Genomic DNA, 57,671 nt, shown 5'->3' with positions numbered 1-57,671 from the left:
GACGGTGGAGCGGTTCTCGGGTTTGAAGTAGCCGATGAAACGGTGCTTCGGTACGGCCGTGGTGAAGGTCGAGTGCCGGGCCGAGCGGCGGCCCTCACCGTCGACGGCGACGACGTCGACGCTGTACTTGGCGGCAAGCACGACGTTCGCGTCCGCCTCGGGCTTCCACACCAGCCCGTCGTCGGAGATCTTTCCCGGCAGCTCGGTGCGCTGCGCGTTCTCGACCTGCGCGACCTCGACGCGCTCCAGCCGGCCGTCCGGGACTTTCACCTCGATCCGGTCGCCGCGTTTGATGTCCTTGGCCCCGTCCTCGGGACTGATCCGGATCGTGTCCCCCGGCGCGCGGGACTTGCTCTCGGTGAAGGTCTCGCCGGTGCAGCCTGTCAGCCCGGCCAGCGTCGCCATCAGTCCTGCCCATGTCAGGACGGCGGCCATGCCGGTCCCTGTCCGCTTCAGTACATGTGTCACGACCCGCCCAACGACGACCCCCCTCGGGGGGAAACGTGAGTGCGGGCCGTCCGGCGGGCAGAACACCTGGGAGGACCGCGCGGGGGGAGTCATGGCCGGGACGCCGTGACCGCCGGACGCACGGGGCCGGAGAGCCGGGAGGCCTGACAGGTGGCGAGCGCAGCCGAGCAGGAGACAGTGCGGGAACCGGTCCCGGATCCGATGATGGATCATGTGAGAGATCCGGCCGTGGAGGGCGAGAAGCGCACGGGAAGCAGGGCGGAGGCCGCCGGGGACGCGGCGTCCGCCGCTCCCCCGCCCGAGGTGTGGCCGGGCGCGCCGACACCGCTGGGGGCGCGCTTCCGGGTCGGTCCCGACGGGGTCGCGGGGACGAACTTCGCCCTGTGGGCGGCGGGCGCCGAGGCCGTGGAGCTGTGCCTCTTCGACGACGGCGCCGACGCGGCCTCTGTAGGAGGCGGCCTGGTGGAGACCCGTCTGCCCCTGACCGAGCTGACACACGAGATCTGGCACGGCTTCGTGCCCGGCGTACGCCCCGGACAGCGGTACGGCTTCCGGGTGCACGGCCGCTGGGACCCCTGGACGGGCGCCCGCTGGAACCCGGCGAAGCTGCTGCTCGACCCGTACGCGCGCGCCGTCGACGGCGACTTCGCGCTGCCGCCCGAGGTGTACGGCCATGTGCGTGACTGGCCGCAGCAGCAGGTCGCGGACACGGTGCGCGACGAGCACGACTCGGCGCCGTACGTCCCCAAGGGCGTCGTCGTCCACGACGACTCCCCCGACGACGAGTGGGCCGACGACCGGCGCCCCAAGACGCCCTGGGCGGACACGGTCATCTACGAGCTGCACGTACGCGGCTTCACCATGCGCCATCCGGGCATCCCCGACGAGCTGCGCGGGACGTACGCGGGCCTCGCCCACCCGGCGGCGATCGAGCATCTCGTACGGCTCGGGGTGACCGCGGTCGAGCTGCTGCCGGTGCACCAGTTCGCGCACGAGGACCATCTGCTGCGGCGCGGACTGCGCAACTACTGGGGCTACAACTCCATCGGCTACTTCGCCCCGCACGCCGCCTACGCCGCGGGCGGCACCCGCGGCCGGCAGGTCGACGAGTTCAAGCGGATGGTGCGCGCCCTGCACGCCGCCGGGATCGAGGTCATCCTCGACGTCGTCTACAACCACACGGCGGAGGCGGGCGAGCTCGGCCCGACGCTGTCGCTGCGCGGCATAGACAACCGCGGCTACTACCGCCTCCAGCCCGACGCCCGCCGTTACGCCGACTACACGGGCTGCGGCAACACCCTCGACGTCGTCCAGCCGCAGGTCCTGCGGCTGGTCACGGACTCGCTGCGGTACTGGGTCACCGAGATGGGTGTCGACGGTTTCCGCTTCGACCTGGCGGCGGCGCTCGCCCGCTCCATGCACGACGTCGACATGCTGTCGCCCTTCCTGGCGGTGATCGCGCAGGACCCGGTGCTGCGCCGCGTGAAGCTCATCGCCGAGCCGTGGGACGTCGGCGCCGGCGGCTACCAGGTCGGGGCGTTCCCGCCGCTGTGGACGGAGTGGAACGACCGCTACCGGGACGCCGTACGCGACTTCTGGCGCGGCGCCACGCCCGACGTACGGGACCTGGGGTACCGGCTGTCCGGGTCGAGCGACCTGTACGCGTGGGGCGGGCGGCGGCCGTACGCCTCCGTCAACTTCGTCACCGCGCACGACGGCTTCACGCTGCGCGACCTCGTCAGTTACGAGCGCAAGCACAACGAGGCCAACGGCGAGGGCAACAGGGACGGCACGGACGACAACCGCGCGTGGAACTGCGGCGTGGAGGGCGAGAGCGACGACCCCGCGGTCAACGCGCTGCGCCGGCGCCAGCTGCGCAACCTGCTCACCACCCTGCTGCTGTCGGCGGGTGTGCCGATGATCGTCGCGGGCGACGAGATGGGCCGTACACAGGGCGGCAGCAACAACGCGTACTGCCAGGACAACGAGACCAGCTGGCTCGACTGGTCGCTGCTCGACCAGCCGGGCTCCTACGGCCTCTACCGGCTCACCAGACGGCTGCTGGCCCTGCGGCACGCCCATCCGGTGCTGCGCCGCCGCGCGTTCTTCTCCGGCCGCGCGCAGGCGCCGGAGGGGCTGCGCGATCTGGCGTGGTTCCGGTCCGACGGGAAGGAGATGACCGAGCGGGACTGGTACGCGCCCGCGTCGACGCTCGCGCTGTTCCTGTCCGGGCGCGACATCCCGGGGCGCGACGCGCGCGGGCAGAAGATCACCGACGACAGCTTCCTGGCGGTCCTGCACTCGGGCGGTGAGCCGGTGGACTTCGCGCTGCCGGGCGAGCCCTGGGCCCGGTCGTACGAGCTGGTGGTCGACACCTCGCTGGAGGACCAGGACGAGGAGCCGGGGACGGTGCTCGGCGGGGGGACGGTCACGAGCGTCCCCGCGCGGTCGGTGCTGCTGCTGCGGGTACGGGGGTGAGCGGGGCCCTCCTTAGGAGGAGTCCCCGGGCCGGGGCCGCCGGGCGGATCGGCCGAGGATCTTGCGGTCGTATCCGACGGCGACCGCCGCCGCCCGGTCCTTGACGCCCAACTTGGCGAAGATATGGGTGAGATGCGTCTTCACCGTCGCCTCGCTGATGAACAGCTCGGCGGCTGTCTCCCGGTTCGACGTGCCGCGCGCGACGAGTTCGAGGACCTCGCGCTCGCGCGCCGAGAGCGGTTCGTCGCCGGTGGCGGGCTTACGGACCCGGGAGACCAGCCGGGACGCGACGGCCGGTGACAGGACGGTACGTCCCTCGGCAGCCGCCCGTACCGCCGTGAACAGCTCGTCGCGCGGAGCGTCCTTGAGGAGATAGCCGGTGGCGCCCGCCTCGATCGCGGGGATGGTGTCGGAGTCCGTGTCGTACGTGGTGAGGACGAGGACCCTGGCGCGGGCGCCGCGCGCGGTGAGCGCCGCGATGGCGTCCACGCCGCCGCCGTCCGGCATCCGCAGATCCATCAGGACGACGTCCGGGTCCAGCCGGAAAACCAACTCGACACCCTCGACGCCGCCGGACGCCTCGCCAAGCACCTCGAAGCCCGCAGCAGATTCGAACATGCCACGCAGACCGTCCCGTACGACGGGATGGTCATCGACGACGATCAGGGTGATGGTCCGCTGCTGCATGACGGACCAAAGGTACGCGAGCGGACACGGCCGTGCCCCCGCCCTTCTCCGACTCGACGGTGACGGTGCCGGCGATGCGCTCCGCGCGGGCGCGCATGCCGCCGAGACCGAAGCCGTTCGAACCGGAGCGCGGGCGCGGCACGAGCGGGTCGAAGCCGCAGCCGTCGTCCCGTACGTCGAGGGAGACCTCGTCGCCCATGTACGAGAGGGTGACGCCGGCCCGGTGGGCGCGGGCGTGCTTGGCCGTGTTCGCGAGGGCCTCCTGGGCGATGCGCAGCAGGGTGGCGGCGACCTCGTCGTGCAGGGCCTCCTCGGTGCCGGTGACGGTGAACCTGGCCTCCACACCGGTACGCGCGCCCCAGTCGGCGACCGCCTTCCCGAGAGCCTCGGCGAGGGAGTCGTGGTCCAGTTCGGCCGGGCCGAGGTTGTGCACGGAGCGGCGCGCCTCACCGAGGCTGTGGCGGGCGAGGGCGGCGGCCCGGGTCAGATGCTCGCGGGCGACCTCCGGATCGGGGGTGGCGGAGACCACCTGGAGCTGGGCGATGATGCCGGCCAGCCCCTGGGCGATCGTGTCGTGGATCTCGGCGGCGAGCCTGCGCCGCTCGTCGGCGACACCCGCCTCCCGGGCCTGGACGAGAAGCTGGGCGTGCAGGCCGGCGTTCTCGGCCAGGGCCTGTTCGAGGCGGGCATTGGCCTGTTCGAGCTGGGTGATGGTCCTGGCCCGTTCTTCGGCGATCTCGGCCTCCCTGCGGCCGAGATGCCCGAAGACGAGCGTGAGGGTGCCGTTGAGCAGCAGCAGTCCGCCGAACAGGACCCACTGGAGGGCCCCGTCGGGTGGCAGCCCGCCCGACTGCGCGCCCGCCATGGTGACGGAGGTGACGAGAAACCCCGCGCGGACGGCGCGTTTCGGCAGGAGGAACGGGGTGTCGAAGTAGCCGAGGACGGCGTAGATCGAGAACAGCGGGTTGAGCCAGGTCAGGACGGCGGCGGTGCCGGTCCGTACGACGTAGTACAGCAGGCCCGCGGCCGACGGCTCGCGCATGCGCAGCGGCTGACCGTGCCCGGTCCTGCCCCACCACAGGTGGAGTACGACGGCGACGACGACCAGCGCGCCGGCCAGATACGTCTCGGTGCGGGTCATGCCGAAAGCGTCCACGCTGAACGCCGAGATCACGGTGGAGAGCGCCAGAAGGCCGTACGGGCCGAGCCGGTAGAACTGCTCCCACCGCTCCTCCACGGAGGCGGCCGGGCTCGCCGCTTCGGCTGCTTTCATCCCCATCGTGACAGTGTGCCCCGGCCGCCATCCGGTGGTCGTGGTCATTCCCACCGGAACCAGCGGGCGGCGCCCGCAGTCAGCAGGGCCGCCCACAGCGCCATCACGGCCAGGTCGGCCCAGTGCGGCCAGCCGCCTCGCATCGCGGCGTCCAGGGCCTCGGACGCGGCTCCCATGGGCGAGTAGCCGACGATGTCCCGCAGCAGGTCGGGCATCGTCTGGACGGGCAGCCAGACACCCGCCGTGAACATCGACGGGAAGAACAGGGCCGAGCCGATGGCCTGGCCGGCCCGCTGGGTCGGGGCGATGGCGCAGACCAGACCGCCCATGGCCAGGGCGCCCGCCGTCGCGAGGAGCAGCGCCAGCAGATAGCCGGCGATGTTCCCCGGCAGCTCCACGCCGAAGGCGATCCTGCCGACGGCGATCACCAGTGCGGCCGAGGCGAAGGCGCCGCCGCCGAGCAGGACGATCTGCGACATGAGCAGGGTGGCGGGCCGTACGGGAGTGGTGGACATACGGCGCAGGATGCCGCGCTCGCGGTAACCGATCAGGATCGGCGGCATGGCCTGGAGTCCGGCCATGATCACAGCGAGTAGGGCGGCGACGGGGACGTACAGGTCGATGATCCGCCGGCCGCCGAGCTCGGGGTCGGCGTCGTCGAAGCCCGGGATCAGCCCGAGGATGACCATCAGGAGGGTCGGGAAGGCGATGATCCAGAAGAGCACGCCCGGCTCGCGGGTCATCAGGCGCGCCTCGGTCTTGAGGACGGCGGTGGAGGCGGAGGCCATGTCAGACCCTCTCTTCGGGATGCGCGGCGGCGGCCGTGGCCGTACCGGGGGCGGGCGCTGTCTCGGTCTGGGTCTCGGGGGCGGTCTCCGGGGCGGTCTCGGTCAGGTCGAGGAACGCGTCGTCCAGCGTCGCCTCGGTGACCCGGAGCTGATGGGCGGTGATGCGGTGGCGGGCGAGCAGGGTGATCACCGCGTTGACGGTCTCGTCGGTGCCGTTGATGACGATCCGGCCACCCTGCGTCTCCACCGACGCCGCCTTGGGCAGCGCGGCCAGTTCCTCGCTCCGCAGCGGCTCCGACGGCGTGAACGAGATGACGGTGGACGCCGTCGAGCGCGCGATCAGCCCGGACGGTGTGTCGAGCGCGGCGACCTTCCCCCGGTCGATCACGGCGATCCGGTCGCAGAGCCGCTGGGCCTCCTCCATGAAGTGGGTGACCAGCAGCACCGTCACCCCCGAGTCCCTGATCTCCTCGATCAGACGCCAGGTGTCGCGGCGGGCGCGCGGGTCGAGACCGGTGGTCAGTTCGTCCAGTACGACCACGCGCGGGCCGCCGATCAGGGACAGCGCGATGAACAGGCGCTGTTTCTGGCCGCCGGAGAGCTTCGCGAAGCGGGTCGAGAGCTTCTCCTCCAGACCGAGGCGGCCGGCCAGCGGGCGCCAGTCGACGGGCTTCGGATAGAACGCGGAGTACAGCTCAAGGGCCTCGCGCACCGTCAGCTTCGCCTGGAGTTCGCTCTCCTGGAGCTGGGCGCCGAGAATCTCGGTGACCTGCCGGTGGTCGCGGACCGGATCGAGTCCGGCCACGCGGACCGTGCCGGCGTCGGGGACCCTGAGGCCCTCGACGCACTCGACGGTCGTCGTCTTGCCCGCACCGTTGGGACCGAGAATCCCGAAGATCTCGCCCTCTTCGACTCCGAAGTCGACACCGTCGACGGCGGGCTTTCCCCCGTAGGCCTTGCGCAGACCTCTGACTTCAATGATCGCCATGCCGGAAGGATGCCTCCGTACGGAGGGGAGCGGCATCGGCCATCGCGCTCGACCTCGTATCAACCGATCGGATGATGCCGAGGGCTGCCGAGGGGCAGCCGACGGGCTGTCGGCCCGCTGCCGACCCGCTGTCGACGTCAGCCGGAAATCGGTGGGCAGTGTCAGTGGTGAAACGTAGGCTCGCCCCTGATGCCGACCTCCGAAGATGTACCGACCAAGGACCACTCCGACGTCCGGAACCGCTCCGCCGTGCGCTCGCTGCTGAGGCTGTGGCCGTACGTGCGGCCCGTACGCGTACGCCTGTTCAGCGCGGCGTTCGTCGCGGTGCTGGCCTCGTGCATGGGGCTGGTGATCCCCCTCGTACTGAAGTGGATGGTGGACGGCCCGATCGCGGACGGCGACAAGGGTGGCATCTGGCTCGGCGCGCTGTATCTGCTGCTGCTCGGCATCTTCGAGGCCTGTCTCTTCGGCTTCCGGCGGTGGCTGGTGGCGAGGCCGCTGGCGGGGGTCGAGGCGGCCATGCGGGCGGATCTCTACCGGCATCTCCAGAGGCTGCCGATCGCTTTCCACGACCGGTGGCCCTCGGGCCAGCTGCTGTCGCGCGGCACGACGGATCTGATGCTGCTGCGGATGTTTCTGGCCTTTCCGCTGACCTTCCTGCTGGTGAACGCGACGACGATCCTGGTCGGATTTCTGATTCTGCTGATGCAGGAGTGGACTCTGGGGCTGGTGCTGCTGGCGCCCGTGGTGCCGCTGGTCATCCTCTGTTCGCTCTTCGAGGCGAAGTACTCACTGGTCGCGCGCAAGGCGCAGGACCAGGTGGGCGATCTGACGACGGTGGTCGAGGAGAGCGTTCTCGGCATCCGGATCGTGAAGGGCTTCGGCAGGCACCGCAGCCAGGCCCTCGCCTTCCGGGCGCTCGCGGAGCGGCTGCGCGGTACGGAGCTGGGCAAGGCCCGGCTGCTGGCGGGCATCTGGGCGCTGATCATGGTCATCCCCGAGGTGGCGATCGGCGCGGCGCTGGTGCTGGGCACGGTCCAGGTCGCCGACGGGCATCTCTCCACCGGCACGCTGGTCGCCTTCCTGTCGACGGCGCTGGCGCTGCGCTGGCCGGTGGAGTCGATCGGATTCCTGCTGGCGATGAGCCAGGAGTCGGCGACCGCGACGGAGCGGTACTTCGAGGTGATGGACACCAAGGAGGAGACGGCGGACGCGGAAGGGCCGGCGGGGTCGGCGGGCGGGGAGTCGGACGGACTGCGCTTCGAGGGCGTGTCGTTCCGGTATCCCGACGCGAAGGCCGGGTCCGTGCCCGTACTGGCCGAGGTGGATCTGCACATCAGGTCCGGCGAGACGATGGCCCTTGTCGGCGCGACGGGCTCGGGGAAGACGACGCTCACCGCGCTGGTGCCGCGGCTGCACGAGGTGACGGGCGGGCGGATCACGCTCGACGGCGAGGACATCACGTCGATGCCGCGCCAGCGGCTGCGGGAGCTGGTGTCGGTGGCCTTCGAGGAGCCGACGCTCTTCTCGGCGACGGTCGGCGACAACGTCCGGATGGGCGCGGAGAGCGCCGATGACGCGGCGCTGCTGAGGGCGCTGGACGTGGCGCAGGCCGACTTCGTCCGGGACTTGCCGCAAGGGGTGCACACGGAGGTCGGCGAGCAGGGTCTCAGCCTCTCCGGCGGCCAGCGCCAACGGCTGGCGCTGGCACGGGCGGTGGTGGGCAGACCACGCTTCCTGGTGCTGGACGACCCGCTGTCGGCGCTCGACGTCCACACGGAGGCGCTGGTGGAGGCGGCCCTGCGCCGGGTGCTGGAGGAGACGACGGCGCTGGTCGTGGCGCACCGCCCGTCGACGGTGATGCTGGCGGACCGGGTGGCACTGATCTCTGACGGCCGGATCACGGCGGTGGGGACGCACCAGGAACTGCTGCGGAGCAACGCGGAGTACGCGTGGCTGATGTCGGGAGCGGACGCGGAGGGCGCTGCCGCGCGCGAGGCCGGGAGCGACACGGTGGCGGAAGCCGTCGAGGGGAGCATGCGATGACGTCGTCACCACCAACCACGAACACCGGCCGACCGGGCGGGGGCGACGAGGGGCCGCCCGCCGCCGAGGCGGCTGCCTCCACCGACGCGGGTGTCGGTAGCGACGTGAGCGAGAGAAACGGCACGCGTACGGAATCGGTTCCGGACACCGACAGCCCGGCGGGCACGCCAGCCAACACGGGGCCCACCGGAACCGATGCCGGCGCCCGCGCGAAGCACGGCGTCCCAACCGGGGCCAACCCCGGCCCCGGCACACGCCCCACCGCGACCAACAGCCCGGCAGGCACGCCCACCGACAACGTCGGCGGTGCGAAGCACGGCGTCCCCACGGGGACCGCGACCGACACCAGCACACGCCCCACCGCCGCCACCGAGGCTGGGCCACGCGCCACCCCGGTCAACGGCCCGACGGAAGCTCCCACCGAGGCCGGGCAGACGAACGGCAGCACGGGCGGCAGCGGCGCGCGTACGGAAACCGACCCCGACGGCGGCACCCGCCCAACCGCGGCCACGGACAACGGCGCCCTCGCGAAGCGCGACGCCCGCACCGGGGTCGCACGCGCGACCACGACCGGCGCCCCCGCGGGAGCCGTTCCCGCCCCGGCCGACGGCCAGGCCGACGCCCCCACGGGGACCCGTACCGTCACCGTCGCCTTCCAGGAGCCCGTGGTCGATGCGGCCGTTGGGCGTCAAGTCGGGGGCCCGGAAGGGGATCCCTTCGCGCAGGACGCGTTGCCCGCTCCTCGTGGAGCCACCGGTGCGTTGCTGCGGTCGTTGTTGCGGGAGCGGCGGGGGCGGGTCGTCGTCGCCGCGCTGTTGTTGCTCCTTCAGCAGGCCGCCGTGCAGGCGGGCCCGCTGCTCGTCGCGTACGCCATCGACCGCGGCGTGCCCGCCTTCCGGGCAGACGACAACGGCCCGCTGATCGCCGTCGCCGTCGGCTATCTGCTCTGTGCCGCCGGAGCCGGGATCTTCCAGTACGCCTTCATCCGGGCATCCGCCCGCGTCAACCAGGACGTGCTGCTCGATCTGCGCGGCCGGATCTTCCGTCATGCCCAGGCACTCAGCGTGGACTTCCACGAGCGCTTCACCTCCGGCCGGCTCATCTCCCGTTCCACCACGGACGTCGAGTCGCTGCGCGAACTGCTCGCCGAAGGGCTCCAGGAGCTCATCGGCGTCATCCTCGCCTTCGTCTACATCTCGGCGATGCTGCTCTATCTGGACCTCGGCATCGGCGGACTGGCCGTTCTCTCCTTCGTACCGCTGTACGCCCTGGTCCGGCTCTATCAGCACCGGGCCGGCAGCATCTTCGCCAAGCGCTCCACCGCCATCGCCGCTGTCATCGTGAAGTTCGCGGAGACGATGAACGGCATCCGTCCCGTTCAGGCGTTCCGCCGCGAGCCCGCCAACGACGCCGACTTCCACGCCCTCAACCACCACCACGAGCGCACCAACGGCGACGCCATCCTCGAAATGGCGCGGTACGTGGTGGGTTCACGCCTCGTCGCGAACATCTCCGTCGCCGGGATCGTGCTGTGGGGCGCCTACCGGGTGGCCGAAGGCACGCTCGCCCTCGGGGTGCTCGCCGCGTCGGTGCTGTTCCTGCGGAGGCTGTACGACCCGATCGACCGGCTCGGGATGTTCCTCAACTCCTACCAGTCGGCCGCCGCCTCGCTGGAGAAGATCGCCGGTCTGCTGGCCCAGACCCCGTCAGTGCCGGAGGCGGCGGACCCCCGCCCGCTGCCGGAGCTGACGGGCGGACACCCGGGCCGGGAGGTCGTGTTCGACTCGGTCAGCTTCTCGTACCGTACGGGCGGTGAGGTCCTGCCCCGCTTCGACCTGACGATCCCGGCCGGCCAGACCGTCGCCGTCGTCGGCTCGACCGGCGCGGGCAAGTCGACACTGGCCAAGCTGCTGGCCCGGTTCTACGACCCCACCGCGGGCCGTGTCCTGCTCGACGGCACCGACCTGCGCGACCTGGACACCCCCGAACTGCGGCGCGGCGTCGTGATGGTGACCCAGGAGGCGTTCCTCTTCTCCGGCACGGTCGCCGAGAACATCGCGATCGGCCGTCCCGACGCCTCGCGCGACGAGATCGAGCGCGCCGCGAAGGCCATCGGCGCGCACGACTTCATCAGTGGTCTGCCCGAGGGGTACGACACGGACGTACGGAAGCGGGGCGGCCGGATCTCGGCCGGTCAGCGCCAACTGGTGGCCTTCGCCCGCGCGTTGCTCGCCGACCCTTCCGTACTGATCCTGGACGAGGCGACGAGCTCGCTCGACATTCCCGGTGAGCGCGCCGTGCAGCGTGCGATGGACACGGTGCTCAACGGCCGTACGGCGGTGGTCATCGCGCACCGCCTGTCGACGGTGGAGATCGCCGACCGGGTGCTCGTGATGGAACACGGCCGCATCGTGGAGGACGGCTCGCCATCCGAACTGATCGGCGGCGTGGGCCGGTTCGCGGGCCTGCACCGCGCCTGGCGGGACAGCCTGGCCTGACGCCGGGCGCCGGGGCCGACCCCGGCGCCCTCCGCCCCCGCCGGGATGCCGCGCCCGGCCCGCCGGCGGGCCGGAATTCTGACCGCCCGGCGTACGCCCGCGTAACACCGCCGCAACAGCGCGGCAGATTTCGCTTAACGAACACGGCACTTCGCGCAGCGGACGATTTCCGGCCAACTTCTTGACGCGCTCCTGACAGATGGGCCGGATTCCTGGGACTCTTCCCCCGTTCTGAGCACCACCGTTCCGCAGCTCATGCTCCGCAGCTCGTGCTCCACCTTGCTCTCCTGCACTGTCCGGGCCGCCCACCCGAGCATGGTCCGGTACCCCCCTCGCAGAAGGAGTTCGCGTGAGACCCACGCCCAGCCGTCGTATCACCGCGACCGGCGCTCTGATCGCTGTCACAGCCCTTCTCGCCGTCGGCGTCCAGGCCGGCACCGCCGCCGCCGCCCCCGACACGGCCCCCTCGGCGCCGGTCGCCGGCAAGGCCGACCCCGGCGCGCTCCCCAAGGCCCTCTCCCCCGCCCAGCGCGCCGAGCTGATACGCGAGGCGAACGCCACCAAGGCGGCGACGGCGGACGAACTCGGCCTCGGCGCCGAGGAGAAGCTCGTCGTACGCGACGTCGTCCAGGACCGTGACGGCACCACGCACACCCGCTACGAGCGCACCTACGCCGGCCTCCCCGTCCTCGGCGGTGACCTCGTCGTCGCCACCACGAAGGCGGGCGCCACCCAGGCGGTCACCAAGGCCTCCAGGACGGCCCTCAAGTCGGTCGACGTCAACGCCGACGTGCCGGCCGCGGCGGCGGAGAAGCAGGCGCTCTCCGCGGCGAAGGCGGAGGGCTCGACCAAGGCCGCGGCCGACCGCGCGCCGCGCAAGGTCGTCTGGCTCGCGGAGAACACGCCGACCCTGGCGTACGAAACGGTCGTCGGCGGTGTCCAGAAGGGCGGCACCCCGAACGAGCTGCATGTCGTGACCGACGCCGCCACCGGCGAGAAGCTCTTCGAGTGGCAGGGCGTCCACGAGGGCACGGGCAACACCCAGTACAGCGGTCAGGTCACGCTCGGCACGGCCCCGTCGTTCACGCTGACCGACACGGGCAGGGGCAACCACAAGACGTACAACCTGAACCGCGGTTCATCCGGCACCGGCACCCTCTTCTCCGGCCCGGACGACATCTGGGGCAACGGCTCCCCCTCCAACGCGGAGACCGCCGGCGCGGACGCGCACTTCGGCGCGGCCCTCACGTGGGACTACTTCAAGGACGTGCACGGCCGCACCGGCATCAGGGGCGACGGCGTCGGCGCGTACTCGCGCGTGCACTACGGCAACAACTACGTCAACGCCTTCTGGCAGGACAGCTGCTTCTGCATGACGTACGGCGACGGCTCGGGCAACTCGAAGCCGCTGACCTCCATCGACGTGGCCGCCCACGAGATGTCGCACGGCGTCACCTCGAACACCGCGGGCCTCATCTACAGCGGTGAGTCCGGTGGCCTCAACGAGGCGACCTCCGACATCTTCGCCGCCGCCGTCGAGTTCAAGGCCGCCAACGCCCAGGACGTCGGCGACTACCTGGTCGGCGAGAAGATCGACATCAACGGCAACGGCACCCCGCTGCGCTACATGGACAAGCCCAGCAAGGACGGGGCGTCCAAGGACTACTGGTACTCGGGCATCGGCAACGTCGACGTCCACTACTCGTCGGGCCCGGCGAACCACTTCTTCTACCTCCTCTCGGAGGGCAGCGGCGCCAAGACCGTCAACGGCGTCAGCTACGACTCGGCGACGTCCGACGGACTGCCGGTGACCGGCATCGGCCGGGACAAGGCCGAGCAGATCTGGTTCAAGGCGCTCACCACGAAGTTCACCTCCACGACGAACTACGCGGCGGCCCGCACCGGCACGCTCGCGGTCGCCGGTGAGCTGTACGGTACGTCGAGCGCCGAGTACAAGTCGGTCGCCGACGCGTGGGCCGGTATCAGCGTCGGCACCCGCCCCGGCGGCAGCGGCGGCACGGTCTACGAGAGCACCGGCGCCGTCGCGATCCCGGACAACGGTGCGGCGGTCACCTCGACCGTCAACGTCACGGGCCGTACGGGCAACGCGCCCGCCGCCCTCCCGGTCGGCGTGGACATCACGCACACCTGGCGCGGTGACCTGGTCGTGGATCTGGTCGCCCCGGACGGGACGGTCTACCCGCTGAAGAGCGCGAGCAGCGGTGACTCGGCGGACGACGTCGTGGAGACGTACAACGTCAACGCCTCGTCGGAGGCGGCCAACGGCGCCTGGAAGCTGCGGGTGCAGGATGTCGCCTCGCAGGACACGGGACGCATCAACAGCGTGAAGCTCACGTTCCCTTGAGTGTCTCGCTGACGGGCCTCGCCCCGTCGGCACGCTGAGATGACAGAGGCCGCCCGGGTCCTGAGGACCCGGGCGGCTCCGTCGTTCCGTACGGCCGTGCACACGTGCGATGTCCCGGCCCACCCGCTCGAAGGCGCGCCCGAAGGAGCGGGCCGGGAACCGGCCGGTGTGGAACTCCCGCGCGCACCCTGGGTCAAGGAGTGCGCCACGCTGTCCGTCCACCGGCTGTGAGTCGCGGACGGCCGGCTCCCGGACCGAGGATCGTGGTCCATGTGGCAGTGAGGTGACCGCCGTCGCCGACCACGTCGCGACGACTCCCCCGCCCCTCCACCTGCCACCAATCCTCCGGCCCGAGCGCCGCTTCCCCCGTCGCCCGCGCTCGCCACCTCGGGGTGAGCTCCTACCGGAGCTTGTTCACCGCCGTGGTGGTGGTCTTCTTGAACGCCGCGACCGGCGCCTGGTCCAGATTCCCCAACTGGCTCCAGGCGACGAGCGTGACGGTGTCGCCGTCCCGGCCGATGCCCAGCAGATGGACACCGGGCCCCGCTTCCGGGATCGAGACGCCGACTCCGATGACCCTGGCCCCCTCCTCGACGGCGATCCGGCCGTAGTCGTCCCACGAGGCCGTGCCGCCGGGCGTGGTGCGCAGCCAGTCGGCGGCGCAGGCGGCAACGGCCGCCTCGGCCTTCGCGGCCAGCTTCTTGGCCGCGGCGTTGCCCGACGCCTGGACGCTCACCTGCGCGCCCGTCGTGTCGAGGTCGGTGATGAACTGCCGGTGCCAGGTGGTGCCCTGGGCCGGCAGCACCTTTTCGAGGCAGAACGGGTCCGTCTCGGGGGCGCCGGCGGTCACCGCGCCCGCGGTCCAGAAGTTGCCATCGGCCTGCGGCATGTCCTGCGCCGCGAGGAAGCCGGGTGTGCTCACCTTCGGCGCGGCCTGGACACTGCCGGACACCGACAGCGCGAGAGCGCCGGCGAGTGCCGCGGTGGCCGCCGTGGTCAGTGCCCGGCGGGTTGTGCGTCTTGTCATGTTCCAACCTGTGGTCACTGGGTGGATCCCCCTGGTCCAGCTCTGGTCTTGCCGTTCGCTCTTGCCGTTCGCACCGGCTTGATCGGCCGGTGATCCCAGATTGAGGGGGTGATCGACGGGTCGGCAACAACCCTCGTGAAGTACGGAACGCATGGAACGCGTGCGCGTACGCTGGCCTGGGGAAATGACAAGGGCCTGGAATGACCGCGGAACAGCGTGGCGGGCGGTAGGGGGACGTGAGATGGGCCGTTCGGAGAAGATCCCGGCGGAGACGGCGGAGTTCGCGAAGCGTCTGCGTGCCCTGAAGGAGAGAACCGACCGGAGTTACGGTTCGCTCGCCACCCAGCTCCACCTCGGCGCGTCGACGTTGCACCGCTACTGCCACGGGCACGCGCTGCCCGTCGACTACGCCCCCGTTGAGCGGCTGGCGAAGGTGGTCGGCGCGACGCCGGCCGAGCGTGTGGAGCTGCACCGCCTGTGGCTGCGGGCGCACTCGGCGCGTACGGATGAAGGGGGCGGCGCCGAAGCCACGAGAGACGCCGCCGAGACGGTCGCCGAGCCGGAGCCCGTACGTGAGGCCGAACCGGAGCAGGAGCCGGGCCGTGACCCGACCGCCGACACCGACAAAGACACAAACACAGACGCCGACGCCGGTACAGCCCAGCCGGTCGGCACAGCCGACGACCCCGACCCGCCGCCCGCCGCCGCCACGGCCCCGCCCCTCTCCCGTCCCCGTGCGTCCCGGCTGCGCCGCCGCCAGATAGTCGGTGCCGCGCTCGCCGTCGTCACCGTCCTCGGCGGCACCGTCATCGTCGCGGCCGACCTCGGGAGCCCCGACTCGCGGAGCGACAGGAGCGGTCCGCGTCTCGCCGATCCCGGCCCGAACGGCCCCCTCGATCCGCCCTCGCCGTCCGCCCGGTCCAGCGCCCCGTCGGCGAAGGCGAGCGCCTCGCAGTCCGGCTCCGGCCCGAAGGCGTCACCGTCCGGTTCCATCCGTGCCGGAAAGACGGAGGCGGGCGGCACCGGCGGGGACGGCGGCCGGTCCGGCGGGAAGAACCCCGGAGCCGGGACGGGCACGGCGAAGCCGCTGGTGTGGGCCGCGGACAGCCACAAGTGGCAGTCGGACTGCGCCCATACGTATCTGATCAACCGCGCCCCCTCCGCCGTACCGCCGCCGCCCAACTCCCAGGACGCGCGGCAGTGGGCGACGGCGCTCGGCGCGGTGCACGGCAACTCGTCGATCACGCAGGCCACGCTGAACGCGGCGGCGGGCGCGGGTCCTGTCGTCGTCCAGGAGGTGTTCGTCCGGGTTGTGGGCCGGCGGGCGCCGCTCGGCTGGAACGCGTACGAGATGAGCAACGGCTGCGGCGGCTCGATCACCCCCGCCGTGTTCAGCGTCGACCTGGACGCGTCGCGGCCGATCGTGCGCCCGGTCGACGGGGGGAGCGAGGAGGGGCCGCTGCCCGCGCCCAGGCTTCCCTATCAGGTGACGACGGGCGAACCGCTCGTGCTGAGGGTCGAGGCGAGCACCAACGGCTGCGACTGCGACTGGTATCTGGAGGTGCGCTGGACGGCCGGGGACCGTACGGGCGTCGCGCGCATCGACGACGGCGGCCGGCCGTTCCGTACGAGCGCGGCGGCCGGCAAGGTGTACGGGCACGACTACGAGTCCGGGAAATGGATGGGACCCTGACGGGCCGTCAGGGTCCCACGTGGCGCTAGGGGGTTCTCACGCCGGGTTGTTGGCGTGCGTCAGCGTCTCCCACGCGACGAACAGGTTGTTCGTGCCCTGCGGGCGCATCCGCTCCGTGTACTGCTGGGTGTTGGTCATGGCGTTGCCCAGCCGGTTGCCCAGCGCGTTGAAGGCGACCTCGCTGATCGGTCCGAGGTTGTCCTTCAGGCTGCCGCCGCAGAGGTTGCCGGGGACGGGCTCGCCGTTCTGGTACTTGGTGTGCAGCCCGAACGCGTGCCGCAGCCTCTCGCCGACCTCCGGGTACAGGTCCTGGCCCTGGATGCGACTGGTCTCCGCGACGTGCGAGATGGCGGAGAGGCCGTAGCCGGTGTGGGTCAGGTCGCGGCAGGTCTCCTGCGCGAGCCCCTGCATGAAGGTCGACTGGTTGTGCCAGTAGCGGACGATCTCGTCGCGGGTGTCGAGGCCGCTGCCGGGCACCGTCTTCGGCAGCGCGCCGTCGGAGGGCAGATAGATGAACGCGGGAACACGGTTGCGGAAGATGCCGACCGTCTTGTCGTAGGCTCCCCGGTCCTCCAGATGGACCGCGATGCCGATCGCGGCCTCGTTCATGCTGAGCTCCCAGTTGCCGTTGGAGCCCGAGCCGTTGATGATCTCCGGCAGATACACGTTGCGCAGCATCGTCGAGAAGCGGCCCGAGTTGGGCCAGCCGGTGTACGTGTACTTGATGATCTCGGCGGCCTTGGGCCACGAGGAACCGGCCCACGCGGTCTGGAGCGGCGCGTTGCTGTTGGTGTGGTCGCGGATCGTGTTCGACCAGGCGTCCATCAGCTCGATGGACTTCTTGGCGTAGCGGTCGTCCCGGTTGATGTACCAGGCCAGCGCGGTGGTGTACGCGGCTATCGCGTCCTCACGCTCGTCCGTGCAGCCGTTGTTGGGGTTGGAGTACGAGCCGCACTCCACGACCGCGCGGGGCTTGGGGACCCGGGACAGGGAGGCGTACTTGCTCCCCATCATCTGGTCGTACGCGGCCTTCCACGGCTGCGCGCCCGCCTGCACCTTGCCGCGGACGAAGTCGAGTTGGGGGCGGCTGACGCCGACACCGGGGTGGGTGAAGTTCGCCGGGGCGGCGACGGCCTTCGCCGAGAGGGTCTTGGCGGCGGCGGGCGGTGTGTCGACCGCCCGTTGGCCTGCCGGGGCGGGGGTCCCTGCCGAGGCGGGGGCCATGAAGGCCGCCGCGATCAGGCCGCCGAGCGCGGCGGACAGGCCGAGGACTCTGGGGATGACTCCGGGACGCATGGGGGTGCCTTCCGGTCGGGGGGGTTCCGCAACTCCGGCCACAACAGAGGATGTTCATCAACATGAACAACGAGCGGAGTTGTGAATCCGTATTGAGTGAGGAACTTAAGGCCATCCCATGGACACGTCAAGGTACGGACCAATGATTCGAAGGGCCCGGCGGACAGGTGTCCGCCGGGCCCGAAAAGCGTGCGATTCTCAGCGCATCAGTACGCCCGCGCCCTCCCCCGTCGCCTCGGTCGGCAGCGCGACCAGGCCGAGATCGGCGGCTCCCAGCATGGGATGCGTGGGCAGGATCCGTACGGTGTAGCCGAACGGCCCCGTACGGTCGAGGGCCAGCGGCCCCTCGTACACCCAACGGCCCGCCTGGTCGGGCCCGCCCGCCGGTTTCAGCGGGAAGATCTGCGCGTCGGCGATCGTGTCGTCGGCGCCCACGCGGCCCGCGACGGCCTGTACCTCCACGTCGTCGGGGAGGAGTTGGCCGAGAGTGACGCGCACCTTCAGCGCGAGGGTCGAGCCAAGCTCCGCGCTGCCGCCCGCCGTTGTCGCCGAGACCGCCTCCACATGGTCGACGGCCACGCCCGGCCAGGCGGCCCTGACCTGGCTCTTCCAGTCGGCCAACTCCCCTGCCGTGGCCGCGTCCAGCTCCCGGTGGGCATGGGCGGCCGGGGCGTAAAGCCGCTCCACGTACTCGCGCACCATACGGTCCGCGAGCAGCTTCGGGCCCAGGGTGGTCATGGTGCGGCGGACCATCTCGATCCAGCGGCCGGGCAGGCCGGGGGCGCCTGCGGGAGCCTGGGCGGCGCCCGCGTCCGTACGATCGTAGAAGCGGGGTGCGACTCGGTCCTCGATCAGCGCGTAGAGGGCGTTCGCCTCCAGCGTGTCGCGCCGGTCCTCGTCGGCCGCCGAGCCGTCGGCGGTCGGGATGGCCCAGCCGAAGTCCGGCTCGAACCATTCGTCCCACCAGCCGTCCAGCACCGACAGGTTGAGACACCCGTTGAGCGCGGCCTTCATCCCGCTCGTGCCGCACGCCTCCAGCGGGCGCAGCGGGTTGTTCAGCCAGACGTCGCAGCCCGGGTAGAGCCGCTGCGCCATCGCCATCCCGTAGTCGGGCAGGAAGACGATGCGGTGGCGTACGCGCGGGTCGTCGGCGAACTTCACCAGCTCCTGCACGAGCCGCTTGCCGCCGTCGTCCGCCGGGTGCGCCTTGCCGGCGACGACGATCTGGATCGGCCGCTCGGGGTGCAGCAGCAGCTCCGTCAGCCGTTCGCGGTCGCGCAGCATCAGCGTGAGCCGCTTGTACGAGGGGACGCGCCTGGCGAAGCCGATGGTCAGGATGTCGGGGTCAAGTACCCCGTCGATCCAGCCCAGTTCGGCCTCTGCCGCGCCGCGCTGGTGCCAGGAGGCGCGCAGCCGGTCGCGTACCTCGTGCACCAACTGCTCGCGCAGGGTGCGGCGTACGGCCCAGAGGTCGGCGCCCGGAACGTCGGCGATCTCATCGCCGAGCGCGGTGATCTCCGGCGCGACCCAGGTCGGCGCGTGGACGCCGTTGGTCACCGAGGTGATCGGTACGTCCTGCGGGTCGAAGCCCGGCCAGAGCCCGGCGAACATCTGCCGGCTGACGGCGCCGTGCAGGGTGGAGACGCCGTTGGCGCGCTGGGCGAGCCGCAGGCCCATGGCGGCCATGTTGAAGAGGTTCGGGTCGCCGCCGGGGAAGGTCTCCCTGCCGAGGCGCAGCACCTGTTCGGTGGAGACGCCGGCCAGTTCGCCGTCGTCGCCGAAGTGGCGTGCGACGAGTGCGCGGTCGAACCGGTCGATGCCGGCGGGCACGGGGGTGTGGGTGGTGAACACCGTGCCGCCCCGGACGGCCTCCAGCGCCGTGTCGAACCCGAGCCCCGTGTCACTGAGTTCACGGATGCGTTCGAGGCCCTGGAAGCCCGCGTGGCCCTCGTTCGTATGGAAGACCTCGGGCTCGGGGTGGCCGGAGATCCGGCAGTACGCGCGGACGGCGCGGACGCCGCCGATGCCGAGCAGCATCTCCTGGAGGAGCCGGTGCTCGCTGCCGCCGCCGTAGAGACGGTCGGTGACCTCGCGCTCGTTCGGACCGTTGTCCTCTATGTCCGAGTCGAGCAGCAGGAGCGGTACGCGGCCGACGCGCGCCTGCCAGACGCACGCGCGCAGCGACCGGCCGCCGGGCAGCGTGAGCGCGACCCGGCTGGGCCTGCCGTCCTCCTCCCGCAGGAGGCTGAGCGGCAGCTCGTTCGGGTCGAGGACGGGGTAGTGCTCCTGCTGCCAGCCGTCGCGCGAGAGGGACTGGCGGAAATAGCCGTGCCGGTAGAGCAGGCCGACCCCGATGAGCGGTACGCCGAGGTCGCTGGCGGCCTTGAGATGGTCTCCGGCGAGGATGCCGAGGCCGCCGGAGTACTGGGGCAGGGCGGCGGTGACGCCGAACTCGGGCGAGAAGTAGGCGACGGCGCCGGGCAGCTCGGCGCCCTGGCCGCGCTGTTGCTGGTACCAGCGGCTGCCGCGCAGATACTCGTCGAGCCCGCCGGCGACGGCGGCCAGCCGCCCGAGGAACGGCCGGTCACCGGCCAGCTCCACGAGCCGCGTGGCGGACACGGCCCCGAGCAGCCGCACGGGATCCCGCCCGGCGGCGGCCCAGCCGTCGGGATCGACGGCCTGGAAGAGTTCACGGGTCTCGGAGTGCCAGGACCAGCGCAGATTGCGCGCGAGGTCGCTGAGTGGTCGCAGAGGTTCGGGCAGGACGGGGCGCACGGTGAATCGACGGATTGCCTTCACGTGTTCCACCTTCGCAGGGGACATCCGGACCGACGGACCACACCACGCTGTGCACCCCGCCATCACTCCGACGGTATCCCCCCACCCCCCACCCCCTCACCGGCGCACAAGCGCACATGCCCCGACGCGACTGCGCGGGGTGACGTCCGGGCGGGTGAGCGGGGAGCGGTGCGGGCGCGCGCACGGGGTGAGGCGGAGACCCCCTGCCGGGCGACGGCCGGGGGCCGAGCGCCCCCGGACCGCCGACGGCACCTCAGCCCCGGGCCGGGGCCGGGAGGGTGTACGGGGAGCCCGCGTTCACCGTGGGTGGGTCGAACGCTCCCGTCGTGGCGTAGCGGGCGGCGATCTCCGCCAGTTCCGACGGGGGGATCACGTCCGCGATGTTCGTGAAGCCGTTCGGGGCGCGGGTGTGGGCCAGGGTGATGACCACCTCGGGGCCCTGCTGGCGGTTGGCGAGTTGCAGCTCCGTCATCGCGGGGCGGCGGTCCCTCTCGTACACAGTCAGGGCCTCCGCGCGGTCGGGGTGCGTCGCCATGGCGTGCGCCAGCGCACGCGCGTCGACGATCGACTGCGTCGCGCCGTTCGAACCGATCGGGTACATCGCGTGGGCCGCGTCGCCGATCAGGGTCGTACGGCCGTGGGTCCAGCGCGCCAGCGGTTCGCGGTCCACCATCGGGTACTCGAAGGCGCGGTCCGCCGCGGCCAGCAGCCCGGGGACGCTGACGCCGTCGAACTCCCAGCCCGCGTAGTGGTGCGCGAACTTCGCGACCGGCACCGGCCGGTTCCAGTCGCCCCGCCCGGCTCCGGCGATGTCCGTCGCGGGCATCGCCAGCGCCCAGTTGACCAGTACCCGCCGGTCCGGACCGCTCGCGTGCGTCATGGGGTAGACCACCGCCTTCTGCCGGTCGTCACCCGCGATGAACATGAACCGGCCCGCACGGTGCGCCGGGACCCGCGAGACCCCGCGCCAGACGAGCATGCCGTTCCACGGCGGCTCCCCCTCCCCGGGATTCAGCGCGGCCCGCACCGCCGAGCGGATGCCGTCCGCGCCGATCAGCACGTCCGGCTCCAGGGACGCGCCCCCCACGCCGCGCCCCTCCCGGTGCGCGAGCAGCACACGCGCGCGGCCGTCCGGCGAGGTCTCCAGGCCGGCGACCCGGACCCCGGCGACCACCGCGTCGCCGCCGAGCCGGTCGCGTACCGCGTCACCGAGCACCCGTTGAAGGTCGCCGCGGTGGATGGACAACTGCGGCCACAGATAACCGGCCGCCACACCGCGCGGCTCGCGGGAGATCAGCCCGCCGCGACGGTGGTAGTAGCGCAGTTCACCGGTGCGTACGGCGCACTCGTCCAGCCTGCCGAGCAGCCCGAGCGCGTCGAGTTCGCGTACGGCGTTGGGCATGATGTTCAGCCCGGCGCCGAGCGGCTGGATCTCCCGGGCGGCCTCGACGACGGTGATCTGTTCGAAGCCGGCGGCGTGCAGGGAGAGTGCCGCGGTGAGGCCGGCGATTCCGCCGCCCGCGATCATGATGTGGGTCATGCCGTGAATCTCTTCTCACGAAGGGCCGGCCCGGCGGCGGACACCGCGGGCATGGGCACGGTGGGCATGGGCTTGGGCGTCGTTCTCGGCGCGTGCGCGCCCACATCCGCCTGCCGCACCAACGTCTCGTTCTCCCGCGTCAGATCCAGCACCGTCCGCAGCAGCGCGACCGGCGCGCCGCCGCTGCCCTCGTCGTACAGCCGCAGATCCTCGCTGTACGCCTTGCGCGCCACGCCGATATGTCTGGCCCGGAACGTCTTGAGGATGCGCAGCACCCCCGCCAGCGACTCCGCCGACGCGGCCAGCCCCGGCGGCAGCCGCGGCGTCGACTCCCAGCTGATCGCGGCGGACAGCTTGCTGACGGCGGAGGTCGAACCCCGGTGCGCCGCGTGGAAGGCCCGCCACGACGGCAGGCTGTAGCGCACGGACTCGTCGAGGAACGCGTCGTACTCCGGGCTGCTGCGGTCGCTCTGCCACAGCGTCACATCGACCAGCCAGAGCGGCACCTGCGCGGCGGCCGGGCCCAGATAGTCGTGGCCGGCGATGTCGACCTCCTCGAAGTACGGGCGCAGCCCGCGCGCGAAGAAGTCGGGCGTGACCTGCGCGACCGTGAAGTCGATGGAGTCGACCATGGCCTGGACGTGCTGCGCCGTACGGTCGAGCGCGGCGGCGAAGCGCGGGTCGTACGGTTCGAGTCCCGCCAGCTCCGAGCAGGTGTCGAGCGCCGCGACGAGCGCGGGGAAGACCATCCGTACGGCGTTCTGGAGGTACCCCTCCATCGCCTCGCCCGTATACATCCGCTGCCGGTCGCCGAGCGGGTTCCACGTCGTGTAGTGGTGCACGGTGTCGCGGGGCACCATGTCGGTGCGGCGGCCCAACTCCTGGAGTGCGGGCAGGGCTTCGGGGACGGCGGCGAGCGGTTCGGCCCCGTGCCGCTTGAGCGAGCCGAGGAGCAGACCGAGGTCGCGTACGGCGGCGAGCGCGTCGACCACCCCCAGCGATGCGGTGCGGTCGGGACCGGGGACGAGCGTGCGCAGGGCGACGGTCAGCGCGGGGACATCGGCGTCCCGGTTCATCGCGGGTACGGCCGCGAGTATCGCGTCGGCGCCCAGCGGATCGGCCGCGCGTATGCCGGCTATCCGGTAGCGCGGCTCGCGCGCCTCGATCGCGGGCGCGACAAGGTCGTGCAGCGTCATGGAAGTGCCCCCCTCGGGCGTGGGTCGGGTGGGTGGTGGGACACGGGACGGGCGGCGTGATGCCGTCACGGCGACGGCCGCGCTCCCTCGCGCGGCCCGGCCGGCCGGCTGCTCCTGTGGCCCGCCGCGGCGTTCCCCCCTGCCCGGTCCCGGGCCTGCACCGTCGACAGGGCCCCGCCCCGCCTGCGCACTCGCTCCTCCTGGGTCTACTCCGGGGCGCCGCCGACCCGGTCCTGGTGCGGGAGCGCGGACACGGGCGCGGGGAGCCGCAGCCGGAAGGAGAGCAGCGCGGCCGATGCAGCGAAGACCGCGCCGACGAGGAGCGCGGCCTTGAAGCCGGCGGTCTCGTCGGCGGCGCCGGTCGCGCCGAGCGCGTCGGTACGGACAGTGGCGACCGCGACGAGCAGGGCGAGGCCGAGTACGGAGCCGAACTGCTGGCTCGTGTTGACGAGTCCGGAGGCCAGGCCGGTCTCGCCCGGTGCCGCGTCGGCGGTCGCGGCGACGTTGGTGGTGACCATGACGAGCGGCAGGGCGACGCCCAGCACGAGGCTGGGCGCGAGGACGGTGGAGACGAACGTGCCCTCGGCGGCGAGCGCGAGCGCCAGCCAGAGCATGCCGAGGAAGAGCAGGGTGAACCCGAGACTCATCGTGGCGCGCAGACCGAGCCGGTCGATGAGCCGGCCGGTCCGGGGGGCGGTGGCGACGACGACGAGGGAGAGCGGCAGCAGGCCGAGCCCGCCGTGGAGGGGGGACTGGTCGAGAACGCTCTGGAGGTAGAGGCTGACCAGGAAGAACATCGGGAAGAGCGCCATCTGGGCCAGCGCGCTGAGGCAGTTGGCGAGCCGCAGGGTGGGGCGCCGGAGGACGGCGGGCGGCACGAGCGGGCCGGCGATTCGTTTCTCCAGGACGGCGAAGGCCACGAGGGATACGAGCCCGCCGGCGAACGCGCCCAGCGTCCGCGCGCTGGTCCAGCCGGCCTCACCGGCACCGACGAGGCCGTACGCGACGAGCCCGAGACCGGCGGTCGCGGTGAGCGCGCCGCCGATGTCGAACCCGCGCTCGGCGCCACGGGTGTCGCCGTCGAGGAGGCGCAGCGCGAGGACGGCGAGTACGAGCGCGCCGATGACGTTCAGCCAGAGGGTGGAGCGCCAGCCGAGGAGGTCGGTGAGTACGCCTCCGAGCACGGTGCCGAGCACGCCGCCGAGGCCGCCCATCGCGGCGAAGACGCCGAGCGCCCTGTGCCGGCCGGGGCCGTCGGGGAAGAGGTTCAGCAGCAGGGCGAACGCCGCGGCGGCGGCGAGTGCGGCGCCGGCGCCCTGGACGGCGCGGGCCCCGACGAGCACCTCCACGGTGCCGGCCGCCCCGCCGACCGCGGACGCGACGCCGAGCACCCCGAGCCCGCCGATGAACACCCGCCGGTGCCCGAGCAGATCGGCGGCACGCCCACCGAGGAGCAGCAGCCCGCCGAAGGTGATGAGGAAGGCGTTGGCGACCCAGGACAGCCCGGCGGAACCGGACCCGAGGTCGTCGCCGACGGACGGCAGGGCGACGTTGATGATCGCGGTGTCCATGACGACCAGCAACTGCGTACCCGCGAGCAGCCCGAGCCCCCGCCCCCCGGATCTTCGCGATCCCGGCGCCACGGGACCGGGGGCGCGAAACCCCGCGACGCCGGGAGCTGATCCCCACCCCACCCGAAGCCCGCCGCCCCCGGCCACCCGGGGAGCACGACCTCCGTCCTCGCCGGAGCGGGGCGCCTTCACAAGGCGCCCGACGACCGAGCGGTCGCCGGTGCCTGACGGACCGACCGGGTCCGCGCCGTCGGCCACCTGGGCAGGACGGCCGTGGCCCGCCGCCGCGTCGGCCCCGACCGGGTCGGGTGTACTGCGGCCTGGGCCTTCGGCCTCGGCGAAGCCGAGCGCCGTCGCCCGATCGCCGAGGGGCGACATGCCTTTGAGGTCCAATGGTTCTACGGAATCAGGCCCGTCGGCCGCCCGGTCGCGACAGCTGCGGCCGGCCGCCGGGCCACCGGCAGACGGCGAGCCGCCGGTGGGGACCACGCCGCCGAAACCCAACGGACCGACCGGCCCGGGGCCATCGGCCCCGAGGGGCCCGGATGTGCCAGGGCCTTCGGCCCCGGCGGAGCCGGGCCCGGCCAGGCCGTCAGACCCCGCCGCCGCCGGGCGTTCGTTCTTGCGCCCCGCGCTCACCGGGGGTCCCGTTCCTCGGGCTCACCGCCGAGCGCGTAGCCGTTGAGGCAGGTCTGGGCCAGGCGTTCGCAGGACGCCGTATCGCCCTCCCATGCCTGCTGCGTCAGATAGACGTGCGGCGCGCCGTGGTAGAAGCGTTCGTACTGTTCGTGGCGGGAGGCGAACTCCGAACCCAGCGCGTCCCAGGCCAGTTTGAGCAGTTTGATCCGCTCCTCCGACGACTGGCCAGGCGCCCGCAGATAGCGGCCCACCAGCGGGCCCAGTTCCGGATGGAGCAAGTCCTCGCCGGACGCGGGCAATTGGATCACTCCGCCACCCGCGAGGAGTTTGATCTCCTGGACCGCCGCCGGATACAGCTCGCCCGCCATGATGCGCTGCGCGTACGAGATGTCCTTGCCGGGCATCACCCCGCCGCGCCCGCCGTCGACCTCCTCGTACGACGCCTCCGCGGCCAGCACGAACGCCTTCGCCTGGGCGACCCTGCCCAGCAGCCGGCCGATCGCCTGGGTGACGGGCGGCAGTTCGTACGTGCCGTTGGACTTGGTCAGCAGGATCGCCAGCCCGGCGAGGAATTCGAGCTTGGTCCAGAAGCGCGTCGACGCCTGGTGGACGAAGTTCACGTACGCCGGTGTCCGCCACCACATCCCGAAGCTCGCGTCGACGTTCCGGTACGTGAGCACGGACTCCCACGGCACGAACACCTCGTCGCAGACGAGCAGCGCGTCGTTCTCGTCGAACCGCGACGACAGCGGGTTGTCGAAGACGCCGCGCGCCGCGCCCTCGTAGGACACACGGGAGACGAAGGTGAGGCCCGGCGTGTCCACGGGTATCGAGAAGCACACCGCGCGGTCCACGTCCCGTGGCGCCAGCGGCTCGATCGTCCCGACGACGATCTCGTTGCCGAAGACCGCCGCCGTGCCGATCATCTTCGCGCCGCTCACGACGATCCCGCCGTCCTTCTCGGCGACGACCCGCACCACGGGGTCCTCCGCCGCCGTCCCGCCCCCCGCGTCGAACGGGGTCGGCGCCACCTGCGGGTTGGTGATGGTGAAGGCCGGATACAGATCGCCGTCCGCCAGCCGCCGGTGGTACGCGAGCGCGTTCGCCGCGCCGTCGAAGCCCTCCGTGGTGAACACCCCCGGCGCCGCGGCGAATCCGGCCGCGCCGCCCGCCATGTAGTCCGGCGTACGCCCCAGGAAGCCGAAGCTCGCCTCGGCCCAGACCTTGTACGCCTGCCGGCGCGCGACCAGGTCCGCGTAGTCGCGCGGCACCGCGAACGCCCGGTGCGCGCCGTCCCGGGTGAGCACCGGCGTATGCGCGGAGTCGTGCGCCAGGTCGTAGAGCCGGGCGATCGACCCCGCGGTGTTGCGGAACGCGGGATGCCGTGTGACGTCCTGGACCCGTTCGCCGTCCAGCCACACCGTACGGCCGTCGCGCAACGACTCCAGATACTCCTGACCCGATCTGGTCACGCCTTCTCCTCTTACGGATCAAAACGATTCACGCGCCACGCGCGGAACGCTGCTCCCGCTCCCCGAGAACCTTCCCTGCCGCAAGTGCCGACAGCAATGAACGACCGTCCAGCGGTCCTTAATAACCGGCCAGACGGCGACATGGGCGACCCCTACGCCGCAGGCACCGTACCGCTGCGGTACTCGCCCGGCGTCTTCTCGAACCACTTGCGAAACGCAAGATGGAAACCGACCGCGCTGCGGTACCCCACCCGCTCCGGCACCGCCGACTGCGGCAGCGACGTCTCGCCCAACAGCCGTGCCGCCTCTTGCATCCGACGGCCCGTCAGATGCCGCGCCGGGGCCTCCCCCACCAGTTCACGGAAGGCCGCGGTGAACGCCGACCTGGACATGCCGACCTCCCGCGCCAGGGACTCGATCGTCCACGGCTCGGCGAACCGCGTCGCGATGATCACCATCGCCCTGCTGATCCCCGGATGGCTCAGGACCGGCAGCGAGGACGGATTGTCGGCGATCTCCCGCAACAGCGGCCGCAGCGCCAGGACCAGCGCCATCTCGAACGCGCGCAGCGTGATGAGACGGTCGCCGGGACCGACGGGCCGGTGCGGCGACGCGAGCAGCCGCAGGGTGTCGCGGAGCAGCGGTTCGTTGTCCACCTGGGCGCGGTCGAGGACCAGCACCCACGGCAGCGCCGTGTAAAGGCCGGTGGCGGCGCTCGCGTCGTAGTGCAGTCCGGCGCAGAGCAGCCGGCTCTCCGGCCCGCCGCCGTTGATCCGCAGCTCGCCCGATGTGCCGGGCACCCGCTCGGGCAGCACGGCCCCGAGCCGCAGTCCCCCGGTCCGGTCGGGCAGGTCGGAGATGCGGTGAGCGGCGCCGGTGGGGAAGACCGCGAGGTCGCCTTCGCGAAGTTCCAGCGGCGTCTGACCGTCGCCGGTGATCCAGCAGCCGCCGTGGACGATGTAGTGGAGGATCGCGCAGCTCTGCTCGGCGTCGCCCTCGATGGCCCACGGCGCGCTGACGTGCCAACGGCTGTCGAAGACCCCCGTGAGCCGGAGCGGCTTCAGCAGCTCGCTCAGGAGATCGTCACCTTCGGTCTTGATGGGCTCCATCGGTTCCATGGACGATCCTTCAACCCCCGCCCCGGTTTGTTAATTGATCGGCCGAAGCCGACGCCGCCAGCCTTGTGAAAGAGCCGTCATCGACAGCAGACACACCTTATCGAAGGGCCTTCAGACACATGTCCGATCAGATTCCGATGCGCGTCGCGGTAGTGGGGGCGACGGGGTTCCAGGGCGGTGCCGTGGCCCGTCTGCTGGCCGAACGCGGACAGCGCGTCCGTACGCTCACGCGCGCCGCCGACGCGGACCGGCCGCCGCTGCCCGGAGCCTCGTTCGTGGGCGGTGACCTGGGAGATCCCTCCGCCGTACGGCAGTTGATGCGGGGCGCGACGCACGCCTGCGTGGTGATGCCGCTGGTGTACGGGACGGAGCAGGTCCGGCGGTACGCCCGTAATGTCGCCGAGGCGGCACGTGAAGCCGGAATCCAGCGTCTCGTCTACAACTCCAACACCCGAATTCCCGAGCAGTCGACGAATGTCGCCGCTTTCGAGACACGGCGGATCGCGGAGGAGGAACTGCGGGCGAGCGGTGTGCCGTTGGTGGTGCTGAGGCCGCCGGTCTATCTGGACAACCTGTTCAGCCCCTGGAACGGACCGGCGCTGGTGAGCGAGGGAGTTCTGGCCTACCCGCTGCCCGGTGGCACCTTTACCTCCTGGATCTCGCACCGGGATCTCGCGGAGGCGGTCTTCGCGGCGCTGACCGCGGACGGTGTGGAGGGCGAGACGTACGACATCGGCGGCTGCGAGTCACTGACCGGTGACGAGCTGGCCCTGGCGTTCGCCACGGGGCTGGGCCGCGACGTGCGGTATCTGCCGCTGCCCCCAACGGTGTTCGAGCAGGCGCTGTCCCAGGTCGCGGGCCCGGAGGCGGCGGCGGGGGTCGCCGGGATCTACCACTACATGGCGACGGGCACCGACCCGCTGCTGATGGCGGGCGACGGCGGGCGGTCGGCGGACGCGCTCGCCGTGAAGCCCGCGCCGGTGGACGAGTGGGTGACGCGCCAGCCGTGGCAGGTCTGGTCGACGGAAGCGAGCTGACGCACCCGCTCTACGTCCCCGTCCCCTACCCCGGCACACGCCCCGGCCCCACCGCCCGCGAGCCCCCCCCACCCCCGTTCCCGCCCCGTTCCCGCGCAAGCCGCCCGTGCGGCCGCGGGAGCGGGGCGCCCTTCTTCCGTGCGCCGTCCCGCCGCGCCTCCTGTACGCGCCGGTACCTCTTCCTGTGCGATCCGACATGTTTCGGCCACGCGTCCAGAGTTGCCCCGCTCTTAACGGAGCGCCGGATTGTGCACCCGAAATTCGTGGGAAGGCTCAAGCGGTACGCACCGCAAGCACGCTCGTTTCGCCCGATTCCACCGCTGTTGGAGTGAACGCGGACAGGAGCGGCCATGCCCGCAGCCCGCCAGTCACCGCCCGAGCAGCTACAAATAACATCAAACTCAGGCAAAACCAGCCCCCAGGTGATTTCATGATCGGTCGCATTCCCGTCCTGGACGTCCGCCCTCTCGTCAACTGCGGGAAAAACCCCGCCAAGGCGGTGAGCGGAGAGACGTTCCAGGTCACCGCGACCGTCTTCCGTGAGGGCCACGACGCCGTCGGCGCCAATGTCGTCCTGCGCGGCCCCGACGGCCTGCCCGGCCCCTGGACCCCCATGCGTGAGCTGGCCCCCGGCACCGACCGCTGGGGCGCCGACGTCACACCGACGACCGAGGGCCGGTGGACCTTCAAGGTCGAGGCGTGGAGCGATCCGCTCGCCACCTGGCGCCACGCCGCCGAGATCAAGATCCCGGCCGGGATCGACACGGACCTCGTCCTGGCCGAGGGCGCCGCGCTCTTCGAGCGGGCCGCCGCCGGGGTCCCCAAGCGGGACGGCCGCGAGGCGGTCCTGGCCGCCGTGGACGGTCTGCGCGACGAGCGCCGCCCCGCCGCCGCCCGGCTCGCCGCCGCCTTCACCCCGGAGGCCGACGAGGCCCTGTCCCGCCACCCGCTGCGCGAGCTGGTCTCCGCGTCGAAGCCGGTCAAGCTGCTGGTGGAGCGGGAGAGGGCGCTGTACGGCTCCTGGTACGAGCTGTTCCCCCGTTCCGAGGGCGCCGTCGTCGCCCCGGGCAAGCCCCCGGTCAGCGGCACGTTCAGGACCGCCGCCGAACGGCTGCCGGCCGTCGCCGCGATGGGCTTCGACGTCGTCTATCTGCCGCCGATCCACCCGATCGGCACCACGCACCGCAAGGGCCCCAATAACACCCTCACCCCGGGCCCCCACGATGTCGGTGTCCCCTGGGCGATCGGCTCCGCCGACGGCGGCCACGACGCGATCCACCCCGACCTGGGCACGATCGAGGACTTCGACGCCTTCGTGGAGAAGGCCGCGTCACTCCGCATGGAGATCGCGCTGGACTTCGCCCTCCAGTGCTCGCCCGACCACCCCTGGGTGAAGGAACACCCCGAGTGGTTCCACCACCGCGCGGACGGCACGATCGCGTACGCGGAGAATCCGCCGAAGAAGTACCAGGACATCTATCCGATCGCCTTCGACCGCGACATGGACGGGCTGGTCGCGGAGACGCTGCGGGTGCTGCGGTACTGGATGGACCACGGGGTGCGGATCTTCCGCGTCGACAATCCGCACACCAAGCCGGTCGTCTTCTGGCAGCGGGTGATCGCCGACATCAACTCCACCGACCCCGATGTGATCTTCCTGGCCGAGGCGTTCACCCGGCCGGCCATGATGCACACCCTCGGCGCGATCGGGTTCCAGCAGTCGTACACGTACTTCACCTGGCGCAACACCAAGCAGGAACTGACGGAGTATCTGACCGAGCTCTCGGGCGACCCGGCGTCGTACATGCGCCCGAACTTCTTCGTCAACACGCCCGACATCCTGCACGCCTATCTTCAGGAGGGCGGCCGTCCGGCATTCGAGGTACGCGCGGTACTCGCCGCGACGATGGTGCCGTCCTGGGGCGTCTACGCGGGATATGAACTCATGGAGAACGCCCCGGCCAAGCCCGGGAGCGAGGAGTATCTGCATTCGGAGAAGTACGAGCTGCGCCCCCGGAACTGGGAATCGGCGGAGCGAGAGGGACGCACCATCGCCCCGCTCATCACCGCGCTCAACCGGATCAGACGCCGGCACCCGGCGCTCCAGCAGCTGCGTGACATCCACTTCCACCATGCCGACAACGACGCGGTCATCGCCTACAGCAAGCGCTCGGGCCCGGACGTCGTGCTGATCGTCGTGAACCTCGATCCGCACCACACCCAGGAGGCAACGGTCTCGTTGGACATGCCGCGGCTCGGCCTCGACTGGCACGAGACCGCCCCGGTGCGCGACGAGCTCACCGGAGAGATCTACCACTGGGGCAGGGCCAACTACGTGCGCCTGGAGCCGGGTGTCACACCCGCGCACATCGTCGTTCTGCGACCGTCCCCGCCGATCGGAGGGTCACCCACATAATGATCATCAACGAGCCTGTCCACGACAAGTTCGAGGACACTCCCGCGAAGGACCGTGACCCCGACTGGTTCAAGAGAGCCGTCTTCTACGAAGTCCTGGTGCGCTCGTTCCAGGACAGCAACGGCGACGGCGTCGGAGACCTCAAGGGCATCACCGCCAAACTGGACTATCTCCAGTGGCTGGGTGTCGACTGCCTCTGGCTGCCGCCGTTCTTCAAGTCGCCACTGCGCGACGGCGGTTACGACGTCTCCGACTACACAGCCGTGCTGCCGGAGTTCGGCGACCTCGCCGACTTCGTGGAGTTCGTCGACGCCGCCCACCAGCGTGGTATGCGCGTGATCATCGACTTCGTCATGAATCACACCAGCGACCAGCACGACTGGTTCCAGGAGTCCCGCAAGGACCCCGACGGGCCGTACGGCGACTACTACGTCTGGGCCGACGACGACAAGCAGTTCCCGGAAGCGCGGATCATCTTCGTCGACACCGAGACGTCCAACTGGACCTTCGACCCGGTCCGTAAGCAGTACTACTGGCACCGCTTCTTCTCGCACCAGCCGGACCTCAACTACGAGAACCCGGCGGTCCGCGAGGAGATCGTCTCCGCGCTGCGCTTCTGGCTGGACCTGGGCATCGACGGTTTCCGGCTCGACGCCGTGCCGTACCTCTACCAGGAGGAGGGCACCGACTGCGAGAACCTGCCGGCCACCCACGCCCTCCTGCGCGAGGTCCGCGAGATCATCGACACGCACTACCCGGACACGGTGCTGCTCGCCGAGGCCAACCAGTGGCCGGAGGACGTCGTCGACTACTTCGGCGACTACGCCAAGGGCGGCGACGAGTGCCACATGGCGTTCCATTTCCCGGTGATGCCGCGGATCTTCATGGCCGTACGGCGCGAGTCCCGCTACCCCGTCTCGGAGATCCTCTCCAAGACCCCGGCCATCCCGACCGGCTGCCAATGGGGCATCTTCCTGCGCAACCACGACGAGTTGACGCTCGAAATGGTCACCGACGAAGAACGCGACTACATGTACGCGGAGTACGCCAAGGATCCGCGGATGCGCGCCAACATCGGCATCCGGCGCCGGCTGGCCTCGCTGCTGGACAACGACCGCAACCAGATCGAGCTGTTCACCGCGCTGCTGCTGTCGCTGCCCGGCTCCCCGATCCTCTACTACGGGGACGAGATCGGGATGGGCGACAACATCTGGCTCGGCGACCGCGACGCCGTACGGACCCCGATGCAGTGGACCCCCGACCGGAACGCGGGCTTCTCGTCCTGCGACCCCGGCCGGCTCTACCTCCCGACGATCATGGACCCGGTCTACGGCTACCAGGTCACCAACGTCGAGGCCGCGATGGCGTCTCCGTCGTCGCTGCTGCACTGGACGCGCCGCATGATCGAGATCCGAAAGCAGAACCCGGCCTTCGGGCTCGGCTCGTACACGGAACTGCCGTCGACGAATCCGGCCGTGCTCGCGTTCCTGCGCGAGGCACCGTCACAGGACGGCAACGGTGACGACCTGGTGCTCTGCGTGCACAACTTCTCACGCTTCGCACAGCCCACGGAGCTGGATCTGCAGGCCTTCAGCGGGCGCCACCCGGTGGAGCTGATCGGCGGGGTGCGCTTCCCGGCGATCGGAGACTGGCCCTATCTGCTGACACTGGCGGGCCACGGCTTCTACTGGTTCCGGCTCAGGCAGGACCCGACGCCGGCCTGACGGCCGACAGGACCCGTCGCGGGGCGGCCGATTACCGCCGCCCCGCACGGGGCAGCATCCCCGACATCGAGTGCTCCGTGGAATCGAACAGTCCGTCGTACGGATTCCCGAAGCCGGACAGGACACGGCCCCGCGGTCCCCGTACGGGCCATCCTCACCCGACACGTCCCGCACAGCCGGACTCCGTTGCCGCAATCCGGGACACTCTGCGCATCCTGTGGTGTGCCCGGGGAAAGGACGCGATGCCATGTCGAAGGCTGCATCCGCCCGGAGCTCACCAGGCCCCGGCGCCGCGCTCCCGCCCGCCGCAGCCGCGAGGCTGGTCGACTCGCTCAGCCCGCTCCTCCACGAGTGGCTGCCACGACAGCGCTGGTTCGCGGGCAAGGGCCGGCCCATCACGGGATTCTCGGCCCTCGCCGCCACCGAGCTGATGCCCCCGTCCGGCGAGGGCCCCACGCCCGGCCTGCTCCATCTCCTGGTACGCGTCGAACAGCGCGCCACCCCCGACCTGGACGCGCCGCCCGTCCCCGTCCCGCCCACCGACGACTGCTATCAGCTGCTCCTCGGCGTCCGGTCCGCCCTGCCGCCGGACCTCGCCGCCGCCCGTATCGGCGTCGTCGACACCGGGCCGCTGGCCGGCCGGGTCGTCTACGAGGCGCTGCACGACCCGCGCCTCGCCGATCTGCTGCTGGAGCGGCTGCGCTCCCCCGGCGCCCTGGGGCCGCTGCGCTTCGACCGGGCGGTGGAGATCCCGGCCGGGCTCGTGCCGCGGCTGCTCGGCGCCGAGCAGTCGAACTCCTCGCTCGTGTACGGCGAGGAGTACATCCTCAAGATCCTCCGCCGGGTCTTCCCCGGCGCCAACCCCGATCTGGAACTGCCCCTCGCCCTCGCCCGCCAGGGCTCCCGGCGGGTGCCGTCGCCGGTCGCCTGGTTCCAGGCCGTGGACGGCGGGGCCGGGCAGGAGCCGCTGACGCTGGGGGTGCTCCAGCCGTTCCTCAAGGACTCCGAGGACGGCTGGCAGCTGGCGCTGCGCGCGCTGGCGGACGGCAGCGCCTTCACCGACGAGGCGCGGGCGCTGGGGCGCGCCACCGCCGAGGTGCATCTCGCGCTGGCCGCCGCGCTGCCCACGGTGTCGCTGGGGCCACGGCAGACTGCACAGCTCGCGGAGGCCATGTCCGGGCGGCTCGACGCCACCGCACAGGCGGTGCCCGCGCTGCTGCCGTACGTCACGGGGCTCCGTACGGCGTACGACGCGCTCGCCCGGTCCGGGAACGGGGGCGGCGAGAGAGCCTCGGGCGCCACCCGGGTCACGCGGGCGCAGCGTGTGCACGGCGATCTGCATCTGGGCCAGACGCTGCGGACACCGGACGGCGAGTGGTCCCTGATCGACTTCGAGGGCGAACCCGCCCGCCCTCTGACCGAGCGCCGCCGCCCGCAGCCCGCGGCGCGCGACGTGGCGGGCATGCTGCGCTCGTTCGACTACGCAGCCCGCTCCCACGAGCCCTGGCACCCCGACTGGGCGGAGCGCTGCCGGTCGGCGTACTGCGACGGTTACGGCGAGGCGACGGGCAGCGACCCGCGCGAGGACGCCGCGCTGCTGCGGGCGTACGAGACGGACAAGGCGGTGTACGAGGTGCTGTACGAGGCCAGGAACCGTCCCGACTGGCTGCCCGTCCCGATGGCGGCGATCCACCGCCTGGCCGGTCACCGGCCCTGAGACCACTGCCGACACGTCCGAGACCCCTTCATCCCCCGCCGAGGAGGCAGCCTCCGTGACCGCCCGCCCGCCGTCCGAGAATCCGTCTGAGCCGCAGCCGACCGCGAAGGAGGGAAAGGAAGCGAAGGAAGGCAAGGCAGGGAAGGCGCCCAAACCTCCGAAGTCCCCGAAGCCGCCGAAGCCGGCCAAGGACGCCCGTACGCCCGCTCCGCCGCTCCCGGATTCCGACCGGCACCGGCTGCTCGGCGGCTCGCACCACGACCCGCACGCCGTGCTCGGCGCCCACCCCGGGAAGGGTGGTGTCGTCGTCCGCGCGCTGCGGCCGTACGCGAAGGCCGTGACCGTCGTCGCGAAGGACCTGCGGGCCCCCCTGCACGACGACGGCGACGGTTTCTTCTCCGGCGTGCTGCCGTGGCGCAAGGTCCCCGAGTACTCACTGCTGGTGCGCTACGGGGCGGCGGCCGACGAGAGCGGCACCACCGGCGCCGAGGTGGACGAGGCCGCCGGCGTCGACGAGGTGGAGGTGCGGGATCCGTACCGCTTCCTGCCCACGCTCGGCGATCTCGACCTGCATCTCATCGGTGAGGGCAGGCACGAGGAGCTGTGGCGGGCCCTCGGCGCACACCCGATGGTCCACGAGGGCGTCACGGGCACCCGGTTCACCGTCTGGGCACCCGACGCGCAGGGCGTGCGGATCTCCGGTGACTTCAACTACTGGGACGGCACGGTCTACCCGATGCGCTCGCTCGGCTCGACCGGTGTGTGGGAGCTGTTCGTGCCCGGCGTCGGCGAGGGCGCGCTCTACAAGTTCGACATCACCCGGCCCGACGGGACACACACGCTCCGCGCCGACCCGATGGCCCGCCGCACCGAAGTGCCGCCGTCGACCGCGTCGATCGTCACCGAGGCGCACCATGTGTGGCACGACGAGGAGTGGATGGCACGGCGCGGGGATCTGCCCGTGCACGAGGCGCCGTTCTCCGTGTACGAGGTCCATCTCGCCTCCTGGCGACCCGGACTGACCTACCGTCAACTCGCCCTCCAGCTCCCGGCGTACGTCAAGGACCTCGGCTTCACGCATGTCGAGCTGATGCCGGTCGCCGAGCATCCCTTCGGCGGTTCCTGGGGCTACCAGGTCACCGGCTTCTACGCCCCGACCGCCCGGATGGGCACACCCGACGACTTCCGCTTCCTGGTCGACGCGCTGCACCGCGCGGGCATCGGGGTGATCGTGGACTGGGTGCCCGCGCACTTCCCGAAGGACGAGTGGGCGCTGGCCAGGTTCGACGGCAAGCCGCTGTACGAGCACGCGGACCCCTCGCGCGCCGAGCATCCCGACTGGGGCACGCTGGAGTTCGACTTCGGCCGCACCGAGGTGCGCAACTTCCTTGTCGCCAACGCCGTGTACTGGTGCGAGGAGTTCCATATCGACGGTCTGCGGGTCGACGCCGTCGCCTCGATGCTCTATCTGGACTACTCGCGCGAGGCCGGCGAGTGGTCGCCGAACGAGTTCGGCGGCCGGGAGAATCTGGACGCGGTCGCCTTCCTCCAGGAGATGAACGCGACCGTCTACCGCCGCTGTCCGGGTGTCGTCACGATCGCCGAGGAGTCCACGGCCTGGGACGGCGTCACCCGCGCGACGCACCATGCGGGGCCCGGGGGCTTCGGGGGTCTCGGCTTCGGCCTGAAGTGGAACATGGGCTGGATGCACGACTCCCTGGACTACGTCTCCAAGGAGCCGGTGCACCGCAAGTACCACCACAGCGAGATGACGTTCTCGATGGTGTACGCGTACAGCGAGAACTACGTCCTGCCGATCTCGCACGACGAAGTCGTCCACGGGAAGCGGTCGCTGGTCTCCAAGATGCCGGGCGACTGGTGGCAGCAGCGGGCCAACCACCGGGCGTACCTCGGCTACATGTGGGCGCACCCGGGCAAGCAACTCCTCTTCATGGGGCAGGAGTTCGCCCAGGGCGCGGAGTGGTCGGAGAGCCACGGCCCGGACTGGTGGCTGCTTGACCCGTCGTACACGGCGGAGGCCGACCACCGTGGCGTACGCGACCTGGTGCGTGACCTGAACACGGTCTACGGCCGGACCCCGGCGCTCTGGCAGCGCGACACCGTCCCCGAGGGCTTCTCCTGGGTGGAGGGGGACGCCGGGGAGGACAACGTGTTCGCGTTCCTGCGCTTCGACGCGGCGGGCGCGCCGCTGCTGGCCGTCTCCAACTTCTCGCCGGTGGTACGGCACGAGTACCGCATCGGCGTTCCGGAGGGGACCTCGGGCTGGACGGAGGTCATCAACACCGACGCGGGGCGTTACGGCGGCGGGGACGTGGTCAACCTGGACACGCTCAAGCCGGACGCGGTCCCGGCACACGGCCGCCCGGCGAGCATCCGGCTGACGCTGCCGCCGCTGGCGACGCTGTGGCTGAAGCCGGTCTGATCCGAGGGCCGGACGAGGCTCAGCAGGATGAGCCGGCGCGCGTGGCGGCCGGCGGCCGGTCGCACGCCGGGGCGTTCTGCGCGGACAGCACCAGCGCGACGACCGTCGCCGCCACGGCGAGTACCGCCGCCACCCTGCCCGCGCAGGCGCGTCCGCGCCTCCCGCCGCTTCTCGTACGCCGCATGTTTCCCCCGTTGTGGACACAACGACCGTGCCTGTCCGGGGGCGGGTTTCACGACCCGGTCGGCACTCCGGTGGCGCTCTCGTAAGCGAGCCGGGGCGGGACGGTGACATTCCTTACGATGCCGAGCCGCTGCGTCGCGCGGGTCAGCGCCACGTACAGGTCGTTCGTGCCACGCGGCGAACCGTCCAGAACCGCCTCCGGATCGACGACGATCACCGTGTCGAACTCCAGCCCCTTCGCCTGCCGGGGATCGAGCAGCACGACCGGCCTGGTGAGGTCGGGCTCGACACCCCAGGAGGCGTCGGGGAGTTCGGCCGCGAGCGCGGGCAGCAGCGCGCCGGGGGCGATCACCGCGAGCCGACCGTCGGCGCCGTGTTCCGCCGCGTGCGACGCGGCGTGCTCGACGGCGCTCGCAGCCGCCGTACGTACGACGTCGTCCGGCTTCACCTCGCGCACCCAGGGCCCGGCCCCCGTCGAACGGACCGAGCGCGGCGGCTCGAAGGACGGGTCCTCCAGCCGTCTGACCTCGGCGGCGACGGCCATGATCTCGGCGGGCGTACGGTAGTTGACGCCGAGCCGTACATGCTCCCAGCGCTCGCCGACGTACGGCCGCAGGATCTGCTGCCAGGAGTCGCAGCCGGCCACGTCGCCGGTCTGCGCCGGGTCGCCGACCAGGGTCATGGAGCGGGCCGGGCAGCGGCGCATCAGCAACCGCCAGGCCATCGCGGACAGTTCCTGTGCCTCGTCCACCACGATGTGCCCGAAGGCCCAGGTGCGGTCGGCGGCGGCCCGTTCGGCGGCGCTGCGGGTGTCGGACTCCTCCTGGCGCTCGGCGAGGCGTTCGGCGTCGATGAGGTCGTGTGCGAGCAGGACCTCCGACTCCTCCTCGTCCTTGTCCTCGAACTCGTAGGTGCGGGAGCCGTAACTCAGCTCCAACACCCCCTGCGCGTACGCGATCCGCTCGCGGCGCTCGGCCTCGGCGGCGGCGCGCGCCGCTGCATCGTCCTCGCCGAGCAGCTCCGCGGCCTCGTCCAGAAGGGGTACGTCGGCGGGCGTCCAGTGGTCGGCGCCGCTGACCTGACGCCGGATCAACTCCTCGTCGCCTTCGGGGAGATGGGTGGGATCGGCGAGGTAGTCGGCGACGAGGTCCTGCGGGGTGAGGGTGGGCCAGAGCTCGTCGACTGCCGCCTGTACCGCCGGGCTGGTGGCGATCGCCTTGCCCAACTGCGCGATATCGGTGGGGTCGAGGAGGTTAGGGCCGCCGTACGGGTCGGCGCCGAGCCGCTCGGTGAGTTGTTCGGTGAGGGAGTCGATGACGGAGAAGGCGAAGTGGGGCCGGGCGAGATTGTGCGGGAGGCCGGCGTTACGGGCGCTCGCGCGCGCGTCCTCGGCCATCGCCCGGTCCAGGTACAGCGTTCCGTCGTCGTGCTCGATCTCGATGTGCGGATCGGGCACCCGCTGCCGGTCGCGCAACGCGGCGGCCAGCGCGCCCGCCATCTCGGCGCGGCCCTTGACGGCCGCGGCGGCCGGGGTGTCGGTCGCGGTGGCCCGTACGCCGGGGAAGAGCTCCCCGGTCGTGGCCAGCAGTACACCGGTCTCGCCGAGGGAGGGCAGCACCTCGCCGATGTACCCGAGGAAGGCGGGGTTGGGCCCGACGATCAGCACGGCACGCCGGGCCAGTTGCTCGCGGTGCGCGTACAGCAGATAGGCGGCCCGGTGCAGCGCGACGGCGGTCTTCCCGGTCCCCGGCCCGCCTTCGACGACGAGGACGCCGCGGTGCGGGGCGCGGATGATGCGGTCCTGCTCGGCCTGGATGGTCCGCACGATGTCGGTCATCCGCCCGGTCCGCGCCGTGTCGAGCGCGGCGAGCAGCACGGCGTCGCCGTCCGGGTCCTCGTACCCGGTGCGGGTGGTGTCGCTGAGATCCATGATCTCGTCGTGGAGCGCGGTGACCCGGCGGCCCTCGGTGGTGATGTGCCGGCGGCGGCGCAGACCCATCGTCGAATAACCGGTGGCGAGATAGAAAGGACGGGCCACGGGAGCGCGCCAGTCGATGAGCAGCGGGGTGCGTTCGGCGTCGTCCAGCCGCATTCCGATGCGACCGATGTGGTGGGTGACACCGTCCATGAGATCGATACGGCCGAAACAGAGTCCGGTCTCGACCGCATTCAGCGTGGTGACGGTGGTGGAGTGCTCGGCGACCCGGATGTCCCGCTCCACCATGGCCTGCCGACCGGTGCTGACCTGGCTGATCGACGTGCGTACGGCGGCTTCGGCCTGCTCCCTGAGCGCGTCGAGACGCTCATGGAGGAGCGAGACGAATTGCTGTTCGCTCCGCAATTCCTCGGTTGACAATTCGACCCCTGTCCGATAAGCTCTGCTCAGTAAGTTGCTTTTGACTTTCCATAGGAGATGTTCAGTCAGGAAAGTCGAAACACCCAATATACGCAGAGCGATACCCCGGCCGTCAATTCGGTGCCGGGGTATTTTTGTGCGCGGGGCAGGGGCGGGTGGGTGCCGCCGTGGGGCGCTCTAGGGCGTGTTTTAGAAGTCCCGTCTGGCCCACGACGCCTGGCACGCGCGCTCGCCGCGTTGTCGGAGTCATCCAAGTACGTCCAGTACGAGGATGATCCTCCGCCTTGCGATCGCACGCACCAGACGCCGTGGGCCCCGCCCAATGGGCGGACGACGCTACTTCTAAAACACGCCCTAGATGACGTCCGCCAGCTCCTGGAGCAGCCGGCGCTTGGGGCGGGCGCCGACCATCGACTTCACGGGTTCACCGGCCCGGAACACGAGCAGGGTCGGCATCGCGAGTACGCCGTACCGGTTCATCGTCTCGGGGTTCGTGTCCACGTCGAGCTGGACGACCTTGAGCCGCGCGGCCTCCTCCCGGGCCACGGCGCTGAGCACCGGCGCGAGCTGCCGGCAGGGCGGGCACCAGTCCGCGGTGAACTCCACCAGCACGGGAAGTCCGGCGTTCAGCACCTCCCGTTCGAAGCTGTCGTCCGTCACCACGGGGACGCCCTCGGCCTGGATCATGTGTCTTCTCCTTCTCGGGGTGAGTGGATCGCCAGCTCGCACAGCGGCTCGGCGGAGGCGGCCGGCCCCTGCGCCGCCTCGGCCTGCGCGAGCTGCTCGCCGACCTGGGCGCGTATGGAACCGAGCCGCCCGATCAACGCGTCCAGCTCGGCGAGCTTGCCGCGGTACACGGCGAGCGATGCGGGACACGAGTCCCCGGCCGGATGCCCGGCCCGCAGACACTCGACGAACGGCCGCGTCTCCTCCAGCTCGAACCCGAAGTCCTGCAGGGTCCGGATCTGCTGGATCAGCCGCAGATCGCCCTCGTCATAGGTGCGGTACCCGTTCCCCGCCCGCCGTGCGGGCAGCAGCCCGCGGGACTCGTAGTAACGCAGAGCCCGGGTACTGGTCCCGGCCCGCTCCGCGAGCTCGCCGATGCGCACGTCCACGACGGTAATCCTTGACGCGGGCGTCAAGGCAACGGCCGCGTTCGCGGACCGCAGGTGGGCAGGGCCCGGGGCATGGCGCGAAACCGACGGACATGGTTGCTCTCCGTAATCGGACGCGCATAATAGTGGAACAGCACTCTCGACCACATCGCGTGGAGGTAGGCATGGCCCGTGCCTGGGAAGCGGATCCGTCCGCCTTATTCGAGCGGCGACTCGGCAAGTCGCCGGTCGAACTGGGGAATTCGGACGGAAATGACGAGTGCCCCGACATCTGGCAGCTCGACAACGGCGACATCGCCGTGATCGGCCGGGATCTGACGAACCACTACGCTCCGCGTCTTCCGCGGGGAGTCACGCTTGCCCCGGACGAGCGTCTGGTCATCATTCCCGGAAGCACTTTGAGTGCCGCGAAGGCGGACATCCCCGATGCCTGAGGTGTGCGCGCCCGTTCTCCTGCCGGAGCGGGGTGAGCGACTTGTCCGGGAGGCGTACCGAGAGGACTTCCGCGAGCGCAGCGCCGTACTCCGTGACGCGGACTCCTGGAAGCTGGAGCGCCGCCAGCACTTCGAGGAGCAGGGCAGTCCGAGCCGTGACGCCCTTCGGCGCGGTGACTGGGAGGAGTCCCTGCGGCTCATGGCAGAACGCGCCGACACTCTCGCGGCCGCCGCCCGGAAGGACGAACGCCAGGGGCATGTGTTTCACCGCGTTCGCCTGGTCGAAGAGCCGCTGACCCCTTATCTCCAGTGGGAATTGCACTCGCTTCGGCAACAGGCCCGATTCGGTACGCGCGTGCGTGTCGTGAGCGCCGAATCCGTGGCCGCGGTCGAGCGGTCACAGCCACTGCCGGAGCTCGTGGTGCTGGGCGGCCGGACCCTCTTCAACGTCCTCTATTCCGAGGCGGGACATCCACAGGGGGCGATCCGCTTCACGGAGCCCGACGTCGTGGCCGAATGGGAGCACTACATCAAGTCGCTCTACGAGTCGGGCGAGGAGATCGCGTCGTACTTCGAACGGGTCGTGGCCCGTCTCCCCGCCCCGACGAGCCTGCCGGAGTAGACGATCAGCCAGAACGGTGACGACGAGAGACGCCCCGCCGGGTCGGCGAACGACCTGTCGGGGTCCTCGCGTGATGTCGTGCAGGCGGGAAGTGTCAGTGGCGGCATCCACTTCCATGGTCCGGGCGGCGAGGAAGACCGGCCGCCGGCGGGCCCACAGCCTCGCCAACTCCCCGCCGACGTCCACGGTTTCGTCAATCGGGTCCATGAACTCGACCAGCTGAACGCCGTCGTGGCCGGGGAGAACGGCGACCCACTGGTCATCTCCGTCTGCGTCATCGCGGGCACGGCCGGGGCCGGAAAGACCTCGCTCGCGCTGCGCTGGGCGCACCAGGTACGGGACCGGTTCCCGGACGGGCAGCTCTACGTCAATCTGCGCGGCTACGATCCGGGGGAGCCGGTCACCGCCGACGAGGCCCTGCACCGGTTTCTGCCCGCGCTCGGCGTACCGGCGCAGTCCGTGCCGCAGAACATCGACGCGGCGGCCGCGCTCTACCGCTCGCTGCTGGCCGACCGCCGGATGCTCGTCGTCCTGGACAACGCCGCCACGGTCGGGCAGGTCCGGCCACTGCTTCCCGGGGGCGCCGGCTGTCTCACGGTCGTCACCAGCCGCAGCAGGCTGTCCGGACTCACCGTCAGGGACGGCGCGCGCCGCCTCACTCTCGGCACCCTCCCCCAGGCCGAGGCCGTGGCGCTGCTGCGAGCGGTCACCGCGGGCTACCGCCCCGAGGACGACCTGGGGAAACTGACCGAACTGGCCGATCTCTGCGCGCAGTTGCCGCTGGCCCTGCGTATCGCGGCCGAGCGCGCGGCGAGCCGGCCGCATCTGCGGCTCGACGACCTGATCGCAGATCTGCGTGACGAGTCGGCTCTGTGGGACGCGTTGAGCACGGGGGACGACGAGGAGGCGGAGGCCGTCCGCACGGTCTTCGCCTGGTCCTACCGCGCCCTGTCCGAGCAGGCGGCCCGGCTGTTCCGGCTGCTCGGTCTGCATCCGGGGCCCGAGTTCGGCCTCCAGGCCGCCGCCGCCATCGCCGCGACCCCCGTCAGCAGAACCCGGCAACTGCTCGACTCCTTGGTCAACGCCCATCTCCTGGAACAGATGGGACCCGATCGCTACCAATTCCACGACCTGCTCCGCGCGTACGCCACCGGCCAGGCCCAGCACGAGGAGCCGGCCGGGGAGCGGGGCGCCGCGCTCCACCGCGTACTGGACTGGTATCTGCACGGTGCGGACGCCGCCCAGGACTGGATCAGCCCCGACGAACAGCACGTACCGCTCCCCCCGCCCGGGGACGAGGTGCGTCCGTCGGCGTTCGCCGACTACAACTCCGCGGTGGACTGGGCCGAACGCGAGCACGGCAACCTCCTGCGGGCGATCCGTGCGGCGGTCGGCACGGACGACCGGAGGGCCTGGCAGCTGGCGGTCGTCTTCTGGAACGCCCGCCCCTCCTCCGCGCCGGTCAGCGAGTGGCTGGCGGTCGGCGACATCGCGCTCGAAGCGGCTCGGCGGACTGGCGATCGTCAGGCCGAAGCGCGGCTTCTGACCCACCTCGGCAGGGACAACGTCCGCGTGGACCGGCTCGCCGAGGCGCTGGAATGCCATCGGCGTGCCCTGGAGATCCGCCATGGAACCGGCGACCACGCAGGTGAGGCGACCTCACTGAATCTGATCGGCCTCGTCCATCTCCGCCGACGCCAACTCACCGCCGCGGCCCAGCACTTCGAGCGGGCCATCCCGCTTTTCCAGGGGGCGGACTCGCCGCCGTGGGCGGCCATCGCCCTGTCCAACCTGGCGTCCGCCCACTACAGCGCCGGACGGCCTGCGGAGGCGTCCGCCGTCGCCCGCGACGCCCTCGCCGCGCACCGTGCCTTGGACAATCCGCGGGGAGAGGGGAACATCCTGCGGGTCGTGAGCTGTCTTCAGCTCGAAGAGGGCAGGGCTGAGGAGGCCCTGCGCTCCGCGCAGCGGGCGCTGGACATCGCGCTCGGGCTTCGGGACGACCGGCTGGAGGGGTACTGGCTCATCGCCCTCGGTGACGCCCAGCGGTCCCTCGGCGCGTACGACGACGCCCTCGTCTCCTATCAGCGCTCGGCCGTCCTCCACCGCCGGCTCGGCAATCGGAGCCGGGAGGCCCTCGCCTGGTGCGGGGCCGGGCAGACGTATCTCGCGCTCGAACGGCGGGCGGAAGCCGTGCAGTTCCACCGGCGGGCCGTCGCGGCGCACCGGGAGCTGGGGGACGCGTGGCACGAGGCCGTCGCGCTCGACGCGTTGGCCGGGGCCGTCGTGGCGGACGATCCGGGGGCCGCCGCCGGGCACTGGGCCGGTGCGTTGGAGCTGGTCCGGGGGTACGACGATCCGCGCGCCGGCGCCACGCGTGAGCGCATCGCGGCCTCGCTCGGGCGGGCCTGACCTCACTCCCGGAGCCAGAACCCCGAGCGCTCCACCCAGAGGTCCAGCAGGCGTGCGTCGCCGGTGATCTCGATGGGGGCAGGCTTCGCGGAGCGGCGGGCGTACAGGAGAAGGAGCAGGTCGGGCAGGGGGGCGCGGACCGTGACCGCCGTGGTCTCGGGGGCGGGGCCGTCCGCGCGGTGGCAGGCGACCGTGTCCCCCGTGAGGTCGACCAGCCAGCCCGGCGCCGCGCCCGGTCCGCGGAAGTGCAGGGTGCGGCCGGGGCCGAGCAGCGGGGGGACTCCGGGGCGGGGCTCGATGACCTCGGGGACGGTGCCGAAGCCCATCCACTCGTCGATGCCCTCGACGGCGACGTCGTCGCCGACCGTGAACTCCGCCCCGACGGCCCAGCTCGCGTCCGCGCGGTGAACCACCGCCTCGAAGAGCATGCGGCGCGCCCAGAACGCCGTCGTTCCGCCCGGCCCCGGCGTCCATACCCGCTCCGCCGGCCCGGCGGCGCGCAGCGCGTCCCCCAGGCCCGCCGCGCCCTCGGCGACCCACGCGTCCACCGCCTCGGGGTCGGCGTCGGCGTCGGCGGAGACGTCGTTGACCAGGTCTTCCGGTACGGGTCCCGTCGCGCGGGTGCGTACGACCGACTCGGCCCAGTGGTGGGTACCGCCGACGTGCCGCAGCAGTTGGCCGAGAGTCCAGCCGGGACAGGTGGGCACCGGGACCGTCATGTCCGCGCCTTCGACGCAGGACCGCAACAGGCCGGTCTGCGTGGCGAGTTCGGCGCGGTGACGGTCGTAGCTCAGCCCACTCATGGTGGCAGCGTAGTCCGGCGTCCAGCACCCGCCGCGCGCGAAGTTGAGTGAAAATGGCCCCGGAGTCGTACAACTGCGCATAGTCGGGAGGCCTGATGAACGAGAACGGAGACGTGGCGCTGCCCGTCGACCTCGTGACCATCTCCCGCACCGTCGCGCACGCGCTCGTCCCCAGGGCGGAGCTCCCCGAACGGTCCTGGGTGGACGCGACGACGGGCCAACTCCTCGGGCAGTTGAGCCTGTTGCTGCTGGAGGACCTCGGTGACACGGACCCGGCGCCGGTGCGGGATCTGCACCGGATCGCGTACCGGCTGCTCGACCGGAACGGGCGGCCGGACCCCCGCACACCGCCGCTGCACGCGTACGAGTACATGCGCACGCTCGCGACCGTCACCCACTCCGTCGCCGCGCTCTACACCCGCCGGTGGGCCGGCGAGCGCTGAGGAAGGGGCTTCAGGAATTCAACGCGCCGGGGTCATTGACGGGCCATCGGGGTTCATCTAAACAACAGTGGTGAGAGCGCTCTCAACTCCCGCTCCCACCCCCGCAGAAGCAGCCGGACCCATCTCGGCACCATCCGCACCGGAGGTGTTCCTTGAGAACGAGCCGCACCGGAAGCAGACCTCGCGCATCGCGCGCCCCCCGCACCCCCCTCCTCGCCGCCTTCCTCGCCATGTCCGTCGCCGTCGCCGGTTTCGTCGGTCTCACGACCGCCGGCACCGCGCGGGGCGACGTACCGCCCGCGCCCGGCTGGAACCTTCAGTGGAGCGACGACTTCAACGGCGGGAACGGCGCTCCGCCGTCCGCCGCCAACTGGCAGGTCGACACCGGACACGGTTACCCCGGCGGTCCGGGCAACTGGGGCACCGGCGAGATCCAGAACTACACCGCCAACGCCGAGAATCTGAGCCTCGACGGCAACGGGAATCTGAAGATCACCCCGCTCAGGGACGGCGCGGGCAACTGGACCTCCGCCCGCGTCGAGACCAAGCGCGCCGACTTCAAGGCACCGGCCGGCGGCACCCTGCGTATCGAGGGCCGGATTCAGATGCCGAACGTGACGGGCGCCGCCGCCGCCGGTTACTGGCCCGCCTTCTGGGCGCTGGGCGCGCCCTATCGGGGCAACTACTGGAACTGGCCCGCCATCGGCGAGTTCGACATCATGGAGAACGTCAACGGGATCAACTCGGTCTGGGCGGTGCTGCACTGCGGCGTCAACCCGGGCGGCCCCTGCAACGAGACGACCGGACTCGGCGCCAACCGCGCCTGTCCCGGCGCGAGTTGCCAGTCGGCCTTCCATACGTACCGCTTCGAGTGGGACCGCTCCAGCTCGCCCAACGCCCTGCGCTGGTACGTGGACGACCAGCTCTACCACACGGTCACCCAGAACCAGTTGGACGCGACGACGTGGGCCAACATGACCGAGCACGCGGGGTACTTCATCCTGCTCAACGTCGCGATCGGCGGCGCGTTCCCCGACGCGCTCGGCGGGCCGACACCGACTCCGGCCACCGTGCCGGGGCGGCCGATGCTGGTCGACTACGTGGGCGTCTGGACCCGTGGCGGCTCCGGCCCGACGGATCCGCCGACCGATCCCCCGACCGACCCGCCCTCCGGCTCCTCGCAGCTCTACGCACGCAGCGGCGGCGGTCTCGGCGACGCCGCGGCGTCCGGCGCGAACGCCACGCTCACCTCGGCGGGCGGCGCCAACCGTGACGGTACGCCGACCAATCCGCAGGTCTTCACCTCCGGCGGGATCACCCGCGCCTACAACGGCGGGGCGACCGAGTTCGACCTCCTCGTCGACGCCGGTACGACCGTGGCCAACGGCCAGCAGGTCAGGGTGAGTTACGACCGTACGGGGGACGGCAGCTGGGACCGTACGGAGACGTATCACTACTTCGCGACGGACCCCGCACCCGGCTTCGAGCACTACACACAGGCCAGGGGCCTGAAGGCGTCGACGGGTTCGCACGGCGACCTGGTCAACGGCAAGGTACGGATCGAGGTCTGGAACGCCATCGGCAACGGGGCGAGCACGCTGGGCATCGGCAACCAGTCGGTGGTCCGCATCCCGTACGGCTGACCGGCGCGGCACCTCCACCGCACCCCCGTCGCGCACCCCCCTCGCACCCAACTCGGGCCCCACAGAAGCCCTGTGGGGCCCTCAGCCCGCGGTCAGTTCTCCCCGAACGGCCACCGGCGGCCCACCGCGACGTGCAGGATGATCGACAGACCGAGCGCGTTGAGTGCCGTGTGGCCCACCCACTCCTGGCTGGTGGGCCTCGTCCAGTCCAGGGTGTCGGCGTAGGCGGTCAGCGCCGCGTACAGAGCCGCCCCCAGGACCAGCGAGGCCCCCAGCGTCGCCAAGCGCTCCTGCCCCGGGCTCAGATGGGGGCGGAAAGCGCCCTCGAAGAGCATGCCGACGGTCAGCCCGGCGGCGACGAAGCACCCGGCCCCGGCGTTGACAGTGGCCGGGCTGACGTCGCCGGGACCGTGGATGAGTACGTACGTCAGCAGCGTCCCCCCGATCACCACGATGTTCGCCGGCACGATGCGCGACCACCTGCGCCGGGGCTCGGCGAAGGGCCACCCCCGCCAGACGACGAAGAACCAGACCTGCCAGGCGCCGATCAGCACCAGTACCGCGCCGAGTTCCTCGCCGGGCACCGGACCGCTCGCGCTGGTGAGACCCGACCCCGGGGGTGCCCGGAAGTCCACGGCCACGGCGTACAGGATGATCGCCACGCCCCACGACACCACCAGGGCCGCGATCCCCGCCCAGATGCGGGGCAGCCGGCGCAGCGGCCGGCCTTCGCAGACGAGGGTCAGCTGGAGCATCGCCACGAACGCGGCGCCGGCGAGCGGCAGGGACGCCGGGTACAGCGCGGCGTGACCGGGGCCTGGGGTCGGGTCGAAGATGCCGTCGAAGTCGAGATGGCCGATGAAGACCTGGCCCGCCATGGCCAGGAGGACGGCGGCGGCGGCGATGAAGACCGTGTCGGTCAGCCCCGACCAGCCGGGACGCAGACGCGAGCCCGGCCAGTCCTCCCACCAGAACGCCACCATGGCCACCGCGGGCAGGGCGAAGGTGATCAGCGGCCCGAACAGGGTCACCGAGTCCGCGGCGCCGCCCCCGCCGAACGCGAACAGCACCGCGACGGGAACGACGAACAGCAGACCGGCCAGCCCCAGGCCCGGCTGCCGCTCCAGGCGCCGCCGCTCGGCCCGCAGGAATCCGGCGCCGTGCAGCCGCGCCGGGGTGCTGATGAGCGGCCGGTCCGGCAGCGCGTCGCCGCCGCGTTTCCGGTCCCCCGGGGCCGGCGGTGCCGTCATGCGGGTGTGCCAGGGGGGCCCATCGGATCCATCGGGTCCATCACCAGCTCGGCGGCCATCGGCAGGGACTCCGGGCGGCGTCCGGTCGCGTGGAAGACTGCGTTCATCATCGCCGCCGCCATGCCGACCTGGCCGATCTCGCCGACGCCCTTGACGCCGAGCGGGCCCGCGACGTCGTCGGTGACATCGACGAACTCGACGGTGACGTCGGGGGCGTCGGCGTTGACGGGTACGAGGTACTCACCGAGATTGCCGGCCCCCCACCGCCCGTACCGCGGGTCCATCTGGTTGCCTTCGAGCAGCGCCTGGCTCATCCCCCAGAGCATTCCGCCCATGAGCTGGCTGCGCGCGAGCTTGGGGTTGAGCACGCGTCCGGGGGCGAACACGCCGACCATCCTCCGTACGCGTACGAGACCGAAGTCCGGGTCGACGGCCACCTCGGCGAACTGGGCCCCGAAGGTCATCAGCCCGTGCGGGGTGTCCATCGGCGGGGGCGTCCAGTCGCCGAGCGCGTCCATCATGCTCAGATGGTTGCGCCCCATCATCTCGGCGTACGTCTCGCCGGCCCCCGATCCGTTGCCGAGGCTCATCCGGCCGTCCTGGACCACGACGGCCGAGGGGTCCGCGCCGTGCAGCGGGGAGCCGCCGTCCGCCACCGCCATGGCGATCAGCTGGCGGCGCAGCTCGACCGCCGCGTTGTGGACGGCGGCGCTGACCATGGAGGCGCCCATGGAACCCACCGACGCGCTGGCGTTGGGCAGATCGCTGTCGCCCGCCTCGAACGTGACGTCGCTCATGTCCATGCCCAGCCCGTCGGCGGCGACCTGGGTCATCGCCGTGGTGCCGCCGGTGCCGAACTCCTGGGTGCCGCACTGCATGACGGCGCTGCCGTCTGCGTAGATCCGCACCCGCGCCTGCTGGGGCGGCATCATGAACGCCATGGGGTAGGCGGCCACGGCCATTCCGGAGCCGATGAGCCAGTCGCCCTCGCGCCGCGAGCGCGGCTCGGGGTCGCGCCGCTCCCAGCCGAAGAGGCGGGCACCGGTACGCAGACACTCCTCCAGACCGTCGCTGGACCAGGGGTGGCCGTGCTCGTCCACGGACGCGCGGTTGCGCAGGCGCAGTTCGACGGGGTCCACCCCCGTGGCGTACGCGAGTTTGTCCATCGCCACTTCCAGGGTGGAGACTCCCAGCGACTCTCCCGGCGCGCGCATGAAGGTGGGCGTCATGATGTTGCCGCGGATCAGCCGGTGCACACCGAGGTAGTTCTCGCAGGTGTAGAGCTGCGAGGTGACGCCGGTCGCGGGCTCGGCCCAGTCGTCGAACGGCGAGGTGACCGAGAGTTTCTCGTGGCGTACGGCGGTGATCCTCCCGTCCTTCGCCGCCCCGATCGACAGCCGCTGCTCCTGCTCCTCCCGGTGTCCGTGGGAGGTGTAGGTCTGCGGCCGGGTCAGGGCCAGCCGCACCGGGCGCCGGACGTGCCTGGCCGCCATCGCGGCGAGGGTGACATGCGGCCAGGTCATCGCCTTGCCGCCGAAGCCGCCGCCGACGAACTCGGTGATGACGCGGATATGGGCGATCGGGATGCCGAGGAGCTGGGCGACGGTGAGCTGGGTGGCCCGGACCCCCATGGTCGAGTCGTAGAGCGTCAGCCGCTCGCCGTCCCAGACGGCCGTGGTGGCGGAGGGTTCCAGCGTGTTGTGGTGGTTCGCCGCGTAGTGGTGGTCCACGTCGACCCGTACGGGTGCCTGGGCCAGCGCGGTCTCGACGTCACCGCGTTCGTTCCGGCCCGGCATCAGACCGCCGAACAGGGTCGCCGCCTCGTACGCCGCCGCCCGTCCCTCCTCGATCGTGGTGACGGAGTCGGCGCGCTCGTAGGTGATGTCGAGCAACGAAGCGGCGTACTGGGCGCGTTCATGGCTGTCGGCGACCACGATGGCCACCGGCTGCCCGGCGTAGTGGACGGTGTCGTCCTGCATGGGGAAGAACGTCTCACCGGGTGCCGCGCCGCCCACGAGCGAGGGAAGCAGGGGCGGTTGCGACGCGATGCGGGTGAGGTTGTCGTGGGTGAGGACGGCCAGGACGCCGTCCTCGTCCCGTACCCGCTTCTCGTCGATCGCCAGGACCCGGCCGCTGGGGATGCCCGCGCCGACGACGGCGGCGTGGACCAGGTTCGGCAGTTCGATCTCGGCGGTGTACCGGGCCGCTCCGGTGACCTTCCGCCGACCGTCGACCCGGCTGACGGGCTTGCCGACCGCGTTGCTCATCGTGCGTCTCCGTTCACGACCTGCTCCAGCGCGCGCACCATCGCCCGCCGCGCCATGGGGATTTTGAACGCGTTGTCCTTGCGCGGACTCGCCGGTGCCATTTCCAGCGCGGCGGCCTCCGCGAACGCCTCGGTGGTCGCCGGGCCGCCGGTCAGGGCGGCTTCCGCGCGCCGGGCCCGCCACGGTTTCGTACCGACACCGCCGAGGGCGAGGCGTACGCCGTCGACCCGGCCGTCCCGTACATCGACGGCCGCAGCGACGGAGACCAGGGCGAACTCGTAGGACTGCCGGTCGCGGAGCTTCAGATACAGCGAGCGCTCGGCGATCGGTGTCGGCGGTACCTCGATCGCCACGATGAGCTCCCCGCGTTCCAGGGGGTGTTCCACCTCGGGCGTGCTCCCCGGGAGCAGGTAGAAGTCGTCGATGGGGATGCCTCGCGCGCCGGACGGGCCGAGTGTGTGGACGACCGCGTCGAGTGCGACGAGCGCGACGCCGACGTCGGAGGGGTGGGTGGCGACGCAGTCGTCACTGGTGCCGAGCACCGCGTGCAGGCGGTTGAGGCCGTCCATGGCCGAACAGCCGCTCCCCGGCTCGCGTTTGTTGCAAGGGGAGACGCCGTCGCGGAAGTAGGAGCAGCGGGTGCGCTGGCAGAGATTGCCGCCCATGGAGGCCATGTTGCGCAACTGCTCGGAGGCGCCCAGGAGAAGCGCCTGCGAGATCATCGGGAAGCGCCGTACGACGTCGGCGGAGCGCGCGACGTCCGTCATTCTCGCGAGGGCCCCGATGCGCAGACCGGTGCCGGGCGTGAAGTCGATCTCCTTCAGGGGAAGGGAGTTGACGTCCACCAGCACGTCGGGGCGGGTCACTCCGAGCCGGATGAGGTCGATCTCCGTGGTGCCGCCGGCGAGGAAAGCACTGGCGGAATCGGCGCCGACGGTGGCGATGGCCTCGTCCACGGTGCTCGCACGCGTGTAACTGAGAGGTCGCATATCAGGCCCGCCCACTCGTCGCGGTGCCGGCGTCGCGGATATCGCGAACCGCCGCCCGGATATTCGGATAGGCGGCGCAGCGGCAGAGATTGCCACTCATGTGTTCGGCGATTTCCTCGTCCGTCGTCGCGTTTCCCTCTTTGAGCAGGGCCACCGCCGACATGAGCTGTCCCGAGGTGCAGTAGCCGCACTGGAAGGCGTCACGCTCGATGAACGCGCTCTGGAGGGGGTGCAGATCGCCGCCGTCCGCGAGGCCCTCGACCGTGCTGACCTCGTGGCCCTCGCAGGCCACCGCCAGCGTCAGACAGGCGAGCACCCGCCGGTCGTCCACCCAGACCGTGCAGGCGCCGCAGGTTCCCTGGTCGCACCCTTTCTTGGTGCCGGTGAGGCTCAGATGGTCGCGCAGGGCGTCCAGGAGACTGACGCGGGGTTCCAGTTCGATCTCGTGAATCTCACCGTTGACTTTCATGGACACCGGGGCACGCGCCGGTCCGATCACAGCTGTCAGCCTTCCCTGTGTGTGGATGACCCGAAAGAAGCCTCTTCGGTGCGGGATTCTCCACTGCGGAAATCCCCGCCGGCCCTTTTGACACCGCAACACGCAAGGAACCGCACGAAAGCCGGTCCGGAGTACGAAAAATGACCGGTCCGTACGGACGTCTCCGTACGGACCGGTCTTTCGCAAGGCCAGGGGAAGGGGGATCAACCCCCGGCCGGGGTATTCGGGTCAAGCGGTCAGACCTTCGCCGGCGTCAAGCCCTCACCGACGTCGGACCTTCGCGGGCGTCAGACCTTCGCCGGCGTCCCGTCCGCGTCGCGCGCCTCCGGTACGGCGGATGATCCGTCGGCCGCGCCGTCGGACTCCTTCGTGAGGCTCGGCCCGTCGCCGCCGTGCGCCCCGTGGTCGTCGACCAGCATCTTCTCGTCGAACGGGATGCGGCCGGACAGCACCTCGTCCACCCTCGCCCGGTCGATCTCCTTCGTCCACGTACCGACGAGGACCGTGGCGACGGCGTTGCCCGCGAAGTTCGTCAGGGCGCGCGCCTCGCTCATGAAGCGGTCGATGCCGACGATCAGGCCGACGCCGTCGACCAGTTCGGGACGGTGCGACTGAAGGCCGCCCGCCAGGGTCGCGAGACCCGCGCCGGTGACACCCGCCGCGCCCTTCGACGCGATGATCATGAAGATCAGGAGGCCGATCTGCTCACCGATGGAGAGCGGGTCGCCCATCGCCTCGGCGATGAAGAGCGACGCCATCGTGAGGTAGATGGCCGTGCCGTCGAGGTTGAAGGAGTAGCCCGTCGGCACGGTGATACCGACGACGGGCTTGCTGACACCCAGGTGCTCCATCTTCGCGATCAGCCGCGGCAGCGCCGACTCGGACGACGAGGTGGAGAGGATCAGCAGGAACTCGCGCGCCAGGTACTTCAGCAGCGAGAAGAGGTTGATGCCCGTGATCACCTTGAGCAGCGCGCCGAGGATGACGAAGACGAAGAGCGCGCAGGTGATGTAGAAGCCGACCATGATGACCGCGAGCGACTTCAGCGCGTCCATGCCGGTCTCGCCGACCACCGCCGCGATGGCGCCGAAGGCACCGACCGGGGCCGCCCACATGATCATCGCGAGGATACGGAAGACCAGGCGCTGGATGTGCCCGATGCCGCGCAGGATCGGCTCGCCGGTGGAGCCCATCGCCTGGAGCGCGAAGCCCGCCAGCAGCGCGACGAGCAGCGTCTGGAGCACCTCGCCCTCGGTGAAGGCGGAGACGAGCGTGGTCGGGATGATGCCGACCAGGAACTCCGCGGTGGTCTCGGCGTCGCCGTCGACCTGCGCCGCGCCGGCGTCGGCCGTGGCCTGGGTGATGTGCAGCCCGGAACCGGGCTCCAGGATGTTGCCGACGACGAGGCCGATGGCCAGCGCGACGGTCGACATGACCATGAAGTAGCCGAGGGCCAGACCGCCGACGGCGCCGACCTTGGCTGCCTTGCGGACGGATCCGACGCCCAGCACGATGGTGCAGAAGATGATCGGGGAGATCATCATCTTGATGAGGTTGACGAAGCCGGTCCCGATGGGCTTCAGCTCGACGGCCACCCCCGGGGCGGCGAAACCGACGGTGATTCCGAGAATCACTGCGACGATCACGGCCAGATACAGATAATGGGTACGGTCCCGAGTAGCGGCCACGGGTCCTCCTTGACTCGTTTGTCCCTGCGCGACCCTCCCGTCCCGAGGGGGTCCCGGCGACTATCCATCAGGCTGTGACCCCGGTCACCCTTACGTGCATTTCGTTCATACGATTTCGGCCAGGCAGACTTGCGTCATGCAGCTACCCCGTCCCCGCAGCCTCGCGGGCCAGCTCTTCGCGATGCAGGTCGTGCTGGTCGCGGCTGTCGTGGCCGGATGCGCGCTCTTCGCGTACTTCACCGACCGGGCGCAGGCCGAGGAGACCGCCAAGCGCCAGGTGACGGCCACGGCGCGGGCGATGGCCGACTCCCCGTCCGTACGGGAGGCCATCAGGTCCGACGATCCCTCGGCCACGCTCCAGCCCTACGCGGAACGTGTGCGGATCGACACGGGCGTGGACTTCGTCACGATCATGAAGCCGGACGGGACGCGCTGGACGCATCCGGATCCTGAGCTGATCGGACTGCCCTTCATCGGCACGACCGAGCCCGCGCTGCTCGGCAAGACCTTCACCGAGACGTACACGGGGACCCTCGGGCCCTCGACCCGGGCCGTGACCCCGATCGAGGACGACGGGCGCATCACGGGGCTGATCAGCGTCGGCATCACCGTCGACCGGATCTCCAGCCAGTTGGAGGAACAGGTGAAGGTCCTGGCGCTGGCGGCCGGGGGCGCCCTCGTGCTGGGCGGTGTGGGTACGTACGTGATCAACGCGCGGCTGCGCCGCCACACCCACGGGATGAACGCGGCCGAGCTGAGCCGGATGCACGACTACCACGAGGCCGCGCTCCACGCCGTGCGCGAGGGTCTGCTCATGCTGGACGGACGGCGCAGGATCGCGCTGATCAACGACGGCGGGCAGGAGCTCCTCGGTCTGGACGACAGCGCCGTGGGCCGCAACATCGACGAGCTCGGGCTGCCCGCCCCGCTCGTCGGGGCGCTCCTCGCCTCCGAGCCGCGCGTGGACGAGGTCCATATGACGGCCGACCGGATCGTCGTCGTCAGTACCCGTCCGGTGATCGGCGGCGAGCGGCGCGGTACGGTCGCCACGCTCCGGGACCACACCGAAATCCAGGCACTGTCGGGCGAGTTGGACTCGGAGCGCGGTTTCACGCACGCTCTTCGCTCGCAGGCGCACGAGGCGGCGAACCGGCTGCACACGGTGGTGTCGCTGATCGAGATGGGGCGGGTGGAGGAGGCGGTGGAGTTCGCCACGGCGGAGCTGGAGCTGGCGCAGGTGCTCACGGACCGGGTGGTCGGCGCGGTGGCCGAGCCGGTGCTCGCGGCGCTGCTGCTCGGCAAGGCGGCGCAGGCGAACGAACGGGGCGTGGAGCTGGTGCTCGCCGGGGACAGCCGTATCGACGACGGGGTGCTGCCGCCGTCGCTGGCCGCCCGCGATCTGGTGACCGTGCTCGGCAATCTGATCGACAACGGGGTGGACGCGGCGCAGGGCACGGACGGCGCGCGGGTCACCGTCACCGCGCTGGCCGGGGACGGTGAGCTGCTGCTGCGGGTACGGGACACGGGGCCGGGCGTCGCGCCCGGTGACATCGATGAGGTGTTCCGGCGCGGCTGGTCGACCAGGGGCGCGGGCCGCGGACTCGGGCTGGCGCTCGTACGCCAGGCGGTGCACCGGGCGCACGGCACGGTGGAGCTGACACCGGGGCGGGACGGCGGGGCGGAGTTCACCGTACGGCTGCCGCTGGGCACACGTGACGGGGCGGTTGCGGGCCCTGCGGGCCCCCGTCCCGACGCACGTGACACGACGGACGCGAGCGCGGCGGAGCAGATGGCCGGCGCCTCGGCCGACGGCGGGAAGAAGGGCGGATCATGACCGGGACCACGGACGGCGCCGCCCGCCCCATTCGCGTGCTCGTCGTCGAGGACGACCCCGTCGCGGCCGACGCCCATCAGCTGTACGTGGGCCGGGTGCCCGGCTTCGAGGTGGCCGGGGTCGCGCACTCCCGGGTCGAGGCCGGCCGCGCCCTGGAGCGTACGGACGTGGATCTGATCCTCCTCGACCTGTATCTGCCGGACGGGCACGGGCTCCAACTGCTGCGCAGTCTGCGGGCCGTCGGCCACCACGCGGACGTCATCGCCGTCACGTCGGCGCGCGATCTCGCGGTCGTACGCGAAGGGGTGTCGCTGGGCGTCGTGCAGTACGTACTGAAGCCCTTCGCCTTCGCCACGCTGCGCGACCGGCTCAGCCGTTACGCCGAGTTCCGGGCCGCCGCCGGTGAGGCCAGCGGGCAGGACGAGGTGGACCGGGCACTCGGCGCGCTGCGCGCTCCGCAGCCCGCGTCGCTGCCCAAGGGGCTCAGCGGGCCGACGCTGGAGTCGGTGACGCGTGCGCTGCGCGACGCGCGGGAGGGCCTGACGGCCACGGAGGCCGCGGCCACACTCGGCATCTCCCGGATCACCGCGCGCCGTTATCTGGAGCATCTGGTCGTCGCCGGGCAGGCGGACCGCAGCCCGCAGTACGGCCAGATCGGGCGTCCGGAGCTCCAGTACCGGTGGATCGTCTCCGCCCGGTAGCACGGACACCGCGAGGTCACGGGCGTCGCTCGCACCGCCCGTCAACCCGCTGGTCACGCCCGTACGCGCCGGTGAACAATGCGGTCATGACTGTTCTCGGCGCCGTGTTCCGCCCCCAACTTCCCCCCGAACGACTCCGCGACATCGCCCGCACCGCGGACGAAGCCGGCCTGGACGAGCTGTGGCTCTGGGAGGACTGCTTCCTGGAAAGCGGCATCGCCAGTATCGCCGCGGCCCTCGCCTGGACGGAGCGGCTGCGCGTCGGCGTCGGTCTGCTCCCCGTACCCCTGCGCAACGTCGCGCTGACGGCCATGGAGGCCGCGACGCTGCACCGGCTGTTCCCCGGCCGGGCCCTGCTCGGGGTCGGGCACGGCGTGCAGGACTGGATGCGGCAGACCGGTACGCGCGTCGAGTCACCCGTGACCCTGCTGCGCGAGCATCTGGTGGCGCTGCGCGCTCTGCTGGCCGGTGAGCGGGTGACCACGGACGGCCGTTACGTGAAGCTGGACGCCGTCGCGCTCGACTGGCCGCCGGCCACCGCACCCGCGCCGCCCGCCGTGTACGCCGGCGCCACCGGACCGCGCACGATGCGGCTGACGGGCGAGGCCGCCGACGGCACGATCCTGACGGGCGGCACCTCGCCGGGCGCGGTACGCCTGGCCCGCCAACTCATCGCGGAGGGGCGGGAGTCGGCCGGGCGCACCGGCCACCACCCGGTGGTCGTCTACCTCCACACGGCGACCGGCCCGGATGCCGGGGCGCGGCTGCGGGCCGAGTTGGACGCACTGGGCGACAGCTGGGGGCCGGAGGGACCGTACGGAGTCGCGGGCACCGCCGACGCGGTCGCCGACGCCGTGCGGGAGCTCGCGGAGGCCGGGGCGGACACCGTGGTGCTCCAGCCGACGGCCGACGATCCGGACCCGGAGGGCTTCATCCGTTTCACGGCCGCCGAGGTCCGACCGCTCGTGCCGGGCACGGAGTGAGCTGTGCACGGGGATTGACCTTCAGATTGACCCGGTCCTACGGTCGCCGGGCAGCCCTTAGCGGCTAGGTCCTGTCCGGCGGATCTTCGCGGATGAGCCCGGGGCGTCTGGTGCGGTGCATCGCAAGGCGCCGAAGTGCCCGCAGGGTGGTTTCCTGTGGGCACTTCGGC

The 57,671-nt window shown here is 71.4% G+C and carries 42 protein-coding genes (1 of these 42 running past the window's edge); 19 read left to right on the top strand and 23 right to left on the bottom strand.

Annotated elements, in window-relative coordinates; all coding sequences use genetic code 11:
- Positions 1–468 carry the 5' portion of an Ig-like domain-containing protein gene (locus tag ACFWV8_RS12865; protein ID WP_384200396.1) on the bottom strand. Its footprint begins 753 nt before the window's first position, so the window shows 468 of its 1,221 coding nt (coding positions 1–468); its start codon is at positions 466–468; its stop codon lies beyond the left edge, outside the window.
- A 204-nt stretch (positions 469–672) separates the two neighbouring features.
- Between ACFWV8_RS12865 and glgX the strand changes: the two genes are divergently transcribed.
- Positions 673–2,946 (top strand): glycogen debranching protein GlgX, encoded by a 2,274-nt coding sequence (gene glgX / locus ACFWV8_RS12860; RefSeq protein WP_384200521.1) that lies wholly within the window; start codon positions 673–675, stop codon positions 2,944–2,946.
- 12 nt (positions 2,947–2,958) lie between these two features.
- On the opposite strand, the gene ACFWV8_RS12855 is transcribed toward glgX, so the two are convergent.
- From ACFWV8_RS12855 to ACFWV8_RS12840, 4 genes are read right to left on the bottom strand one after another with little or no spacing between them, the layout of a single operon-like run.
- Positions 2,959–3,633 (bottom strand): response regulator, encoded by a 675-nt coding sequence (locus ACFWV8_RS12855; RefSeq protein WP_384200394.1) that lies wholly within the window; start codon positions 3,631–3,633, stop codon positions 2,959–2,961.
- The gene (locus ACFWV8_RS12850) at positions 3,596–4,912 is read right to left on the bottom strand and encodes a sensor histidine kinase (protein WP_384200393.1); all 1,317 of its coding nucleotides are present in this window, start codon (positions 4,910–4,912) and stop codon (positions 3,596–3,598) included. Before ACFWV8_RS12850 ends, ACFWV8_RS12855 begins: the two co-directional genes overlap by 38 nt.
- Before the next feature lie 38 nt (positions 4,913–4,950).
- Positions 4,951–5,694 carry an ABC transporter permease gene (locus ACFWV8_RS12845; RefSeq protein ID WP_384200391.1) on the bottom strand — a complete coding sequence of 248 codons (744 nt, stop codon included), beginning with the start codon at positions 5,692–5,694 and terminating at the stop codon, positions 4,951–4,953.
- A 1-nt stretch (position 5,695) separates the two neighbouring features.
- On the bottom strand, positions 5,696–6,682 hold the full coding sequence (locus tag ACFWV8_RS12840; protein ID WP_384200389.1) for an ABC transporter ATP-binding protein: 987 nt from the start codon (positions 6,680–6,682) through the stop codon (positions 5,696–5,698).
- 189 nt (positions 6,683–6,871) lie between these two features.
- Here ACFWV8_RS12840 and ACFWV8_RS12835 point away from each other — a divergent pair, with 189 nt between their 5' ends.
- From ACFWV8_RS12835 to ACFWV8_RS12820, 4 genes are all read left to right on the top strand, one after another.
- Positions 6,872–8,728, top strand: coding sequence for an ABC transporter ATP-binding protein (locus ACFWV8_RS12835; protein ID WP_384200387.1), 1,857 nt, complete (start codon positions 6,872–6,874; stop codon positions 8,726–8,728).
- Between the two features lie 665 nt (positions 8,729–9,393).
- A complete protein-coding gene (locus ACFWV8_RS12830) occupies positions 9,394–11,226 on the top strand; it encodes an ABC transporter ATP-binding protein (protein WP_384200519.1) in 1,833 nt (610 codons plus the stop codon).
- Between the two features lie 349 nt (positions 11,227–11,575).
- Positions 11,576–13,591 (top strand): M4 family metallopeptidase, encoded by a 2,016-nt coding sequence (locus ACFWV8_RS12825; protein ID WP_384200385.1) that lies wholly within the window; start codon positions 11,576–11,578, stop codon positions 13,589–13,591.
- A 39-nt stretch (positions 13,592–13,630) separates the two neighbouring features.
- Positions 13,631–13,822, top strand: coding sequence for a hypothetical protein (locus ACFWV8_RS12820; protein WP_384200384.1), 192 nt, complete (start codon positions 13,631–13,633; stop codon positions 13,820–13,822).
- 169 nt (positions 13,823–13,991) lie between these two features.
- Here the strand turns inward: ACFWV8_RS12820 and ACFWV8_RS12815 are convergent, their stop codons facing one another.
- Positions 13,992–14,618, bottom strand: a complete 627-nt coding sequence (locus tag ACFWV8_RS12815) for a hypothetical protein (RefSeq protein ID WP_384200382.1) — start codon at positions 14,616–14,618, stop codon at positions 13,992–13,994.
- Between the two features lie 241 nt (positions 14,619–14,859).
- Here ACFWV8_RS12815 and ACFWV8_RS12810 point away from each other — a divergent pair, with 241 nt between their 5' ends.
- Positions 14,860–16,311 (top strand): helix-turn-helix domain-containing protein, encoded by a 1,452-nt coding sequence (locus ACFWV8_RS12810; protein ID WP_384200380.1) that lies wholly within the window; start codon positions 14,860–14,862, stop codon positions 16,309–16,311.
- A 36-nt stretch (positions 16,312–16,347) separates the two neighbouring features.
- Here ACFWV8_RS12810 and ACFWV8_RS12805 read toward each other — a convergent pair whose 3' ends face one another.
- From ACFWV8_RS12805 to ACFWV8_RS12775, 7 genes are all read right to left on the bottom strand, one after another.
- Positions 16,348–17,607, bottom strand: coding sequence for an alginate lyase family protein (locus ACFWV8_RS12805; RefSeq protein WP_384200379.1), 1,260 nt, complete (start codon positions 17,605–17,607; stop codon positions 16,348–16,350).
- Between the two features lie 198 nt (positions 17,608–17,805).
- Positions 17,806–20,406, bottom strand: a complete 2,601-nt coding sequence (gene glgP / locus ACFWV8_RS12800) for an alpha-glucan family phosphorylase (protein WP_384200377.1) — start codon at positions 20,404–20,406, stop codon at positions 17,806–17,808.
- Between the two features lie 253 nt (positions 20,407–20,659).
- The gene (locus ACFWV8_RS12795; protein ID WP_384200375.1) at positions 20,660–21,946 is read right to left on the bottom strand and encodes a flavin-dependent oxidoreductase; all 1,287 of its coding nucleotides are present in this window, start codon (positions 21,944–21,946) and stop codon (positions 20,660–20,662) included.
- Positions 21,943–23,142 (bottom strand): monodechloroaminopyrrolnitrin synthase PrnB family protein, encoded by a 1,200-nt coding sequence (locus tag ACFWV8_RS12790; RefSeq protein ID WP_384200373.1) that lies wholly within the window; start codon positions 23,140–23,142, stop codon positions 21,943–21,945. The genes ACFWV8_RS12795 and ACFWV8_RS12790 overlap by 4 nt, the downstream gene beginning before the upstream one ends.
- A 206-nt stretch (positions 23,143–23,348) precedes the next feature.
- Positions 23,349–25,091 carry an MFS transporter gene (locus ACFWV8_RS12785; protein WP_384200371.1) on the bottom strand — a complete coding sequence of 581 codons (1,743 nt, stop codon included), beginning with the start codon at positions 25,089–25,091 and terminating at the stop codon, positions 23,349–23,351.
- 257 nt (positions 25,092–25,348) lie between these two features.
- Positions 25,349–26,824 carry a 4-hydroxyphenylacetate 3-hydroxylase family protein gene (locus ACFWV8_RS12780; protein ID WP_384200369.1) on the bottom strand — a complete coding sequence of 492 codons (1,476 nt, stop codon included), beginning with the start codon at positions 26,822–26,824 and terminating at the stop codon, positions 25,349–25,351.
- Between the two features lie 152 nt (positions 26,825–26,976).
- Positions 26,977–27,942 carry an AraC family transcriptional regulator gene (locus tag ACFWV8_RS12775; protein ID WP_384200367.1) on the bottom strand — a complete coding sequence of 322 codons (966 nt, stop codon included), beginning with the start codon at positions 27,940–27,942 and terminating at the stop codon, positions 26,977–26,979.
- A 119-nt stretch (positions 27,943–28,061) separates the two neighbouring features.
- Between ACFWV8_RS12775 and ACFWV8_RS12770 the strand changes: the two genes are divergently transcribed.
- The 5 genes from ACFWV8_RS12770 (at position 28,062) to glgB (ending at position 37,279) form a co-directional block, all read left to right on the top strand.
- Positions 28,062–28,979, top strand: a complete 918-nt coding sequence (locus ACFWV8_RS12770) for an SDR family oxidoreductase (protein WP_384200365.1) — start codon at positions 28,062–28,064, stop codon at positions 28,977–28,979.
- Positions 28,980–29,409: 430 nt separating this feature from the next.
- Complete coding sequence (locus ACFWV8_RS12765; protein ID WP_384200363.1) at positions 29,410–31,395, top strand: alpha-1,4-glucan--maltose-1-phosphate maltosyltransferase; 1,986 nt, start codon at positions 29,410–29,412, stop codon at positions 31,393–31,395.
- A complete protein-coding gene (gene treS / locus ACFWV8_RS12760) occupies positions 31,395–33,119 on the top strand; it encodes a maltose alpha-D-glucosyltransferase (RefSeq protein WP_384200361.1) in 1,725 nt (574 codons plus the stop codon). The genes ACFWV8_RS12765 and treS overlap by 1 nt, the downstream gene beginning before the upstream one ends.
- A gap of 247 nt (positions 33,120–33,366) precedes the next feature.
- On the top strand, positions 33,367–34,836 hold the full coding sequence (locus ACFWV8_RS12755; protein ID WP_384200359.1) for a maltokinase: 1,470 nt from the start codon (positions 33,367–33,369) through the stop codon (positions 34,834–34,836).
- 55 nt (positions 34,837–34,891) lie between these two features.
- Positions 34,892–37,279, top strand: a complete 2,388-nt coding sequence (glgB, locus tag ACFWV8_RS12750) for a 1,4-alpha-glucan branching enzyme (RefSeq protein WP_384200357.1) — start codon at positions 34,892–34,894, stop codon at positions 37,277–37,279.
- A gap of 19 nt (positions 37,280–37,298) precedes the next feature.
- Here the strand turns inward: glgB and ACFWV8_RS12745 are convergent, their stop codons facing one another.
- The 4 genes from ACFWV8_RS12745 to ACFWV8_RS12730 form a co-directional block, all read right to left on the bottom strand.
- Entirely contained in the window at positions 37,299–37,463 is a 165-nt protein-coding gene (locus tag ACFWV8_RS12745; protein WP_329381329.1) for a hypothetical protein, read from the bottom strand.
- Positions 37,464–37,511: 48 nt separating this feature from the next.
- Positions 37,512–39,803, bottom strand: a complete 2,292-nt coding sequence (locus ACFWV8_RS12740) for a HelD family protein (protein ID WP_384200516.1) — start codon at positions 39,801–39,803, stop codon at positions 37,512–37,514.
- A 369-nt stretch (positions 39,804–40,172) separates the two neighbouring features.
- Positions 40,173–40,505 (bottom strand): thioredoxin domain-containing protein, encoded by a 333-nt coding sequence (locus tag ACFWV8_RS12735; protein WP_329381332.1) that lies wholly within the window; start codon positions 40,503–40,505, stop codon positions 40,173–40,175.
- A complete protein-coding gene (locus ACFWV8_RS12730) occupies positions 40,502–40,927 on the bottom strand; it encodes a MerR family transcriptional regulator (RefSeq protein ID WP_384200514.1) in 426 nt (141 codons plus the stop codon). The genes ACFWV8_RS12735 and ACFWV8_RS12730 overlap by 4 nt, the downstream gene beginning before the upstream one ends.
- 170 nt (positions 40,928–41,097) lie before the next feature.
- On the opposite strand from ACFWV8_RS12730, the gene ACFWV8_RS12725 reads away from it, so the two are divergent.
- The 3 genes from ACFWV8_RS12725 to ACFWV8_RS12715 all read left to right on the top strand — a co-directional run bounded on the left by ACFWV8_RS12725 (position 41,098) and on the right by ACFWV8_RS12715 (position 44,401).
- A complete protein-coding gene (locus tag ACFWV8_RS12725; protein ID WP_384200355.1) occupies positions 41,098–41,367 on the top strand; it encodes a hypothetical protein in 270 nt (89 codons plus the stop codon).
- Positions 41,360–41,989 (top strand): DUF6879 family protein, encoded by a 630-nt coding sequence (locus ACFWV8_RS12720; protein ID WP_384200353.1) that lies wholly within the window; start codon positions 41,360–41,362, stop codon positions 41,987–41,989. The genes ACFWV8_RS12725 and ACFWV8_RS12720 overlap by 8 nt, the downstream gene beginning before the upstream one ends.
- Positions 41,990–42,508: 519 nt before the next feature.
- Positions 42,509–44,401, top strand: a complete 1,893-nt coding sequence (locus ACFWV8_RS12715; RefSeq protein ID WP_384200512.1) for a tetratricopeptide repeat protein — start codon at positions 42,509–42,511, stop codon at positions 44,399–44,401.
- A 2-nt stretch (positions 44,402–44,403) separates the two neighbouring features.
- Here ACFWV8_RS12715 and ACFWV8_RS12710 read toward each other — a convergent pair whose 3' ends face one another.
- The gene (locus tag ACFWV8_RS12710) at positions 44,404–45,204 is read right to left on the bottom strand and encodes a maleylpyruvate isomerase family mycothiol-dependent enzyme (protein ID WP_384200351.1); all 801 of its coding nucleotides are present in this window, start codon (positions 45,202–45,204) and stop codon (positions 44,404–44,406) included.
- 95 nt (positions 45,205–45,299) lie between these two features.
- On the opposite strand from ACFWV8_RS12710, the gene ACFWV8_RS12705 reads away from it, so the two are divergent.
- Together ACFWV8_RS12705 and ACFWV8_RS12700 are read left to right on the top strand one after the other, a co-directional pair.
- Positions 45,300–45,647: a hypothetical protein gene (locus ACFWV8_RS12705; protein ID WP_384200349.1), complete on the top strand. Its 348-nt coding sequence runs from the start codon at positions 45,300–45,302 to the stop codon at positions 45,645–45,647.
- Positions 45,648–45,877: 230 nt separating this feature from the next.
- Complete coding sequence (locus ACFWV8_RS12700) at positions 45,878–47,290, top strand: glycoside hydrolase family 16 protein (RefSeq protein ID WP_384200347.1); 1,413 nt, start codon at positions 45,878–45,880, stop codon at positions 47,288–47,290.
- A gap of 92 nt (positions 47,291–47,382) precedes the next feature.
- Here ACFWV8_RS12700 and ACFWV8_RS12695 read toward each other — a convergent pair whose 3' ends face one another.
- The 5 genes from ACFWV8_RS12695 to ACFWV8_RS12675 all read right to left on the bottom strand — a co-directional run bounded on the left by ACFWV8_RS12695 (position 47,383) and on the right by ACFWV8_RS12675 (position 53,983).
- Complete coding sequence (locus ACFWV8_RS12695) at positions 47,383–48,540, bottom strand: hypothetical protein (protein ID WP_384200344.1); 1,158 nt, start codon at positions 48,538–48,540, stop codon at positions 47,383–47,385.
- The gene (locus ACFWV8_RS12690; RefSeq protein ID WP_384200342.1) at positions 48,537–50,807 is read right to left on the bottom strand and encodes a xanthine dehydrogenase family protein molybdopterin-binding subunit; all 2,271 of its coding nucleotides are present in this window, start codon (positions 50,805–50,807) and stop codon (positions 48,537–48,539) included. Before ACFWV8_RS12690 ends, ACFWV8_RS12695 begins: the two co-directional genes overlap by 4 nt.
- A complete protein-coding gene (locus tag ACFWV8_RS12685) occupies positions 50,804–51,796 on the bottom strand; it encodes an FAD binding domain-containing protein (RefSeq protein WP_384200340.1) in 993 nt (330 codons plus the stop codon). Before ACFWV8_RS12685 ends, ACFWV8_RS12690 begins: the two co-directional genes overlap by 4 nt.
- 1 nt (position 51,797) lies before the next feature.
- Positions 51,798–52,265: a (2Fe-2S)-binding protein gene (locus tag ACFWV8_RS12680; RefSeq protein WP_384200338.1), complete on the bottom strand. Its 468-nt coding sequence runs from the start codon at positions 52,263–52,265 to the stop codon at positions 51,798–51,800.
- Positions 52,266–52,582: 317 nt separating this feature from the next.
- On the bottom strand, positions 52,583–53,983 hold the full coding sequence (locus tag ACFWV8_RS12675) for a cation:dicarboxylate symporter family transporter (RefSeq protein WP_384200336.1): 1,401 nt from the start codon (positions 53,981–53,983) through the stop codon (positions 52,583–52,585).
- Positions 53,984–54,119: 136 nt separating this feature from the next.
- Between ACFWV8_RS12675 and ACFWV8_RS12670 the strand changes: the two genes are divergently transcribed.
- The 3 genes from ACFWV8_RS12670 (at position 54,120) to ACFWV8_RS12660 (ending at position 57,501) form a co-directional block, all read left to right on the top strand.
- Complete coding sequence (locus tag ACFWV8_RS12670) at positions 54,120–55,817, top strand: ATP-binding protein (protein ID WP_384200334.1); 1,698 nt, start codon at positions 54,120–54,122, stop codon at positions 55,815–55,817.
- Positions 55,814–56,518: a response regulator gene (locus ACFWV8_RS12665; RefSeq protein WP_384200331.1), complete on the top strand. Its 705-nt coding sequence runs from the start codon at positions 55,814–55,816 to the stop codon at positions 56,516–56,518. Before ACFWV8_RS12670 ends, ACFWV8_RS12665 begins: the two co-directional genes overlap by 4 nt.
- A gap of 86 nt (positions 56,519–56,604) precedes the next feature.
- Entirely contained in the window at positions 56,605–57,501 is an 897-nt protein-coding gene (locus ACFWV8_RS12660) for an LLM class flavin-dependent oxidoreductase (RefSeq protein WP_384200329.1), read from the top strand.
- Positions 57,502–57,671: the final 170 nt, after the last annotated feature.

This window comes from Streptomyces sp. NPDC058665 (assembly GCF_042714995.1).
In the GTDB taxonomy this organism is placed as follows: Bacteria; Actinomycetota; Actinomycetes; order Streptomycetales; family Streptomycetaceae; genus Streptomyces.
The sequence above is the reverse complement of the archived record's forward strand: the minus strand, read 5'-3'. Positions and strand labels throughout refer to the sequence as shown.

What these genes read in the sequence shown, in the direction of transcription:
- ACFWV8_RS12665 (WP_384200331.1), top strand. Translation starts at nt 55,814, where the DNA reads ATGACCGGGACCACGGACGGCGCCGCCCGCCCCATTCGCGTGCTCGTC.
- ACFWV8_RS12670 (WP_384200334.1), top strand. Translation starts at nt 54,120, where the DNA reads ATGCAGCTACCCCGTCCCCGCAGCCTCGCGGGCCAGCTCTTCGCGATG.
- ACFWV8_RS12845 (WP_384200391.1), bottom strand. Translation starts at nt 5,694, where the DNA reads ATGGCCTCCGCCTCCACCGCCGTCCTCAAGACCGAGGCGCGCCTGATG.
- ACFWV8_RS12755 (WP_384200359.1), top strand. Translation starts at nt 33,367, where the DNA reads ATGTCGAAGGCTGCATCCGCCCGGAGCTCACCAGGCCCCGGCGCCGCG.
- glgX (WP_384200521.1), top strand. Translation starts at nt 673, where the DNA reads ATGGATCATGTGAGAGATCCGGCCGTGGAGGGCGAGAAGCGCACGGGA.
- ACFWV8_RS12835 (WP_384200387.1), top strand. Translation starts at nt 6,872, where the DNA reads ATGCCGACCTCCGAAGATGTACCGACCAAGGACCACTCCGACGTCCGG.
- ACFWV8_RS12850 (WP_384200393.1), bottom strand. Translation starts at nt 4,912, where the DNA reads ATGGGGATGAAAGCAGCCGAAGCGGCGAGCCCGGCCGCCTCCGTGGAG.
- ACFWV8_RS12715 (WP_384200512.1), top strand. Translation starts at nt 42,509, where the DNA reads ATGCTCGTCGTCCTGGACAACGCCGCCACGGTCGGGCAGGTCCGGCCA.
- ACFWV8_RS12705 (WP_384200349.1), top strand. Translation starts at nt 45,300, where the DNA reads ATGAACGAGAACGGAGACGTGGCGCTGCCCGTCGACCTCGTGACCATC.
- ACFWV8_RS12775 (WP_384200367.1), bottom strand. Translation starts at nt 27,942, where the DNA reads ATGGAACCGATGGAGCCCATCAAGACCGAAGGTGACGATCTCCTGAGC.
- ACFWV8_RS12820 (WP_384200384.1), top strand. Translation starts at nt 13,631, where the DNA reads ATGACAGAGGCCGCCCGGGTCCTGAGGACCCGGGCGGCTCCGTCGTTC.
- ACFWV8_RS12735 (WP_329381332.1), bottom strand. Translation starts at nt 40,505, where the DNA reads ATGATCCAGGCCGAGGGCGTCCCCGTGGTGACGGACGACAGCTTCGAA.
- ACFWV8_RS12810 (WP_384200380.1), top strand. Translation starts at nt 14,860, where the DNA reads ATGGGCCGTTCGGAGAAGATCCCGGCGGAGACGGCGGAGTTCGCGAAG.
- ACFWV8_RS12745 (WP_329381329.1), bottom strand. Translation starts at nt 37,463, where the DNA reads ATGCGGCGTACGAGAAGCGGCGGGAGGCGCGGACGCGCCTGCGCGGGC.
- ACFWV8_RS12765 (WP_384200363.1), top strand. Translation starts at nt 29,410, where the DNA reads ATGATCGGTCGCATTCCCGTCCTGGACGTCCGCCCTCTCGTCAACTGC.
- ACFWV8_RS12805 (WP_384200379.1), bottom strand. Translation starts at nt 17,607, where the DNA reads ATGCGTCCCGGAGTCATCCCCAGAGTCCTCGGCCTGTCCGCCGCGCTC.
- ACFWV8_RS12795 (WP_384200375.1), bottom strand. Translation starts at nt 21,946, where the DNA reads ATGACCCACATCATGATCGCGGGCGGCGGAATCGCCGGCCTCACCGCG.
- ACFWV8_RS12855 (WP_384200394.1), bottom strand. Translation starts at nt 3,633, where the DNA reads ATGCAGCAGCGGACCATCACCCTGATCGTCGTCGATGACCATCCCGTC.
- ACFWV8_RS12695 (WP_384200344.1), bottom strand. Translation starts at nt 48,540, where the DNA reads ATGACGGCACCGCCGGCCCCGGGGGACCGGAAACGCGGCGGCGACGCG.
- ACFWV8_RS12720 (WP_384200353.1), top strand. Translation starts at nt 41,360, where the DNA reads ATGCCTGAGGTGTGCGCGCCCGTTCTCCTGCCGGAGCGGGGTGAGCGA.
- ACFWV8_RS12685 (WP_384200340.1), bottom strand. Translation starts at nt 51,796, where the DNA reads ATGCGACCTCTCAGTTACACGCGTGCGAGCACCGTGGACGAGGCCATC.
- treS (WP_384200361.1), top strand. Translation starts at nt 31,395, where the DNA reads ATGATCATCAACGAGCCTGTCCACGACAAGTTCGAGGACACTCCCGCG.
- ACFWV8_RS12840 (WP_384200389.1), bottom strand. Translation starts at nt 6,682, where the DNA reads ATGGCGATCATTGAAGTCAGAGGTCTGCGCAAGGCCTACGGGGGAAAG.
- ACFWV8_RS12790 (WP_384200373.1), bottom strand. Translation starts at nt 23,142, where the DNA reads ATGACGCTGCACGACCTTGTCGCGCCCGCGATCGAGGCGCGCGAGCCG.
- ACFWV8_RS12770 (WP_384200365.1), top strand. Translation starts at nt 28,062, where the DNA reads ATGTCCGATCAGATTCCGATGCGCGTCGCGGTAGTGGGGGCGACGGGG.
- ACFWV8_RS12700 (WP_384200347.1), top strand. Translation starts at nt 45,878, where the DNA reads ATGTCCGTCGCCGTCGCCGGTTTCGTCGGTCTCACGACCGCCGGCACC.
- ACFWV8_RS12710 (WP_384200351.1), bottom strand. Translation starts at nt 45,204, where the DNA reads ATGAGTGGGCTGAGCTACGACCGTCACCGCGCCGAACTCGCCACGCAG.
- ACFWV8_RS12785 (WP_384200371.1), bottom strand. Translation starts at nt 25,091, where the DNA reads ATGTCGCCCCTCGGCGATCGGGCGACGGCGCTCGGCTTCGCCGAGGCC.
- ACFWV8_RS12680 (WP_384200338.1), bottom strand. Translation starts at nt 52,265, where the DNA reads ATGAAAGTCAACGGTGAGATTCACGAGATCGAACTGGAACCCCGCGTC.
- ACFWV8_RS12660 (WP_384200329.1), top strand. Translation starts at nt 56,605, where the DNA reads ATGACTGTTCTCGGCGCCGTGTTCCGCCCCCAACTTCCCCCCGAACGA.
- ACFWV8_RS12725 (WP_384200355.1), top strand. Translation starts at nt 41,098, where the DNA reads ATGGCCCGTGCCTGGGAAGCGGATCCGTCCGCCTTATTCGAGCGGCGA.
- ACFWV8_RS12690 (WP_384200342.1), bottom strand. Translation starts at nt 50,807, where the DNA reads ATGAGCAACGCGGTCGGCAAGCCCGTCAGCCGGGTCGACGGTCGGCGG.
- ACFWV8_RS12815 (WP_384200382.1), bottom strand. Translation starts at nt 14,618, where the DNA reads ATGACAAGACGCACAACCCGCCGGGCACTGACCACGGCGGCCACCGCG.